At 58.5% G+C, this 57,104-nt stretch carries 51 protein-coding genes and 2 pseudogenes (2 of these 53 running past the window's edge); 36 read left to right on the top strand and 17 right to left on the bottom strand.

Annotation, left to right across the window (positions count from 1 at the left end; translation table 11 throughout):
* Window positions 1–1,735: the 5' portion of a glycerol-3-phosphate 1-O-acyltransferase PlsB gene (plsB, locus tag OQ460_RS18725; protein ID WP_410018866.1), read on the bottom strand. It extends 770 nt beyond the left edge of the window; the window shows 1,735 of its 2,505 coding nt (coding positions 1–1,735); the start codon lies at window positions 1,733–1,735; its stop codon lies beyond the left edge, outside the window.
* Window positions 1,736–1,916: 181 nt separating this feature from the next.
* Between plsB and OQ460_RS18720 the strand changes: the two genes are divergently transcribed.
* On the top strand, window positions 1,917–2,126 hold the full coding sequence (locus OQ460_RS18720) for a cold-shock protein (protein WP_410018865.1): 210 nt from the start codon (window positions 1,917–1,919) through the stop codon (window positions 2,124–2,126).
* 104 nt (window positions 2,127–2,230) lie between these two features.
* On the opposite strand, the gene OQ460_RS18715 is transcribed toward OQ460_RS18720, so the two are convergent.
* From OQ460_RS18715 to OQ460_RS18700, 4 genes are all read right to left on the bottom strand, one after another.
* Window positions 2,231–2,608 (bottom strand): hypothetical protein, encoded by a 378-nt coding sequence (locus OQ460_RS18715; protein WP_410018864.1) that lies wholly within the window; start codon window positions 2,606–2,608, stop codon window positions 2,231–2,233.
* 36 nt (window positions 2,609–2,644) lie between these two features.
* Window positions 2,645–3,454 (bottom strand): putative RNA methyltransferase, encoded by an 810-nt coding sequence (locus OQ460_RS18710; RefSeq protein ID WP_410018863.1) that lies wholly within the window; start codon window positions 3,452–3,454, stop codon window positions 2,645–2,647.
* The gene (gene dapE, locus OQ460_RS18705; protein WP_410018862.1) at window positions 3,454–4,605 is read right to left on the bottom strand and encodes a succinyl-diaminopimelate desuccinylase; all 1,152 of its coding nucleotides are present in this window, start codon (window positions 4,603–4,605) and stop codon (window positions 3,454–3,456) included. The genes OQ460_RS18710 and dapE overlap by 1 nt, the downstream gene beginning before the upstream one ends.
* Before the next feature lie 155 nt (window positions 4,606–4,760).
* Window positions 4,761–7,352 carry a glycosyltransferase gene (locus OQ460_RS18700; protein ID WP_410018861.1) on the bottom strand — a complete coding sequence of 864 codons (2,592 nt, stop codon included), beginning with the start codon at window positions 7,350–7,352 and terminating at the stop codon, window positions 4,761–4,763.
* Window positions 7,353–7,564: 212 nt separating this feature from the next.
* Here OQ460_RS18700 and tcdA point away from each other — a divergent pair, with 212 nt between their 5' ends.
* Complete coding sequence (gene tcdA, locus OQ460_RS18695) at window positions 7,565–8,380, top strand: tRNA cyclic N6-threonylcarbamoyladenosine(37) synthase TcdA (RefSeq protein ID WP_410018860.1); 816 nt, start codon at window positions 7,565–7,567, stop codon at window positions 8,378–8,380.
* A 19-nt stretch (window positions 8,381–8,399) separates the two neighbouring features.
* Here tcdA and OQ460_RS18690 read toward each other — a convergent pair whose 3' ends face one another.
* The 4 genes from OQ460_RS18690 to OQ460_RS18675 all read right to left on the bottom strand — a co-directional run bounded on the left by OQ460_RS18690 (window position 8,400) and on the right by OQ460_RS18675 (window position 11,461).
* On the bottom strand, window positions 8,400–8,813 hold the full coding sequence (locus OQ460_RS18690) for a SufE family protein (RefSeq protein WP_410018859.1): 414 nt from the start codon (window positions 8,811–8,813) through the stop codon (window positions 8,400–8,402).
* Complete coding sequence (locus OQ460_RS18685) at window positions 8,810–10,015, bottom strand: aminotransferase class V-fold PLP-dependent enzyme (RefSeq protein ID WP_410018858.1); 1,206 nt, start codon at window positions 10,013–10,015, stop codon at window positions 8,810–8,812. The genes OQ460_RS18690 and OQ460_RS18685 overlap by 4 nt, the downstream gene beginning before the upstream one ends.
* Window positions 10,016–10,085: 70 nt before the next feature.
* Complete coding sequence (gene dapD, locus OQ460_RS18680; RefSeq protein ID WP_410018857.1) at window positions 10,086–11,120, bottom strand: 2,3,4,5-tetrahydropyridine-2,6-dicarboxylate N-succinyltransferase; 1,035 nt, start codon at window positions 11,118–11,120, stop codon at window positions 10,086–10,088.
* Window positions 11,121–11,152: 32 nt separating this feature from the next.
* Complete coding sequence (locus OQ460_RS18675) at window positions 11,153–11,461, bottom strand: arsenate reductase (protein ID WP_410022050.1); 309 nt, start codon at window positions 11,459–11,461, stop codon at window positions 11,153–11,155.
* Window positions 11,462–11,740: 279 nt separating this feature from the next.
* On the opposite strand from OQ460_RS18675, the gene OQ460_RS18670 reads away from it, so the two are divergent.
* Complete coding sequence (locus OQ460_RS18670) at window positions 11,741–13,384, top strand: Na+/H+ antiporter (RefSeq protein WP_410018856.1); 1,644 nt, start codon at window positions 11,741–11,743, stop codon at window positions 13,382–13,384.
* Window positions 13,385–13,396: 12 nt separating this feature from the next.
* Here the strand turns inward: OQ460_RS18670 and dapC are convergent, their stop codons facing one another.
* From dapC to map, 3 genes are all read right to left on the bottom strand, one after another.
* A complete protein-coding gene (dapC, locus tag OQ460_RS18665) occupies window positions 13,397–14,596 on the bottom strand; it encodes a succinyldiaminopimelate transaminase (RefSeq protein WP_410018855.1) in 1,200 nt (399 codons plus the stop codon).
* A 147-nt stretch (window positions 14,597–14,743) separates the two neighbouring features.
* Window positions 14,744–17,446 (bottom strand): [protein-PII] uridylyltransferase, encoded by a 2,703-nt coding sequence (locus OQ460_RS18660; protein ID WP_410018854.1) that lies wholly within the window; start codon window positions 17,444–17,446, stop codon window positions 14,744–14,746.
* Between the two features lie 67 nt (window positions 17,447–17,513).
* Window positions 17,514–18,296 (bottom strand): type I methionyl aminopeptidase, encoded by a 783-nt coding sequence (gene map / locus OQ460_RS18655; protein ID WP_410018853.1) that lies wholly within the window; start codon window positions 18,294–18,296, stop codon window positions 17,514–17,516.
* 387 nt (window positions 18,297–18,683) lie between these two features.
* Here map and rpsB point away from each other — a divergent pair, with 387 nt between their 5' ends.
* From rpsB to ispD, 23 genes are all read left to right on the top strand, one after another.
* Complete coding sequence (rpsB, locus tag OQ460_RS18650; protein WP_003189158.1) at window positions 18,684–19,421, top strand: 30S ribosomal protein S2; 738 nt, start codon at window positions 18,684–18,686, stop codon at window positions 19,419–19,421.
* 202 nt (window positions 19,422–19,623) lie between these two features.
* Window positions 19,624–20,487, top strand: coding sequence for a translation elongation factor Ts (tsf, locus tag OQ460_RS18645; protein ID WP_410018852.1), 864 nt, complete (start codon window positions 19,624–19,626; stop codon window positions 20,485–20,487).
* A gap of 209 nt (window positions 20,488–20,696) precedes the next feature.
* On the top strand, window positions 20,697–21,440 hold the full coding sequence (gene pyrH / locus OQ460_RS18640; RefSeq protein WP_003172271.1) for a UMP kinase: 744 nt from the start codon (window positions 20,697–20,699) through the stop codon (window positions 21,438–21,440).
* The gene (gene frr / locus OQ460_RS18635; RefSeq protein WP_410018851.1) at window positions 21,437–21,994 is read left to right on the top strand and encodes a ribosome recycling factor; all 558 of its coding nucleotides are present in this window, start codon (window positions 21,437–21,439) and stop codon (window positions 21,992–21,994) included. Before pyrH ends, frr begins: the two co-directional genes overlap by 4 nt.
* A gap of 16 nt (window positions 21,995–22,010) precedes the next feature.
* On the top strand, window positions 22,011–22,766 hold the full coding sequence (gene uppS / locus OQ460_RS18630) for a polyprenyl diphosphate synthase (RefSeq protein WP_410018850.1): 756 nt from the start codon (window positions 22,011–22,013) through the stop codon (window positions 22,764–22,766).
* Window positions 22,766–23,572, top strand: coding sequence for a phosphatidate cytidylyltransferase (locus OQ460_RS18625; protein ID WP_410018849.1), 807 nt, complete (start codon window positions 22,766–22,768; stop codon window positions 23,570–23,572). Before uppS ends, OQ460_RS18625 begins: the two co-directional genes overlap by 1 nt.
* Complete coding sequence (gene ispC, locus OQ460_RS18620; protein WP_410018848.1) at window positions 23,569–24,759, top strand: 1-deoxy-D-xylulose-5-phosphate reductoisomerase; 1,191 nt, start codon at window positions 23,569–23,571, stop codon at window positions 24,757–24,759. The genes OQ460_RS18625 and ispC overlap by 4 nt, the downstream gene beginning before the upstream one ends.
* 35 nt (window positions 24,760–24,794) lie before the next feature.
* On the top strand, window positions 24,795–26,147 hold the full coding sequence (rseP, locus tag OQ460_RS18615) for a sigma E protease regulator RseP (protein ID WP_410018847.1): 1,353 nt from the start codon (window positions 24,795–24,797) through the stop codon (window positions 26,145–26,147).
* A 74-nt stretch (window positions 26,148–26,221) separates the two neighbouring features.
* Entirely contained in the window at window positions 26,222–28,609 is a 2,388-nt protein-coding gene (gene bamA, locus OQ460_RS18610; protein ID WP_410018846.1) for an outer membrane protein assembly factor BamA, read from the top strand.
* A 46-nt stretch (window positions 28,610–28,655) separates the two neighbouring features.
* Window positions 28,656–29,159, top strand: coding sequence for an OmpH family outer membrane protein (locus OQ460_RS18605; RefSeq protein WP_057958698.1), 504 nt, complete (start codon window positions 28,656–28,658; stop codon window positions 29,157–29,159).
* A gap of 3 nt (window positions 29,160–29,162) precedes the next feature.
* Window positions 29,163–30,218, top strand: coding sequence for a UDP-3-O-(3-hydroxymyristoyl)glucosamine N-acyltransferase (gene lpxD / locus OQ460_RS18600; protein ID WP_410018845.1), 1,056 nt, complete (start codon window positions 29,163–29,165; stop codon window positions 30,216–30,218).
* 110 nt (window positions 30,219–30,328) lie between these two features.
* Window positions 30,329–30,769: a 3-hydroxyacyl-ACP dehydratase FabZ gene (fabZ, locus tag OQ460_RS18595; protein WP_029297270.1), complete on the top strand. Its 441-nt coding sequence runs from the start codon at window positions 30,329–30,331 to the stop codon at window positions 30,767–30,769.
* Window positions 30,766–31,542 carry an acyl-ACP--UDP-N-acetylglucosamine O-acyltransferase gene (gene lpxA / locus OQ460_RS18590; RefSeq protein WP_410018844.1) on the top strand — a complete coding sequence of 259 codons (777 nt, stop codon included), beginning with the start codon at window positions 30,766–30,768 and terminating at the stop codon, window positions 31,540–31,542. Before fabZ ends, lpxA begins: the two co-directional genes overlap by 4 nt.
* Window positions 31,543–31,544: 2 nt before the next feature.
* Window positions 31,545–32,684 (top strand): lipid-A-disaccharide synthase, encoded by a 1,140-nt coding sequence (lpxB, locus tag OQ460_RS18585; RefSeq protein WP_410018843.1) that lies wholly within the window; start codon window positions 31,545–31,547, stop codon window positions 32,682–32,684.
* A complete protein-coding gene (gene rnhB / locus OQ460_RS18580) occupies window positions 32,681–33,313 on the top strand; it encodes a ribonuclease HII (protein WP_410018842.1) in 633 nt (210 codons plus the stop codon). Before lpxB ends, rnhB begins: the two co-directional genes overlap by 4 nt.
* A gap of 76 nt (window positions 33,314–33,389) precedes the next feature.
* Window positions 33,390–36,911, top strand: coding sequence for a DNA polymerase III subunit alpha (gene dnaE, locus OQ460_RS18575; RefSeq protein WP_410018841.1), 3,522 nt, complete (start codon window positions 33,390–33,392; stop codon window positions 36,909–36,911).
* Window positions 36,912–37,051: 140 nt separating this feature from the next.
* Entirely contained in the window at window positions 37,052–37,999 is a 948-nt protein-coding gene (locus OQ460_RS18570; RefSeq protein WP_410018840.1) for an acetyl-CoA carboxylase carboxyltransferase subunit alpha, read from the top strand.
* Window positions 38,000–38,191: 192 nt separating this feature from the next.
* Window positions 38,192–39,511: a tRNA lysidine(34) synthetase TilS gene (gene tilS, locus OQ460_RS18565; RefSeq protein WP_410018839.1), complete on the top strand. Its 1,320-nt coding sequence runs from the start codon at window positions 38,192–38,194 to the stop codon at window positions 39,509–39,511.
* A 273-nt stretch (window positions 39,512–39,784) separates the two neighbouring features.
* The gene (locus tag OQ460_RS18560; RefSeq protein WP_410018838.1) at window positions 39,785–41,416 is read left to right on the top strand and encodes a CTP synthase; all 1,632 of its coding nucleotides are present in this window, start codon (window positions 39,785–39,787) and stop codon (window positions 41,414–41,416) included.
* A gap of 5 nt (window positions 41,417–41,421) precedes the next feature.
* Entirely contained in the window at window positions 41,422–42,267 is an 846-nt protein-coding gene (gene kdsA, locus OQ460_RS18555; RefSeq protein WP_410018837.1) for a 3-deoxy-8-phosphooctulonate synthase, read from the top strand.
* A 157-nt stretch (window positions 42,268–42,424) separates the two neighbouring features.
* Window positions 42,425–43,714 carry a phosphopyruvate hydratase gene (gene eno / locus OQ460_RS18550; protein WP_410018836.1) on the top strand — a complete coding sequence of 430 codons (1,290 nt, stop codon included), beginning with the start codon at window positions 42,425–42,427 and terminating at the stop codon, window positions 43,712–43,714.
* Between the two features lie 173 nt (window positions 43,715–43,887).
* Complete coding sequence (ftsB, locus tag OQ460_RS18545; RefSeq protein ID WP_410018835.1) at window positions 43,888–44,166, top strand: cell division protein FtsB; 279 nt, start codon at window positions 43,888–43,890, stop codon at window positions 44,164–44,166.
* Window positions 44,163–44,870 carry a 2-C-methyl-D-erythritol 4-phosphate cytidylyltransferase gene (ispD, locus tag OQ460_RS18540; protein ID WP_410018834.1) on the top strand — a complete coding sequence of 236 codons (708 nt, stop codon included), beginning with the start codon at window positions 44,163–44,165 and terminating at the stop codon, window positions 44,868–44,870. Before ftsB ends, ispD begins: the two co-directional genes overlap by 4 nt.
* 33 nt (window positions 44,871–44,903) lie before the next feature.
* Here the strand turns inward: ispD and OQ460_RS18535 are convergent, their stop codons facing one another.
* On the bottom strand, window positions 44,904–45,800 hold the full coding sequence (locus tag OQ460_RS18535) for a LysR substrate-binding domain-containing protein (RefSeq protein WP_410018833.1): 897 nt from the start codon (window positions 45,798–45,800) through the stop codon (window positions 44,904–44,906).
* Between the two features lie 106 nt (window positions 45,801–45,906).
* On the opposite strand from OQ460_RS18535, the gene OQ460_RS18530 reads away from it, so the two are divergent.
* The 8 genes from OQ460_RS18530 to rpoS all read left to right on the top strand — a co-directional run bounded on the left by OQ460_RS18530 (window position 45,907) and on the right by rpoS (window position 53,102).
* The gene (locus OQ460_RS18530) at window positions 45,907–47,019 is read left to right on the top strand and encodes an S-(hydroxymethyl)glutathione dehydrogenase/class III alcohol dehydrogenase (protein ID WP_410018832.1); all 1,113 of its coding nucleotides are present in this window, start codon (window positions 45,907–45,909) and stop codon (window positions 47,017–47,019) included.
* Window positions 47,020–47,109: 90 nt separating this feature from the next.
* Window positions 47,110–47,955: an S-formylglutathione hydrolase gene (fghA, locus tag OQ460_RS18525; protein ID WP_410018831.1), complete on the top strand. Its 846-nt coding sequence runs from the start codon at window positions 47,110–47,112 to the stop codon at window positions 47,953–47,955.
* A gap of 54 nt (window positions 47,956–48,009) precedes the next feature.
* Complete coding sequence (gene ispF / locus OQ460_RS18520; RefSeq protein ID WP_410018830.1) at window positions 48,010–48,483, top strand: 2-C-methyl-D-erythritol 2,4-cyclodiphosphate synthase; 474 nt, start codon at window positions 48,010–48,012, stop codon at window positions 48,481–48,483.
* The gene (truD, locus tag OQ460_RS18515; RefSeq protein WP_410018829.1) at window positions 48,480–49,538 is read left to right on the top strand and encodes a tRNA pseudouridine(13) synthase TruD; all 1,059 of its coding nucleotides are present in this window, start codon (window positions 48,480–48,482) and stop codon (window positions 49,536–49,538) included. The genes ispF and truD overlap by 4 nt, the downstream gene beginning before the upstream one ends.
* Entirely contained in the window at window positions 49,526–50,275 is a 750-nt protein-coding gene (gene surE / locus OQ460_RS18510) for a 5'/3'-nucleotidase SurE (protein WP_410018828.1), read from the top strand. Before truD ends, surE begins: the two co-directional genes overlap by 13 nt.
* Window positions 50,276–50,316: 41 nt before the next feature.
* Window positions 50,317–50,952 (top strand): protein-L-isoaspartate(D-aspartate) O-methyltransferase, encoded by a 636-nt coding sequence (locus OQ460_RS18505; RefSeq protein WP_169865481.1) that lies wholly within the window; start codon window positions 50,317–50,319, stop codon window positions 50,950–50,952.
* Between the two features lie 209 nt (window positions 50,953–51,161).
* On the top strand, window positions 51,162–51,992 hold the full coding sequence (locus OQ460_RS18500; RefSeq protein WP_410022049.1) for a peptidoglycan DD-metalloendopeptidase family protein: 831 nt from the start codon (window positions 51,162–51,164) through the stop codon (window positions 51,990–51,992).
* Between the two features lie 105 nt (window positions 51,993–52,097).
* Window positions 52,098–53,102, top strand: a complete 1,005-nt coding sequence (gene rpoS, locus OQ460_RS18495; RefSeq protein ID WP_410018827.1) for an RNA polymerase sigma factor RpoS — start codon at window positions 52,098–52,100, stop codon at window positions 53,100–53,102.
* A 191-nt stretch (window positions 53,103–53,293) separates the two neighbouring features.
* Here the strand turns inward: rpoS and OQ460_RS18490 are convergent, their stop codons facing one another.
* Window positions 53,294–53,503 carry a cold-shock protein gene (locus tag OQ460_RS18490; RefSeq protein ID WP_002554837.1) on the bottom strand — a complete coding sequence of 70 codons (210 nt, stop codon included), beginning with the start codon at window positions 53,501–53,503 and terminating at the stop codon, window positions 53,294–53,296.
* A gap of 388 nt (window positions 53,504–53,891) precedes the next feature.
* Between OQ460_RS18490 and dcd the strand changes: the two genes are divergently transcribed.
* Together dcd and OQ460_RS18480 are read left to right on the top strand one after the other, a co-directional pair.
* A complete protein-coding gene (gene dcd / locus OQ460_RS18485) occupies window positions 53,892–54,458 on the top strand; it encodes a dCTP deaminase (RefSeq protein ID WP_003219273.1) in 567 nt (188 codons plus the stop codon).
* A gap of 107 nt (window positions 54,459–54,565) precedes the next feature.
* A complete protein-coding gene (locus tag OQ460_RS18480) occupies window positions 54,566–54,760 on the top strand; it encodes a hypothetical protein (protein ID WP_410018826.1) in 195 nt (64 codons plus the stop codon).
* Between the two features lie 21 nt (window positions 54,761–54,781).
* Here OQ460_RS18480 and OQ460_RS18475 read toward each other — a convergent pair.
* The 3 genes and pseudogenes from OQ460_RS18475 to OQ460_RS18465 all read right to left on the bottom strand — a co-directional run.
* Window positions 54,782–55,335 (bottom strand): annotated as a pseudogene (locus tag OQ460_RS18475) (DEAD/DEAH box helicase).
* Window positions 55,256–56,004 (bottom strand): annotated as a pseudogene (locus OQ460_RS18470) (hypothetical protein); the annotation flags it as partial. The pseudogenes OQ460_RS18470 and OQ460_RS18475, both read right to left, overlap by 80 nt.
* 272 nt (window positions 56,005–56,276) lie before the next feature.
* Window positions 56,277–57,104: the final stretch of a penicillin acylase family protein gene (locus OQ460_RS18465; RefSeq protein WP_410018825.1), read on the bottom strand. The gene runs 1,614 nt beyond the window's last position; the window shows 828 of its 2,442 coding nt (coding positions 1,615–2,442); its start codon lies beyond the right edge, outside the window; it ends in the stop codon at window positions 56,277–56,279.

Raw genomic sequence — 57,104 nt, 5'->3', positions numbered from 1 at the left:
GTGCCATGCCATCCCCCTCGGGCAGGGTGGTATGGGGCGAGTAGGGCACGCGACGCAAAAGCGTCAGGTACAGATCCAGCTGGCGCGCCATGGCTTGTTCATCCAGGGCCAGGCGCGTGGTGGACAACAGCGCCAGGGCCACCAGGTTGACCGGGTTGACGGCCGCCGCCTCGTTCAAGTGGCGCGCCACCTTTTCACCGAGGCGGTTGGTGGTTTCATTGAGCCAGGCCGGTTTGTAGTTCGGCGCCAATGCCTGGGTACGCCAGGTCGGTTGTTCCTGATCCAGAAACTCCGCCAGCTTGATCGGTTCACCGAAGTTGACTGCGACTTGGCCAAATCGCTGTTTCAAGGCACCAATGACCTTGAAGATATCGAAGATCGACTCCTTCTTCTTGCTCGCGCCACGCAGCTCGCCGAGGTAGGTACGGCCTTCGAGCACACGTTCATAACCGATGTACACCGGCACGAACACGATAGGCATGCGCGAGGAACGCAAGAAGCTGCGCAGGGTGATCGCCAGCATCCCGGTTTTCGGTTGCAGCATGCGCCCGGTGCGCGAGCGCCCGCCCTCGACGAAGTATTCCACCGGGAAGCCCTTGGTGAACAGGGTATGCAGGTATTCGTTGAACACTGAGGTGTACAGCGGGTTGCCCTTGAACGTACGGCGCATGAAAAACGCCCCGCCACGGCGTAGCAGGCTGCCGATCAGCGGCATGTTCAGGTTGATCCCGGCGGCAATATGCGGCGGCGTCAGGCCGTTCTTGAACAACAGATAGGACAGCAGCAGGTAGTCGATATGGCTGCGATGACAAGGTACATAAATCACCTCGTAACCCTGGGCAACCTGCTGCACGCCTTCGATGTTATTGACCTTGATCCCATCGTAGATCTTGTTCCAGAACCAGCTCAGTACCACTTCGAGGAAGCGGATCGCGGTGTAGGTGTAGTCCGACGCAATCTCGTTGCCATAGCGCAGGGCCAGGGCCTTGGCTTTTTCCGGGGTGATCTTTTCCCGTTCGGCCTCGTCGAGGATCGCCTGGCGTACCAGCGGCATATTGACCAGACCCTTCACCATGTTGCGCCGGTGGGACAGGTCGGGGCCGATCACTGCGGTTTTCAGGTTGCGAAAGTGTACCCGCAGGATGCGTTGGGCCATTCGCACGGTGCGTTCGTGGCCTTTATTGTGCTCGATCAATTCGCGCAGGTTGATTGGCGCGGAGAATTGCACTCGGGTCTTGCGCCCCAGGATCAGGATGCCCAGCAGCCGGCGCAGGCGCCCGGTGACGGCCCAGCTATCGGCGAACAGCAGCTTCCACGGGCTTGACTCGCTGGCAGGCGACTGGCCCCAGAACACGCTGACCGGAATGATTTGTGCATTGTCTTCGGCGTGTTCGGTCAAGGTGTTGACCAGCCGCGTCAGGGTCGGCGGTGCGCCGCGCTTGTCCTGGCGGCCGAGCCAGTCCGGGTCCGGCGTGAGGTAGAAGAACGCGGCGGGCGCAAGCAGCGGGCCGACCGATACCGGCAGAACCGGGCGCGGCAACCCGGCTTTGGTGCACTCGGTATCGACCACAGCCAATTCAGTCAGCGAGGGCGATTGCAGCACGTAAAACACCGGCCGGCTGCGGTCCAGATTCAGGGTAAGGGACGGCTGGTTGATCGTTTCCGAGCGAACCCAGAGGTACAACAGTCGGCGCAAGGTGCCAAATACCAGGCGGCGGAACGGGGAGCGGGTCATAGGCGTGCTGCTTGAGATGGAAAAAAACCGAGCGGACGCTCGGGTGGATAGTGTGCCGTATTCATCGAAAATCGGCAAAAAAGCAGCGAAGTAAACTTGAGTTGAAGGATTTTGAGCCTGTCATATACTCGGCAGTTCAATTGCACTGACTCAACAATAAAATGCAAGTGGGAGCAAACAAATGACAACGCGCGAAACCGGTAATGTGAAGTGGTTCAACGATGCCAAGGGTTACGGCTTCATTCAACGTGAGGACGGCAAGGATGTGTTTGTACACTACCGTGCCATTCGCGGTGAAGGCCATCGTTCCCTGGTCGAGGGCCAGCAGGTCGAGTACGCCGTGGTGACCGGCGAAAAAGGCTTGCAGGCCGAGGATGTAGTGGGCCTGTAGACATATCAATGTGAGAGCGGGCTTGCTCGCGATGCAGGCACCTCGGTGTACAGTCACACCAAGTTGATGCTATCGCGAGCAAGTCGCACCGCCGCTCCCACAGGTCAGGCGGTTTTCCAGGTGATCTGCTCTTCACCGTCTTCGCTGATACGAATCCAGGTGTCGGCGCTTTCTTCACCTTCTGCCTCGACCCAGCTCCCCGGCGCGCAACGTACTTCGACGTTCAGCGCAGCAAAGGCGGCGCGGGCGCAGGCGATGTCGTCATCCCACGGGGTCTGGTCGCTTTCCAGGTACAGGCTGTTCCACTTGCCCACAGCCTTGGGCAGCCAGGTGACAGGCACATTGCCAGCCTTGCATTTGTAGGTCTGGCCCCTCTGCACCCAGTCGGTGCAAGTCCCCAGGGCGGCGCCCAGCCAGGCGGCGATGGCCTTGTAGTCGACGTCGGCGTCTTTGAGGTATATCTCGATATCAGGTTGGCGCATGGATATTCCGGTGGAGCCCTGGGGCCCGAAAAGAGGTTATTGAAGCACGAAATAATCGTAGCGCATCGACACCGTGACCAGCAGCGGCCCGGCTTGTTCGATGACCTGGGCCCGGCGCTCGGCGCTGGCGCGCCAGCCGTGGGGCGTCATCGCCAGCAGATTGGCGCGGTCCTTTGGATCGGCCAGGCTGAGGGTGAACTCCAGGGTTTCGCTGTGTTGCAGGCTCATGCCTTGCGGCACCAGGGCCAGGTGCTTGTCGTCAGTGTATTCACGCACTTCGTCGTACAGGCGTTCGCGCAATTCCATCAGATGACCGCTGGTCGGTCCGACCTTCATCAAGCCCCCGCCGGGGCTGAGCAGGCGCTTGGCTTCTTGCCAATCCAACGGGCTGAACACGCTGGCCAGAAACTGGCAGCTCCCATCGGCCAGGGGGACGCGGGCCATGCTGGCGATCAACCAAGTCAGTGTCGGGTTGCGCTTGCAGGCGCGCTTGACTGCTTCCTTGGAGATATCCAGGGCATAACCATCGGCGCGCAGCAGGGCGTCGGCGATTTGTGCGGTGTAATAACCTTCGCCGCAGCCGATATCGAGCCAGCGCTGAGGTTTGCGTTCTGCGGCCAGCTCGGCCAGGCGCCTGGCCACGGGGGCATAATGCCCGGCGTTGAGAAAGTCACGACGCGCTTCAACCATGGCCAGGTTATCGCCTGGATCGCGGCTGTTCTTGTGCTGCACCGGCAACAGGTTCAGGTAACCCTGGCGCGCCCGGTCGAAACGGTGCCCGGCCGGGCAGGCCACGCCATTGTCCACCGCGTTCAACGGGGCACTGCAAATGGGGCAGGCGAGCATCAGGCGAGCAACTTGATCAGGGTCTGGTAATAGATTTCGGTCAGCACATCGAGGTCACTGGCGAGAATGCGCTCGTTGACCTGATGGATGGTCGCGTTGACCGGCCCCAATTCCACGACCTGTGTGCCGAGGGTCGCGATGAAGCGCCCATCGGAAGTGCCGCCGCTGGTGGATGCCTGGGTGTCGCGCCCGGTGATGGCCTTGATGCTGGCCGATACCGCATCCAGCAACGCCCCCGGTTCGGTGAGGAACGGCAGGCCTGACAGTGCCCACTCCACATGCCAGTCCAGGCCATGCTTGTCGAGAATCTCCGCGACCCGCTGTTGCAGGCCTTCGACAGTAGATTCGGTGGAGAAGCGGAAGTTGAAAACCGCCGTCAGGTCACCAGGGATCACGTTGGTGGCGCCGGTGCCGGAATTGAGGTTGGAGATCTGGAAACTGGTGGGCGGGAAGAAGGTGTTGCCGTCGTCCCAATGTTCGGCGGCCAGTTCGGCCAGGGCCGGGGCGGCCAGGTGAATCGGGTTCTTCGCCAGGTGCGGATACGCCACATGGCCTTGCACCCCACGCACGGTGAGGGTGGCGCCGAGGGAGCCACGGCGACCGTTTTTCACCACATCGCCTACCAGGCTGGTACTCGACGGCTCACCGACGATGCACCAGTCCAGGCGCTCCTTGCGTGCCGCCAGGCGTTGGATCACCGCTTTGGTGCCATGGTGTGCCGGGCCTTCTTCGTCGCTGGTGATCAGGAAGGCCACCGAGCCCCTGTGATCCGGGTAGTCCTTCACGAAGCGTTCCGAGGCCACCAGCATCGCGGCCAGGCTGCCTTTCATGTCTGCCGCGCCACGGCCGCAAAGCATGCCGTGTTCGTCGATCAACGCGTCGAACGGATCGTTCTGCCAGGCCTGTACCGGGCCGGTCGGCACCACATCGGTGTGGCCGGCGAAACACAGTACCGGGCCTTCATGATTGCCATGGGTGGCCCAGAAGTTGTCCACCTCTTCGATGCGCATCGGCTCAAGCTTGAAACCGGCGTCGCCCAGGCGCTGCATCATCAGCTTCTGGCAATCGGCATCGATCGGGGTCACCGATGGGCGACGGATCAGGTCGATGGCCAGTTGGAGGGTCGGCGAAAGGTCGGCATGGGCCGTCATGGGAAAACTCCGGAAGCGTGTTATGGGCGCAAGACGAATGTGAAAATCGGCGCAGATCCAATGTGGGAGCGGGCTTTGGCCCGCTCTGCAAAAGGGCCGTTATCTTATAGCAAAACGGCGACCAGAGGCCGCCGTTTAGTGCATCGCACAAGTTTTTAAGCTGAAGGTGCGGGCTCAGGCGTTGCTGGCGGCTTGGGCAGCGACGACAGGAAAGCCATGATCAATGCGGCCACATACGGCAGCGATTGCACCAGCAACATCACCACCCAGAACCGCATGTCATTGCTCGGCAGGCCTTGCACCAGGTAAATCCCCAGCGCAGCGCCCCACAACAGCAGCATGATGAACATTTCTTCCCGGGCTTCGGCAATGGCCACCCAGAAACCGTGGTTATCGGCATTTTTCGGGGTGCGGAAGAACGGAATGCTGGTGGTGAAGAAGCCGTACAGCACGGCCTTGGCGATGGTATGGGACAACGCCAGGCCAGCCAGCGCCGCGCAGAATGCATCCTTGAGGTTCACGCCAACGGCGCGCCGGTAGAGGAAGATGATCTTGCCAACCTTGAAGAAGAACAGCGCCAGCGGCGGGATGGCGAAGATCAGCAGCGGTGGGTCGACCCGCGTCGGCACGATAATCATCGCCGCCGACCACAACAAGGCGCCCACGGTGAAGAAAATATTCATACCGTCCGCTACCCACGGCAGCCAGCCCGCCAGGAAGTGGTAACGCTGGCCACGGGTCAGCTCAGTGCCCTTGCCGCGCAGCAGGCTGGCGGTATGGCGCTTGATGATCTGAATCGCCCCGTAGGCCCAGCGGAAACGCTGTTTCTTGAAGTCGATAAAGGTATCGGGCATCAGCCCCTTGCCGTAGCTGTCGTGGTAATACGCGGCCGAAAGGCCCTTTTCGAAGACCCGCAAGCCCAGCTCCGCATCTTCGCAGATGCACCAGTCGGCCCAGCCCAATTCTTCCAGGACCGAGCGACGGGTCATGGTCATGGTGCCGTGCTGGATAATTGCATCGCGATCGTTGCGGGTGACCATGCCGATATGGAAGAAACCTTTGTATTCGGCATAGCAAAGCTTCTTGAAGGTGCTTTCGTTCTGGTCGCGATAATCCTGCGGCGACTGCACCACGGCGATTTTCGGGTCGGCGAAGTGCGGCACCATGTGCTTGAGCCAGTTCTTTGATACGCAGTAGTCGGAGTCGATCACCGCAATGACTTCGGCATCCTTGGCGGTGTGCGGCAGCAAGTAGTTCAGCGCACCGCCCTTGAAACCGGCCAGAGGCGCGACGTGGAAGAACTTGAAGCGCTCGCCCAGGGTGGCGCAGTAATCCCGCACGGGCTCCCAGACGGCCGGGTCCTTGGTGTTGTTGTCGATGATCAGGACTTCGTAGTCCGGATAGTCGAGGGCGGCCAGGGCGTCGAGGGTCTGTTTGACCATCTCGGGCGGCTCGTTGTAGCACGGCACATGGATGGAGACTTTCGGGCGGTAGTTCGAATCCCCTTCAACCGGCAGGAATTCACGCCGACGCTTGTGGGTCCAGACCGCTTCCGCCAGTTCATGGGCTTCGGTCAACAACACGATAAAGACGCCCAGGGCGCCGAGTGCCAACAAGAAACCCACGGTCAGGCTGAACCAGGTGCTGTATTGCTGGCTGTAGTCGTAGCCGATCCACACCAGTACCGAACCGCAGAGAAACGCGATAAAGGTCAGGAACGTCCGGCCACGCTGGCGCAAGGCTGAACCGTCGATCATCAGCAGCGTCAGTGACAACAGCGCCAGCACCACCGAGCCGATGGCCAGCACCCGCCATTGCGGAATGGCCACTACTGGGCCTTCAAAGTTGAATTTCTGCTGGCGTGCGGCGTTGAACACGCCCCAATAGGCGCCTACCGAGCCCTCGTCACTGGCTTTCCATGGCTGGTCGAAGGCTTCGATCACGAAGTAGTTGTAACCTTCCCGGTTCAGCTCGTTGACCAGTGTGCGCAGGTAAATTGCCTGGTCGGCCGGGGATGCGTCCGAGCCGCCGCGCATCCGCCCGTTGCTCGGCCAGCCGACTTCCGACAGCAACAGCGGTTTTTTCGGGAAGGTTTTCTTCAGATCCACGGCACGGTCGAGGACGAACTGGCCAGCCTGGGCCATCGGAATATGTTCCCAATACGGCAGGACGTGCGCAGCGATCAGGTCGACGTGCTTGCCCAATTGCGGGTTGTGCTCCCAGATATGCCACTGCTCGGAGGTGGTCACCGGCACCTTGACGGCCGCACGCACCCGATCGAGCAAGACAATCAGCGCCTCGGGAGTGATTTCTTCACGGAACAGGGCTTCGTTCCCCACCACCACGCGTACCACACTGCGCGAGTTATTGGCGATATCGATGGCGCGCAGTATCTCGCGTTCGTTGCGCTCAAGGTCCGGGCTGATCCAGATCCCCAGCGTGACCCGCAGGCCGAACTCTTCCGCCAGCTTGGGGATGTTGCCCAGTGGACCGTCGACCGAGTAGGTACGGATGCTGTCGGTCAACTTACTCATGATTTCCAGGTCCTGACGCATTTGCTCGTCGGTCGGGTACTGGTCTTTCTGTGGGTACTGGCCTTGCTGGAAGGGCGAGTAGGAGAAGCCGGAGATTTGTTGTGGCCAGTTGGGAGTAGTGACCGGGCGGTTGATAAGCGCCCAGAAGCCAGTGAACAGCGCGGCAATTGCCAGCACCACCACCAGGTTGAGTCCAAATTTACGCGAAGACATAGCTATTTCGGGTTCCAATGGGTGCGGAACGAAAAGAGGTATCGGCCTGCGCCGAACGGCGCGCATCCTACACTGGCCTTTCACTGACCGTACAGCAAGCCAGGAAAAACCGGGCATTGGGCAGCGAATATCCACCTAAGTTCTTTACTTGTAGCTGGAAGCTTCGAACTTGTCGTCGTGTAGCCCTATAATGCGCGCCGGTTTTTGGGGTAATGGTCATGAGTACAGAAGATCCGCGGTTTGCTGGCGTCGCCCGTTTGTATGGCATTGAGGGCCTGGCGCGACTGAAAGCGGCGCATGTGGCTATCGTCGGCGTCGGCGGTGTCGGCTCGTGGGCGGCGGAAGCCATTGCCCGATGTGGGGTGGGCGAGATTTCGCTGTTTGATCTGGATGACGTCTGCGTCAGTAACAGCAATCGCCAGTTGCATGCGCTGGACAGTACCGTGGGCAAACCGAAGGTTGAGGTAATGGCCGAGCGTCTGCGCGGGATCAATCCGGATTGCCACGTGCACGCGGTGGCAGATTTCGTCACCCGCGAAACCATGGCCGAGTACATCACCCCCAACATCGATTGCGTGATCGACTGCATCGACAGCGTCAACGCCAAGGCGGCGCTGATTGCCTGGTGCAAACGACGCAAGATCCAGATCATCACCACGGGCGGTGCGGGCGGGCAGATTGATCCGACATTGATTCAGGTGTGTGACCTGAACCGTACCTTCAATGATCCGCTGGCCTCGAAAGTGCGCTCCACTTTACGTCGCGACTATGGGTTTTCCCGCACCGTGACCCGGCACTACAGCGTGCCTTGCGTATTTTCCACCGAACAACTGCGTTATCCCAAGCCCGATGGCAGCATCTGCTTGCAGAAGAGTTTTGTCGGTGACGGTGTGAAACTGGACTGCGCCGGTGGGTTTGGCGCGGTGATGATGGTGACTGCGACCTTCGGCATGGTGGCGGCGACCAAGGCGGTAGATAAAATCGTGGCCGGAGTGCGCAGGCCTTCGGAGCGGGTCAAGCCTGCTTGAATCTCACTGCCTCCCACATTTAGTTTTGTATCTGGCTCAATGCCCGCATGCGCTGCAGGACCGCATTCAAGCCATTGCTGCGCGATGGCGATAACTGACGCGACAGGCCCAGTTGCGCAAACCAATCCGGCAAATCAACAGCCTGCAACTCTGCCGCCGACAATCCATTGACCCGCGCCAGCAGCAACGCCACCAGCCCGCGAATCAAGCGTGCCTCGCTGCTGGCGGCAAATTGCCAATGTCCGTCTTGCAGTTGCCCCGTCAACCACACCAGGCTTTCACAGCCTTGCACCAGATTGGCCTCGACCTTGTCTGCATCGGGCAGCGCAGGCAATCGCTCACCCCACTGCATCAATAGGCGGGCACGCTGCTCCCAACTGCCTATGGCCTGAAAAGTCTCCAAAGCCGTCACTGCATCAGCCGGCAAGCTCATCGCAGCATATCCAGTGCCTGATCCAGCGCTTCAAAAAACCGCTCCAGATCATCCGAATCGTTGTACAGCGCCAGGGAAACCCGGATCGCGCCCGAGAGCTGCAGGCTTTTAAGCAAGGGCATCGCACAGTGATGCCCGGCGCGCACAGCGATGCCCTGCTCGGTCAGCAGGTGGGCAAGGTCGGCGTTATGCACACCGTCCACCACGAAGCTGGCCAGGGCTACTTGTGGCGAGCCCAGCAGGCGTACGCCATTGCGCGCCTTCAGCCCGCGCAACAGGTAATCATGCAGGGCCGCTTCATGGGCGATCATCGCCTGCTGGTTCAGCGAACTCAGGTAATCGAGGCTGGCACCCAAGCCAATCACACTGGCAATAGGCGGGGTGCCGGCCTCGAAACCCAATGGCGCGGTGCGAAAGCTGGCGCTGTGGTAATCGGTCTGTTGCACCATCTCGCCGCCGAACTGCCAGTGGCGCAGGTGATGCAAGGCGTCGGTGCGGCCATACAGCACGCCGACGCCGTCGGGACCGTATAGCTTGTGGCTGGAAAAAACATAAAAGTCGCAGCCCAGGGCCTGCACATCATGGCGGCCGTGAACGATGCCCTGTGCGCCATCGATTACCGTCAGGGCCGCGTGGACCTTGGCCATCGCCAGCAAGGGCGACAGCGGTTGCCAGACGCCGAGCACGTTGGACAGTTGGCTGACGGCCAGCAGTCGGGTGCGCGGGCCGATCAGTTGGGCGGCGGCCTCAAGGTCGATGAAACCGTCGTGATCCAGCGGCAGCACCACCAGTTCCAGTGAGCGGCGTTTGGCCAGTTGCTGCCAGGGCAGCAGGTTGGCGTGGTGTTCGAGGGCACTGATGACAATCTCGTCGCCCGGGTTGAATAGATGCTCAAGGCCGTAGGCCAAGAGGTTCAGCGCTGAGGTCGCGCCGTGGGTGAAGATGATGTGCCCGCTGTCACCCACCTCAAGCCATTGCGCCACTTTGCTGCGACTGTCCTCGAAGGCCTGTGTCGCATGGGCCCCCGGCAAATGTTGGGCACGGTGCACGTTGGCGGCGCCATTGGTGTAGTAATGACTGATGGCATCCAGCAGGGCTTGAGGTTTTTGCGTGGTAGCGGCGTTGTCCAGATAGGTCTGGTCCTGCCGTTGCAGAGTGGCAATGGCCGGGAAATCGGCGCGCCAGGGAGAGGGCACAAGCATGGTGATCAAGACTCGTATAAGCGAGCCGGCCTCTTGAAGGCGCGGCCCGCTAGGGGCATCGAGTCGCTGCTTAGTTGTGAGCGTGCAGCGCTGCGTTCAGTTCGATGGCCGATTTGTGGGTTTTGCACTCCACTGCACCGGTCTCGGAGTTACGGCGGAACAGCAGGTCGGGTTGACCTGCCAGTTCACGGGCCTTGACCACCTTGACCAGTTGGTTCTGCTCATCGAGTAGGGCCACTTTGGTCCCGGCAGTCACGTACAGGCCCGATTCCACAGTGTTGCGATCGCCCAACGGGATACCGATACCGGCGTTGGCACCGATCAGGCAGCCTTCACCCACCTTGATCACAATGTTGCCGCCGCCCGACAGGGTGCCCATGGTCGAGCAACCGCCGCCCAGGTCCGAACCCTTGCCGACGAATACCCCGGCCGATACACGGCCTTCGATCATGCCCGGGCCTTCGGTGCCGGCGTTGAAGTTGACGAAACCTTCGTGCATCACCGTGGTGCCTTCGCCCACGTAGGCGCCCAGGCGCAGGCGTGCGGCATCAGCGATACGTACGCCGCTCGGCACTACGTAGTCAGTCATCTTCGGGAACTTGTCCACCGAGAACACTTCCAGCAGGTCACCACGCAGGCGCGCTTCCAGTTGGCGTTCGGCCAGTTCGTTGATGTCGATCGCGCCCTGGCTGGTCCATGCCACGTTTGGCAGCTGCGGGAACACACCAGCCAGGTTCAGGCCGTGGGGCTTGGCCAGGCGGTGGGACAGCAGGTGCAGCTTGAGGTAGGCCTCGGGGGTGGAAGTCAGCGCGGCATCTTCTGCCAGCAGTGTGGCGACCAGCGGGGTGTGGCTTTCAGCCAGGCGGCTGAGCAGGGCAGCCTGGGTGGCATCGACGCCTTTGAGTGCGTCAGCCAGTTGCAGTGCCTGGGTGACGGTAAACGTAATCGCCTGGTTGCCTTCGCTGTAGCCGAGGATCGGTGCGATGGCGGCAACGATTTCAGGCGACGGGTTGAGTAGGGGTTGCGCGTAAAACACTTCCAGCCAAGCACCTTGGCGGTTCTGAGTGCCGACGCCGAAGCCCAGGCTGAACAGGGAATTGGACATGCTGTTACCTCTAAAAAATGAAATGGGCTGGCCTACTTGAGGGCCGCCGAATAACTATCTGGCTTGAAGCCAATCAGGGTTCTGTCACCGAGATCGAGCACCGGGCGCTTGATCATCGAGGGTTGTGCGAGCATCAATTCAATGGCTTTCGACTGATCGAGATCGGCTTTGCGTTCGTCTTCGAGTTTGCGAAAGGTGGTGCCCGCACGGTTCAAAACCACCTGCCAACCGTGCTCGTTGCACCATTGGGTCAAGTGTTCGCGGTCGATACCGGTCGTTTTGTAATCATGAAACTCATAATCGACGTCATGCTCCTGGAGCCAGGTGCGCGCCTTTTTCATGGTGTCGCAAGCTTTGATGCCGAAAAGGTGCAACGGTTTGCTTGAAACGGTCAAGGAATTGCCCCCCTTTGGGCGGGTGGAAAGCGCTTCTGGAAACGAAAGACCACGGATTATGCCACGACCGGAAGGATTCGGTGCCGCTCGTCACTCCTTTGGTCCTGACGCGTGCGACTTATGTGCAAAAGCCAGCTCGCAGCATAGGCGGCTAATATGGCACTTCAACGGCCAATTGTTGCCTGATGTGTGTCGTTGCAAGTCGATCGTCCGGGAATCCGCGTTATGCAAACTGCCTACACCGTTCTTATCCTGCTGATGCTGGTCAGCGTTTCGCGTCTTGTCGGGCGTGTGGTTCCCTTGCCGCTCCCGTTGGTACAGATAGCCGCCGGCGCGTTGCTGGCCTGGCCGACCCTTGGGCTGCACGTGGCCCTTGATCCTGAATTGTTTCTTTTCCTGTTTCTGCCGCCGCTGTTGTTCTCGGATGGCTGGCGCATGCCCAAGCGTGCGTTGTGGCGTCTGCGCGGGCCCATCCTGACCCTGGCGGTAGGTTTGGTGCTGTTCACCGTGGTGGGTGCTGGTTACTTCATTCATTGGATATTGCCCACGATACCGTTACCGGTGGCTTTCGCCCTGGCGGCCGTTCTGTCGCCGACGGATGCCGTGGCAGTGTCGGCTATTTCCCAGAATCGTCTGCCCACGCCGCTGATGCAGATGCTCCAGGGCGAGGCCTTGATGAACGATGCGTCGGGCCTGGTGACCTTCAAGTTCGCCCTGGCCGCCGCGTTGACTGGGGTGTTCTCCCTCGCGGATGCCAGCCTGACTTTTGTGCTGGTCGCCGTCGGTGGCCTGGCCGTGGGCGTAGCGTTGAGCTGGCTGGTCGGCCGTCTCCGAGCCTGGATGATCGCCCGTGGCTGGGATGACCCGGCGACTCATGTGGTGTTCATGTTGCTGCTGCCGTTTGCTGCTTATGTGTTGGCCGAGCGCCTGGGCGCGTCGGGTATTTTGTCGGCGGTCGCAGCGGGCATGATGCAAAGCTGGCTAGACCTGCTGCCACGCCAGACCAGTACGCGGCTGCTCAATCGCAGCGTGTGGTCATTGTTGGAATTTGCCTTCAATGGTTTGATCTTTCTGCTGCTGGGCCTGCAATTGCCGGACATCGTCAAGGCTGTGGTAAGCCATGAGCCGACGCTGTGGCCCACTCTTTTGTATCGTTGCCTGGACGTGGTCGCGATCTTTCTGGTGCTGGTGGTGCTACGGTTTATCTGGGTACAGAGTATCTGGCGGCTGTCGGGTTTATTGCGCCGGATTCGTGGGAAAAGTGAGCTGACGCTGGTACCGACCGCTCGTTCGTGCTGGTTGCTGACCGTCGGTGGTGTACGCGGTGCAGTGACTTTGGCCGGGGTGATGTCGGTGCCTTTGTTATTGGCGCCTGGCCAGGATTTTCCCGAGCGCGACCTGCTGATCTTCATTGCTGCCGGCGTAATCCTGCTGTCATTGGTCGCCGCATGTATTGCGTTGCCGTTGTTGTTACGAGGGATTGAAAAAAGCCCGGATGAGAAACGCCACAACGAAGTGCGCGAGGCCTGGAAGAAAACTGCCGTTGCTGCAATTCATGCCCTGGAGGCTGAGGAACCGGCCGAAGCGCAAGCCCAGGATGCCGCCCAGGCGGCGCTCGCCACTGAGTTGAAAGCACGACTGATGTCGGAATACCGCCATCAATTGGAGGTGTTCAACGATTCGGCCGAAGCCCAGGCGCTTGCACGGCAAATGGACCTGCTTGAACGCAAATTGCGCCTCAAGGCCCTGCGAGCGCAGCGCCTGGAATTATATAGCTTGAGCCGTCATCACCAGATTGGTGATGACGTTTTGCGGGAGGTGCTGGCAGACCTGGATATGAGTGAGGCGAATCTGGGCCATGTCAAATGACCCATAAAGTACTCAGGCGCGACGCTGAATGAAGTTGCGAATCCGTTCAGCCGCTTCCACACATTCGGCCAGCGGCGCAACCAGTGCCAGGCGCACGCGCCCTGCGCCAGGGTTGATGCCCTCGACTTCCCGCGACAGGTACGAGCCCGGTACCACAGTTACATGTTCTTGCTCGAACAAGTCGCGGCAGAAGGCTGCGTCGTCACCTTTTACGTTCGGCCACAGATAAAACCCGCCGTCCGGGTTCTGTACGTCCAGTACCGGCTTGAGGATCTTCAGTACGGCGTCGAATTTTTCCCGGTACAGGTCACGGTTGGCCTGTACGTGTGCCTCGTCCTGCCAGGCAGCGATGCTCGCCAGTTGGGTTTGCACGGGCATCGCGCAGCCGTGGTAGGTGCGGTACAGCAGGAACGCCTTGAGGATCTCGGCGTCACCGGCCACAAAACCGGAGCGCAAGCCAGGCAGGTTGGAGCGCTTGGACAGGCTGTGGAACACCACGCAACGCTTGAAGTCCTCGCGCCCCAGTTCGACACAGGCACTGAGCAGGCCCGGCGGCGGAGCCTGTTCGTCGAAGTACAGTTCGCTGTAGCACTCGTCGGCGGCAATCACGAAGTCGTGTTCGTCGGCCAGGGCGATCAGTTTTTTCAAGGTGTCGACGGGAATCAGCGCGCCGGTCGGATTGCCTGGGGAACACAGGAACAAGATCTGGCAGCGCTTCCAGATATCCGTCGAAACTGCATCGAAATCCGGATTGAAGCCGTTTTTGTCCAGGCAGGGCAGGTAGTGCGGCTTGGCCCCGGCAAGAAACGCCGCACCTTCGTAGATCTGGTAGAACGGGTTCGGGCTGACCACCAGCGCATCTTCGCCGCGGTTGACCACGGTCTGGGTGAAGGCGAACAGTGCTTCACGGGTGCCATTGACCGGCAGGATATTACGTGCCGGATCCAGCCAGCCCTTGGGCACGTCGAAGCGACGTTCGCACCAGGTGGCGATGGCCTCGCGCAGAGCGGGAATGCCCAGTGTGGTCGGATACACCGCCATCTGATCCAGATTGTCGGCCAGGGCCTGGGCGACGAATTGCGGGGACTTGTGCTTGGGTTCGCCGATGGACAGCGCAATCGGCCGCTTGTCCGGGTTGGGCGTGACGCTGCCCAGCAGGGCGCGCAATTTCTCGAACGGGTAGGGTTGCAGCTGATTCAGGGCGTTATTCATCGCAAGTCTCGTTCAATTCAGTTGTAAGCATGCTCTGCCGGGCGCAGCAGAACTAAATGTGGGAGTGGGCTTGCTCGCGATAGCCGTGAGTCAGTGAGGAATGCATCGCCTGACACTCCGCCATCGCGAGCAAGTCCGCTCCCACGTTCATATGGACAGTTGCATCGAATCGCCCCCAGGTTCCTGGTTCACGCTCAATTGCGTGACGATGGCGTCCTGCAGGCGGCGGCACAGTTCAGGGTCGGACAACGGCTGGTTGTCCGCATCGGTGATAAAGAACACGTCTTCGACGCGCTCGCCCAGGGTGGCAATCTTGGCGTTCTGCAGCGACAGGTCGAACTCGAGGAAGATCGTGCCAATTCGCGCCAGCAAGCCAGGGCGGTCCGGCGCGTTGAGCTCCAGGACAGTGACCGGGCGCTGGGCGTCGTTGTGGATCGTCACTTGAGGGGCGAAGGCGAAATGCTTGAGCTGGCGCGGTACCCGGCGCTGGATGATGGTCGGGTAGTCGTCAGGGTTGCGCAGGGCCTCGGTGAGCCCTTCGCGGATCTTTTTCACCCGCTGCGGATTGTCGCCGATGGACTCGCCTTCGGTGTCCAGCACGATATAGGTGTCGAGGGTGAACTGGCTGCTGGAGGTAATGACGCGGGCGTCGTGAATGTTCAGGTTGAGCTGATCCATTGCCGCCACGGTTACCGCAAAGAAATCATGCTGGTCGGGGGCGTAGATGAAAATTTGCGTACCACCTTCGAATTCGCGCTGGGTGGTCTCCTTGATCAACACCAAAGGGCCGCCGTCATTCGGTTGCTGAAGGATGGCGTCAGTATGCCAGGCCACATCGCCTGCGGTGTGCCGCAGGAAATAGTCATCGCCCAACTGCGACCAGAGCTGCTCGACATCGTCTGGGTCGTTGCCGCCGCGTACCAGGATGTCCAACGCTGCGCTTTGAGTGCGACGGATCTGCTCTTCGCGGTCTACCGGGTTTTCCAGGCCGCGTCGCAAGGCGCGCTTGGTTTCGGTGTAGAGCTGGCGCAGCAGGCTGGCGCGCCAGGAATTCCACAGCGTAGGGTTTGTTGCGTTGATGTCGGATACGGTCAGCACATACAGATAGTCGAGGCGGGTTTCGTCCCCGACGATCTGGGCGAAGTCGTGGATTACTTGAGGGTCGGACAAGTCCTTGCGCTGGGCGGTGGTAGACATCACCAGGTGATTTTGTACCAGCCAGACGATCAGGCGGCTGTCCCATTGAGGCAATTGGTGGCGCTGGCAAAACGCCTCGGCATCCACTGCGCCGATTTCCGAGTGGTCGCCATGCCGGCCTTTGCCGATATCGTGATAAAGCCCGGCGAGGTAAATCAGCTCGGGTTTGGGCAACCTGGCCATCAGTTTGCTGGCCAGCGGGAATTTCTCTGACACCTGGGTGTACTGCAGCTTACGCAGGTGTTTGATCAGGTTCAGGGTATGTGCATCGACCGTATAGATATGAAACAGGTCGTGCTGCATTTGCCCGACAATAAAACCGAACTCCGGCAGGTAACGGCCAAGGATGCCGTAGCGGTTCATGCGGCGTAGGTTGCGGTGGATGCCGATCTTGCACTTGAACAGCTCGATAAACAGGCTGGTATTGCGGATGTCGTGGCGAAACTCGTCGTCAATCAGGTGGCGATGTTCGCGCAGCAAGCGAATGGTATCGGCGCGCACGCCCTTGATTTCCGGCTGCTGGGCCATCAGCACAAAGATTTCCAGCATGGCAAAGGGGGTGCGCTTGAACACGTTGTCGTTGCGCGCTTCGATATAGCCATCATGTAGCTGGAAACGCGCATTGATGGGCTGCGGCGGTGCTTCGTCTTCCGGGGCCAGGATGACCTCTTCGAAATGCTGGATGATCAGGTCACTGAGCTGGGCGATGCTCATGACTACCCGGTAATACTGCTGCATGAAGCTTTCAATGCTGGTCTTCGCATCTTCGCCCTCGAACCCCAGGAGCACCGCAATGGAGCGCTGATGATCGAACAGCAAGCGATCTTCAGAGCGTCCCGCGAGCATGTGCTGGGCATAGCGCACTTTCCACAGGAACTCCTGGGAGGAGGCCAGCAGCGCGTTTTCGCTTTCCACCAGGAAACCTTCGCCCGCCAGGGCCCGCAGGTTCAGGGTGCCGTACTGGCGGCGCGCGACCCACAGGATGGTCTGGATATCCCGCAGTCCTCCAGGCGAGCCCTTGACGTTGGGTTCGAGGTTGTATTCGGTGTCGTTGTACTTGTGGTGTCGCGCTTTCTGTTCGGCACGCTTGGCGAGGAAAAAGTCCTTGCTAGGCCACATATGTTCGGTGCTGGTGACTTCCAGCATGCGCTGGCGCAGGCGTTCCGGGCCGCAGATGGTGCGGCTTTCCATCAGGTTGGTAACCACCGTCAGGTCAGCGCGGGCTTCTTCGGCGCATTCATCCACCGAGCGCACGCTTTGGCCGACTTCCAGGCCGATATCCCATAGCAGCGTGAGAAAACGCTCTATGGAGTCGCGAAAAATCTCGTGATCAGCGCTGTCCAGCAGGATCAGCAGGTCGATGTCGGAGTAGGGATGCAGTTCGCCACGGCCGTAGCCCCCGACTGCTACCAATGCAATGTCGGCGTCTTCACACCACGTGAACTGCTCCCAGGCCTTTTGCAGGATGTTGTCGACGAACCAGGCGCGATCTTCAATCAGTCGCCGAATGTCCCGGCCACTGCGAAAGCGCGCATCGAGCACCTCACGGGCCTGGCGGATAGCTTTCTTGAAGGCTGCGACCGGGCTTGCCTTCAGTGCCAGTTCGGCCTGGAACTGGCCACGGTCGAAGAGTTCTGGATCCACCTGGGGCATCGATTGGCTTTCCTTTCTATCTATCTGGAGGTCACAGCACGGCGATCTGGAAAGCTCGCTGCAAGCTTCAGGCCGAAACGCGGGGAATCGTGTCGTCGGCGCGCAGGGTGAAAATCTCGTAGCCCGTTTCGGTGACCAGCAGGGTGTGTTCCCATTGCGCCGAGAGCTTGCGGTCCTTGGTGATGGCGGTCCAGCCGTCGCCCAGCACTTTGGTGTCTGCCTTGCCCTGGTTGATCATCGGCTCGATGGTGAAGGTCATGCCTGCCTTGAGCTCCATGCCGGTACCGGCGCGGCCGTAGTGCAGGATCTGCGGTTCTTCATGGAACACGGTGCCGATGCCGTGGCCGCAGAATTCGCGTACTACCGAGAAGCCGTTCTTTTCCGCGTGTTTCTGGATCACTTCACCGATATCGCCCAGGCGGCAGCCGGGCTTGACGATTTCGATGGCCTTGTACATGCATTCCTGGGTCACCTGGGACAGGCGCTCGGCCCAGACCGGCACGTTGCCGACGTGGAACATGCGGCTGGTGTCGCCGAAGTAGCGGTCCTTGATCACGGTGACGTCGATGTTCAGGGTATCGCCATCCTTCAGTGGCTTGTCCCCCGGAATCCCGTGGCAGACCACATGGTTGACCGAGGTGCAGATCGACTTGGGGAAACCTTTGTAGTTCAGTGGGGCAGGGATGGCCTTTTGCACATTGACGATATAGTCGTGACAGATCTGGTTGAGCTTTTCGGTGGTGACGCCGGGCTTGACATGTTCGGCGATCATTTCCAGAACGTCGGCAGCCAGTTTGCCGGCAATGCGCATGCCGGCGATGTCTTCGGCGGTTTTCAAACTAACGGTCATACAGGCTCTCTCTAGCGCGACGCGCTGAAATCAATACGGTTTACGGGCGTGCGACAAAAGGTTGCAAAATTCACACAAGCCACAAAAAACGCGATTCTACCAGACGCGGGCGGTAAATCATGAGCCCCTGGCGATCGCTTCTCTCTATAAGGTGGGGGTAAGTCCGCTCTATTCAACGGGTTGCGTACAGTCCGCTGACGTCAGATGCGATTGCGGGTTTCGTTCTCGTCCTTCTTGTGGTATAAAATGCGCCGCTTTCCGGGGATACCCCGCAGAGCTTAAATCCACACACGTGTCGACACGATGACCTGGGTGCCGGAGGCCTTGAAGCCGCTGGTTGGTCATTGGGATACGTGGAGGCCAAACCCGACTTATCAAGGAACTATCATGTCCCAAGTCAATATGCGCGATATGCTGAAGGCCGGTGTGCACTTCGGTCACCAGACCCGTTACTGGAACCCGAAAATGGGCAAGTACATTTTCGGCGCGCGTAACAAGATTCACATTATCAACCTTGAAAAAACCCTGCCAATGTTCAACGAAGCTCTGACTTTCGTAGAGCGCCTGGCCCAGGGCAAAAACAAGATCCTGTTCGTCGGCACCAAGCGTTCCGCTGGCAAGATCGTTGCTGAAGAAGCAGCACGTTGCGGTTCGCCGTACGTCGATCATCGCTGGTTGGGCGGCATGCTGACCAACTTCAAAACCATCCGTGCTTCCATCAAGCGTCTGCGTGACCTTGAAGTGCAAGCCGAAGACGGTACTTTCGCCAAGCTGACCAAGAAAGAAGCGCTGATGCGCTCCCGCGACCTGGAAAAGCTCGATCGTTCCCTGGGTGGTATCAAGGACATGGGCGGTCTGCCTGACGCACTGTTCGTTATCGACGTTGATCACGAGCGCATCGCGATCACCGAAGCCAACAAGCTGGGCATCCCGGTTATCGGCGTAGTCGATACCAACAGCAGCCCGGAAGGCGTCGACTACATCATCCCAGGCAACGATGACGCAATCCGCGCTATCCAGCTGTACATGGGTTCGATGGCTGACGCTGTTATCCGTGGCCGCAACCACGTTGCTGGTGGTACCGAGCAGTTCGTTGAAGAAGCTCCGGTAGCCGCCGCTGAGTAACTGACGCCCTGGCGTTGACTCAGTAAGCAAAAAGGGGGCTTTGCCCCCTTTTTGCCACCTCGAAAACCATTTGTTGGCGCCCACGTGTGGCGGTGCAACATGCAGCTGTAACGTGCAGCAGCCTACAAAGGTGGTTCGGGAAGAATAGATCGCCCGTTTGTTCGGGTGGAATGGTTGAAAACCTATCCAAGAGGATTTTGAAATGGCAGAGATTACTGCAGCGTTGGTTAAAGAACTGCGTGAGCGTACCGGCGAAGGCATGATGGATTGCAAAAAGGCCTTGACCAAGGCCGGCGGCGACATCGAAAAAGCCATCGACGACATGCGTGCTTCGGGTGCCATCAAGGCTGCCAAGAAAGCAGGCAACGTGGCTGCTGAAGGCGCTATCGCTCTGGTTGAAGACGGTAAAGCTGCAGTTCTGCTGGAAGTGAACTCGCAGACCGACTTCCTGGCCCTGCAAGATGACTTCAAGGCCTTCGTGGCTGCCAGCGTCAAGAAAGCATTCGACGACAAGCTGACTACTGTTGAGCCTCTGATCGAAGCTCAAGAAGCTGATCGCCTGGTACTGGTCGGCAAGGTTGGCGAAAACGTCAACATCCGTCGTCTGGTTCGCGTTGAAGGTGATGTTGTTGGCGGTTACCTGCACGGCAACAAAATCGGCGTAGCTGTTGTTCTGAAAGGCGGCGACGTTGAGCTGGCCAAGGACATCGCTATGCACGTAGCGGCCAGCAACCCTGAATTCCTGCTGCCATCGGAAGTATCCGCTGATGCAATCGAGCGCGAGAAAGCCGTGTTCCTGAGCCTCAACGCTGACAAAATCGCTGGCAAGCCAGAGAACATCGTTGAAAACATGATCAAGGGCCGCATCAGCAAGTTCCTGGCCGAAGCGAGCCTGGTTGAGCAGGCGTTCGTCAAGAACCCTGAAGTCAAGGTTGGCGAACTGGCTAAGAAAGCCGGTGCCGAAATCGTTTCCTTCACTTACTTCAAAGTAGGCGAAGGCATCGAGAAGCCGGTCGACAACTTCGCTGAAGAAGTTGCTGCCCAGCTGGCTGCCGCCAAGCAATAAGACGGTTTTCAACTGTCGCCCAAAAGAGGCTGCCCGCTCACGCGCGCAGCCTCTTTTCAAATGGAATGACCAATTTATTTGGCTTCCCTCCGGAACTGGCTTACAAAGTCGTGTTCCGATGGCGCTGTAACAGCGTCCAGCTAGAGTGAACGCAAGCCGTAAACGGCTCGCCAAGATTTTTTAAAAATACGCCGCAGGAGAGATTCGCAATGGCTCAGCAGGGCAGTGGTTATCAGGCTCGCTATAAACGCATTCTACTCAAGCTCAGCGGCGAGGCCCTGATGGGCTCGGAAGAGTTCGGGATCGATCCCAAGGTACTCGACCGCATGGCACTGGAAGTCGGCCAGCTAGTTGGTATCGGCGTCCAGGTAGGGCTGGTGATCGGCGGCGGCAACCTGTTCCGCGGCGCGGCACTCAGTGCGGCCGGCATGGATCGGGTGACCGGCGACCACATGGGCATGCTGGCCACTGTAATGAACGCCCTAGCCATGCGTGACGCCCTGGAGCGTGCCAATATCTCGGCGATCGTGATGTCGGCTATTTCCATGGTCGGCGTGACCGATCACTATGATCGCCGCAAAGCCATGCGCCACCTGAATGCCAAAGAGGTGGTGATCTTTGCCGCCGGCACCGGCAATCCGTTCTTCACCACCGACTCGGCTGCCTGCCTGCGCGCGATCGAGATCGATGCCGACGTGGTGCTCAAGGCCACCAAGGTAGATGGTGTTTACACTGCCGATCCATTCAAGGACCCGCATGCCGAGAAGTTCGATCATCTGACTTACGATGAAGTGCTGGATCGCAAGCTGGGTGTGATGGACCTGACGGCTATTTGCCTGTGCCGCGACCATAAGATGCCGTTGCGCGTATTTAACATGAACAAGCCCGGTGCCCTGCTGAACATCGTACACGGCGGCGCGGAAGGGACTCTGATCGAGGAAGGCCAACAATGATCAACGAAATCAAGAAAGACGCTCAAGAGCGTATGCAAAAATCCCTGGACTCTCTGAACCATGCATTTGGCCAGATTCGTACCGGCAAGGCACACCCAAGCATCCTGGGTAGCGTGATGGTGCCGTACTACGGTGCAGACACTTCTATCACGCAAGTGGCCAACATCACTGTAAAAGATTCGCGCACCCTGCAAGTCGTGGCTTTTGAGCGCAACATGCTCGGCGCTGTCGACAAGGCGATCCAGAGCGCCGGCTTGAACCTCAACCCGACCAACCTCGGCGAGTTGTTGCTGATTTCCATGCCTGCCCTGACTGAAGAAACCCGCAAGGGGTTTACCAAGCAGGCGCGCAGTGCTGCCGAAGACGCCCGGGTTGCAGTGCGCAACATTCGTCGCGATGCCTTGGGCGAGCTGAAGAAGCTGGTCAAGGACAAGGAAATCAGCGAAGACGAAGAGCGTCGTGCTGTCGCGGATATCGACAAGTTGACCAAGGATTCCGAGGCTCAGATTACCAAGGCTACCGAAGATAAAGAAAAGGACCTGATGGCCGTATAAGGGTCAGGGCACTTTCATGGAAAAGACCAAGCAGACTGTGCCCTCCGTGGTGCCGCGCCATGTCGCGATCATCATGGATGGGAATAATCGCTGGGCGAAAAAACGCTTTATGCCGGGTGTCGCCGGGCATAAGGCGGGCGTCGATGCGGTGCGGGCGGTCATCGAGGTGTGTGCCGAGGCCAAGGTCGAAGTATTGACCTTGTTTGCCTTCTCCAGTGAAAACTGGCAGCGGCCGGCCGAGGAAGTCAGTGCCTTGATGGACCTGTTCTTCAAAGCCCTGCGTCGTGAGGCCAGGCGCCTGAACGACAACAATATTTGCCTGCGCATCATTGGTGATCGCTCGCGGTTCCATCCGGAACTGCAGGCGGCCATGCGCGAAGCCGAAGCGATTACCGCTGGTAGTAATGGTTTTGTACTGCAAATCGCAGCCAACTATGGCGGTCAGTGGGATATTGCCCAGGCCGCACAGCGTCTGGCTCGCGAGGTGCAGGGCGGTCACCTGCGGGCGGAAGACATTACGCCTGAACTGTTGCAGACCTGTCTTGTGACTGGCGACCTGCCTTTGCCGGACTTATGCATCCGTACCGGTGGCGAGCATCGCATCAGCAACTTCCTGCTGTGGCAGTTGGCCTATACCGAATTGTACTTTTCCGACCTGTTCTGGCCGGACTTCAAACACGAAGCCATGCGCAGTGCGCTGGCCGATTTCGCTTCCCGTCAGCGTCGCTTTGGTAAAACGAGCGAGCAGATCGAAGCTGGAGCCCGGGTTTAATGCTCAAACAACGAATCATCACGGCACTGATCCTGCTGCCGATCGCCTTGTGTGGTTTTTTCCTGCTGGAAGGTTCCGGTTTTGCGCTGTTCATTGGCCTGGTCGTGAGCCTTGGTGCCTGGGAATGGGCGCGCCTGGCAGGTTTCACTACGCAGCTTCCTCGCGTCGTGTATGCCGCTGTCGTGGCGTTGCTGCTGTTCCTGATGTACATCCTGCCCTACGTGGCGCCTTGGGTCCTGGGGGCTTCCGTCCTCTGGTGGGCTTTGGCGACGTTCCTGGTGCTGACCTATCCGCGCACCAGTGGTCATTGGTCCAGCGTCGCCTGCAAGCTGGTGATTGGCCTGTTGATTCTATTGCCGGCCTGGCAGGGCCTGGTCTACATCAAGCACATGGCGCTGGGTAACTGGTTGATCATGGCCGTGATGGTGTTGGTCTGGGGGGCGGATATCGGTGCGTATTTCTCTGGTCGAGCCTTCGGCAAACGCAAGCTGGCACCCGCAGTCAGTCCCGGCAAGAGTTGGGAAGGGGTGTATGGCGGGCTGGCGCTGACCCTGGTCATTACGGTTGTTGTTGGTCTGTCGCGTGAGTGGAGCGTCACGCAGATGCTTCTGGCGCTGGTCGGTACTGCGGTTGTCGTACTGATCTCGGTGGTCGGTGACTTGACCGAAAGCATGTTCAAACGCCAGGCCGGGATCAAGGACAGCAGTAACCTGCTGCCGGGTCATGGTGGGGTGCTGGACCGTATCGATAGCCTGACTGCGGCGATCCCGGTCTTTGCGGTGTTGCTGTGGATGGCGGCCTCGTGAGCCGGTTGCAACAGGTCACTGTACTGGGCGCTACCGGTTCGGTCGGGTTGAGTACGCTGGACGTGATTGCTCGTCACCCCGAGCGCTATCAGGTATTTGCGTTGACTGGCTTCAGCCGCTTGAGCGAGCTGTTGGCTTTGTGCATTCGGCACGTGCCGCAGTTTGCGGTGGTGCCGGATGCTGTCGTCGCGCGAGGCTTGCAGGAAGATCTGCACACTGCCGGGCTGTCGACCCAGGTGCTGGTGGGTGAGGAGGGGTTGTGTCAGGTATCGGCCGACCCGGCTGTCGACACGGTTGTCGCCGCTATCGTCGGTGCGGCCGGGCTGCGTCCGACCTTGGCTGCTGTCGATGCCGGAAAAAAGATCCTGTTGGCCAATAAAGAAGCCCTGGTCATGTCCGGGACGCTTTTTATGCAGGCGGTGCGCAAGAGCGGTACTGTGCTGTTGCCGCTGGACAGCGAGCACAATGCGATTTTCCAGTGCATGCCGGGGGATTTTTCCCGCGGTCTGAGCCAGGTGGGTGTACGGCGTATCTTGCTGACCGCCTCCGGTGGTCCGTTCCGCCAAACGCCATTGGCCGAGTTGGAACTCGTTTCACCGGATCAAGCCTGCGCTCATCCCAACTGGTCGATGGGGCGCAAGATCTCGGTTGATTCGGCCAGCATGATGAACAAGGGTCTGGAGCTGATCGAGGCTTGCTGGTTGTTTGATGCGCGGCCTGATCAGGTCGAGGTGGTGATTCATCCGCAAAGCGTGATTCATTCCCTTGTCGATTATGTGGACGGTTCGGTCCTGGCTCAGTTGGGCAATCCGGATATGCGGACACCCATTGCCAATGCTTTGGCATGGCCTGAGCGCATTGATTCCGGTGTTGCGCCTCTGGACCTGTTCGCCATTGCCCGCCTGGATTTCGAGGCGCCTGACGAGCAGCGCTTCCCATGTCTGCGTCTGGCGCGTGAAGCTGCCGAGGCTGGCAACAGTGCTCCGGCGATGCTTAACGCAGCCAACGAAGTCGCGGTGGCGGCGTTTCTTCAGCAGCGCATCCGCTTCCCGCAAATCGCGAGTATCATCGAGGACGTCTTGAATCTCGAACAGGTGGTTGCCGTGAATGATTTGGATGCCGTATTCGAGGCTGATGCAAAGGCCCGGGGCTTGGCCGAGCAATGGCTGAAGCGCCACGCAAGTTAGCCTGTAGGCACTGGATTGGAATGCGGAGAAATTAGATGAGCGCGCTCTACATGATTGTCGGCACCCTGGTTGCGCTGGGTGTGCTGGTCACTTTCCACGAATTCGGCCATTTCTGGGTCGCACGGCGTTGCGGCGTCAAGGTCCTGCGTTTTTCCGTCGGTTTTGGCATGCCGCTGCTGCGCTGGCACGACCGGCGTGGCACCGAGTTCGTGATTGCTGCCATCCCTCTGGGCGGCTACGTCAAGATGCTTGACGAGCGTGAGGGCGAAGTGCCGGCTGATCAGTTGGAGCAATCGTTTAATCGCAAGACCGTTCGTCAGCGCATCGCCATTGTTGCCGCCGGCCCCATCGCCAACTTTTTGCTGGCCATGGTGTTCTTCTGGGTTTTGGCGATGCTGGGCAGTCAGCAGGTACGCCCGGTTATCGGTGCGATCGAGGCGGGTAGTATTGCGGCCCAGGCCGGCCTGAGTGCCGGTCAGGAAATCGTTGCTATCGATGGTGAACCGACCACCGGTTGGGGGGCGGTCAATTTGCAGTTGGTGCGCCGCCTGGGTGAAAGCGGCACCGTGAACCTGGTGGTGCGCGAGCAGGGTTCGACTGCCGAGATTCCACGCGAACTGACTCTCGACAACTGGCTCAAGGGCGCCGACGAGCCGGACCCGATCAAGTCGCTGGGGATTCGTCCATGGCGTCCTGCCTTGCCGCCGGTGCTTGCGGAGCTGGATCCAAAAGGCCCGGCTCAGGCTGCTGGCTTGAAAACCGGTGATCGGCTGCTGACTCTTGATGGTCAGTCGCTCAATGATTGGCAGCAAGTAGTCGATCTGGTCCGTGTACGTCCTGATACCAAAATTGTGCTGAAAGTTGAGCGCGACGGTGCTCAAATCGATATTCCTGTGACTCTGGCGGTGCGTGGGGAAGCCAAGACTGCCGGGGGGTACTTGGGTGCCGGTGTGAAAGGTGTCGAGTGGCCGCCATCGATGGTGCGAGAGGTCAGCTTCGGGCCTTTGGCCGCGATTGGCGAGGGTGCGCGACGCACTTGGACCATGAGTGTACTGACCCTCGATTCCCTGAAGAAAATGTTGTTCGGCGAGCTCTCGGTAAAAAACTTGAGTGGACCGATAACCATTGCTAAAGTGGCGGGCGCTTCTGCCCAGTCGGGCGTTGCTGATTTCCTGAATTTCCTGGCTTATCTGAGTATTAGCCTTGGGGTTCTGAATTTGTTGCCCATTCCAGTATTGGATGGGGGGCATCTGTTGTTTTATCTGGTCGAGTGGGTGCGTGGTCGCCCCTTGTCGGATCGGGTGCAGGGTTGGGGGATACAGATCGGTATCAGTTTGGTGGTCGGGGTGATGTTATTGGCCCTGGTCAACGATCTGGGACGACTGTAACGCTTCGCTGAATTGCGAATCTGCCGCATTTTGCGGCAGTTTGTTTATTGCCAGTTGGAATAAGAAAGGACTTCATGAAACGTCTGCTGCTAACTGCGGTTCTCACCGTATTGATGATCGCCGAAGTTCACGCCGAGTCCTTCACCATCTCCGATATTCGCGTCAACGGCCTCCAGCGGGTTTCCGCAGGTAGCGTGTTTGGTGCCTTGCCGTTGAACGTTGGTGAACAGGCTGACGACCGTCGCCTGGTGGAATCCACTCGTGCGCTGTTCAAAACCGGTTTCTTTCAAGATATCCAACTGGGTCGCGAAGGCAACGTCCTGGTCATCACTGTCGTCGAACGACCGTCCGTCGCCAGTATCGAGATCGAAGGCAACAAGGCGATCTCCACTGAAGACTTGATGAAAGGTCTCAAGCAGTCCGGCCTGGCCGAGGGTGAGATCTTCCAGCGTGCCACCCTTGAAGGAGTGCGCAATGAGTTGCAACGTCAATACGTTGCACAGGGCCGTTATTCCGCTTCCGTTGAAACCGAAGTGGTACCGCAGCCGCGCAACCGTGTGGGCCTGAAGGTCAACATCAACGAAGGTACTGTAGCGGCCATCCAGCACATCAACGTGGTGGGCAACACCAAGTTTGCCGACGAAGACCTGATTGACCTGTTCGAACTCAAGACCAGCAACTGGTTGTCGTTCTTCAAGAACGATGACAAGTACGCCCGTGAAAAGCTTTCCGGTGACCTGGAACGCCTGCGCTCCTATTACCTGGACCGTGGCTATATCAACATGGATATCGCTTCGACCCAGGTGTCCATCACTCCGGACAAAAAACACGTCTATATCACCGTCAACGTCAATGAAGGCGAGAAGTATCGCGTTCGTGACGTGAAGCTGAGCGGCGACTTGAAAGTGCCTGAAGACCAGGTCAAGTCCCTGCTGCTGGTCCAGAAAGACCAGGTGTTCTCGCGCAAGCTGATGACCACCACCTCCGAATTGATCACCCGTCGACTGGGCAACGAGGGCTACACCTTCGCCAACGTCAACGGTGTGCCGACGCCGCACGATGATGATCACACTGTGGACATCACCTTTGTCGTCGACCCAGGGAAGCGTGCCTACGTAAACCGTATCAATTTCCGTGGCAACACCAAGTCCGAGGACGAGGTGCTGCGTCGTGAGATGCGCCAGATGGAAGGTGGCTGGGCTTCGACCTACCTGATCGATCAGTCCAAGACTCGTCTTGAACGACTTGGTTTCTTCAAGGAAGTCAACGTCGAAACCCCGGCCGTACCGGGCGTGGATGACCAGGTTGACGTGAACTACGCCGTTGAAGAGCAAGCGTCCGGTTCCATCACCGCCAGCGTTGGCTTTGCGCAAAGCGCCGGCCTGATCCTCGGCGGCTCGATCACCCAAAATAACTTCCTGGGTACGGGGAACAAGGTTTCCATCGGCTTGACCCGAAGCGAATACCAGAGCCGCTATAACTTCGGCTATGTCGACCCCTACTGGACTGCCGATGGTGTGAGTCTGGGCTACAACGCTTTCTATCGTACGACTGACTACGACGACCTCGACGTCGACGTTGCAAGCTATGCAATCGATAGCATGGGTGCTGGTGTCAACGTTGGCTATCCGATCAGTGAGACCTCGCGTTTGACCTTCGGCCTGACCGCGCAACAGGACGAGATCAAGACCGGTGTCTACACCGTGGATGAAATCTTCGACTTCACCCGCCGTGAAGGTGACAAGTTCCTGAACTTCAAGGCGTCCGCCGGCTGGTCCGAGTCGACCCTGAACAAAGGCGTATTGGCGACCCGTGGTCACTCCCAGAGCCTGACCCTGGAAGCCACCACTCCAGGCAGCGACCTGTCGTTCTTCAAACTCGACTATCGTGGCCAGTTGTTCACGCCGTTGAGTGAGAACTACACCATGCGCCTGCACACGGAACTGGGCTACGGTGATGGTTATGGTTCCAGCGATGGCCTGCCATTTTACGAGAACTACTACGCGGGCGGTTTCAACTCGGTACGTGGCTTCAAAGACAGCACCCTGGGTCCTCGTGGTACGCCAAGTCGTGGGCAGGACAAGACGGGCAACCAGGGGACCATTGTCGATACGGACGATGATCCGCTGCCATTTGGTGGTAACGTGCTGATCCAGGGTGGTGCGGAAATTTTGTTCCCGCTGCCGTTCGTCAAGGACCAGCGCTCCCTGCGTACGTCGGTCTTCTGGGATGTGGGTAACGTATTCGACTCCAAGTGCGAGCAGATCCGTAACCCTAGTGGCTTGAAGTCCAATACCCAGTGCAACGACGTTAGCCTGAGCAACCTGGCCAGTTCCGTGGGTGTTGGTGTGACCTGGATCACCGCCTTGGGTCCATTGAGCTTTGCCCTGGCGATGCCGATCAAGAAACCGGATAACGCTGAAACCCAGATTTTCCAATTCTCCCTCGGCCAGACGTTCTAAGCGTCTGACCCCAAGATAACGACAACGGATTCTGTAGGAGTGCATCGTGCGTAAGTTGACTCAATTGGTTCTCCTGGCAACTGTGCTGGTAGCGACCCCGGCGTTTGCCGAAATGAAGATTGCCGTCCTGAACTATCAAATGGCTCTGCTGGAGTCCGATGCGGCGAAGAAATACGCCGTGGATGCCGAGAAGAAATTCGGCCCGCAACTGACCAAGCTCAAGACGCTGGAAAGCAGTGCCAAAGGCATTCAGGACCGTTTGGTCGCGGGTGGCGACAAAATGCAGCAAGGCGAGCGCGAGCGTCTGGAGCTTGAATTCAAGCAAAAGGCCCGTGACTACCAGTTCCAGTCCAAGGAGCTGAACGAAGCCAAGGCTGTAGCTGACCGCGAGATGCTCAAGCAACTGAAGCCAAAACTCGACAGCGCGGTGGAAGCCGTCATCAAAAAAGGTGCTTTTGACCTAGTCTTCGAGCGTGGCGCCGTGATTGACGTTAAGCCTCAATACGACATCACCCGCCAGGTGATCGAGCGTATGAACCAGCTGAAGTAAACCATGACACCGACTATTAAGCTCGGCGAGTTGGCCGAGTTCCTCGGGGCGACCTTGCGTGGCTCCCCGGAGAAAGAAATCACTGGGCTAGCCACCTTGCAGGAGGCTGGCCCAGCTCAGTTGAGTTTCCTCGCAAACCCCCAATACCGTAAATACCTGGGCGAAAGCCAGGCTGCAGCCATTTTGCTGAAGGCGGCTGATGCCGAAATGTTTGCCGGGAATGCGCTGGTTGTGGCTGATCCTTACGCGTCCTATGCGCGAGTGTCCCATCTGTTCGATCCGAAACCCAAGGCTGTAGCAGGTGTTCATCCCTCTGCTGTGATTGCCGACGATGCCCGGGTAGATCCTGCGGCAAGTATTGGTGCCTTTGCAGTGATCGAAAGTGGCGCACGCATTGCTGCTGGTGTGACCATTGGTGCCCATTGTTTTATTGGTGCCCGTTGTGAGATTGGCGCAGGTGGCTGGCTCGCCCCGCGCGTGACGTTGTATCACGACGTGCGTATCGGGCAGCGAGTAGTGATTCAGTCGGGTGCCGTAATTGGTGGCGAAGGCTTCGGTTTCGCCAATGAAAAAGGTATTTGGCAGAAAATCGCCCAGGTCGGCGGCGTATTGATTGGTGATGATGTTGAAATTGGCGTCAACACCGCGGTAGATCGCGGAGCATTGGCCGATACCGTTATTGGCAATGGTGTGAAGCTGGACAACCAGATTCAGATCGCTCACAACGTACAGATTGGAGATCATACGGCCATGGCCGCGTGCGTCGGCATTTCCGGCAGTACCAAGATCGGCAAGCACTGCATGCTGGCGGGCGGTGTCGGGCTGGTAGGTCATATTGAAGTTTGCGACAACGTATTCATTACCGGTATGACCATGGTCACCCACTCGATTACCGAACCTGGGGCCTACTCATCCGGCACGGCTATGCAGCCTGCGGCCGAATGGCGCAAGAGTGCGGCTCGTCTGAGGCAACTCGACGATATGGCTCGACGCCTGAAACATCTGGAAAAGCGTGTTGGGGACGTGACCCCTGGCAGTAATGTTTCATCAGATGGCTGATACCATTTCCATATCAAGTGTACGCAGCAGCTAGACTGCCTTCTTGATTTGCTAGAGGGGCGCGCCTTAGTCCGCGCGCTTCCAATCTTTATTACAGGCTTCCCCCCGAAATGATGGACATCAACGAGATTCGCGAATACCTGCCTCACCGTTACCCGTTCCTGCTGGTGGACCGTGTAGTGGAGCTGAATGTTGAGGAGAAGCGCATTCGTGCCTACAAGAATGTCAGCATCAACGAACCATTCTTCAACGGTCACTTTCCTGCGCATCCAATCATGCCGGGTGTCTTGATCATCGAAGCAATGGCCCAGGCTGCCGGTATTCTTGGTTTCAAAATGCTTGATCTGAAGCCTGCCGATGGTACGCTTTACTATTTCGTGGGCTCTGACAAGTTGCGCTTCCGTAACCCGGTGACGCCGGGCGACCAGTTGATCCTGGAAGCCAAGTTTGTGAGCTGCAAGCGCCAGATCTGGAAATTCGAGTGCCAGGCATCGGTTGATGGCAAGCCTGTTTGCTCCGCTGAAATTATTTGCGCGGAACGCAAACTATGAGTTTGATTGACCCTCGCGCAATCATCGATCCGACGGCCGTACTGGCCGCCGACGTCGAGGTCGGCCCATGGTCGATCGTCGGCGCAGGTGTGGAAATAGGCGAGGGAACAGTCATCGGGCCACACGTGATCCTCAAAGGTCCGACCCGAATTGGCAAGCACAATCGCATCTACCAGTTTTCCTCGGTAGGCGAAGATACTCCTGACATGAAGTACAAAGGTGAAGAAACACGCCTGGTAATCGGTGACCACAACATCATCCGTGAAGGCGTGACCATTCATCGTGGTACTGTCCAGGATCGCGCGGAGACCACCTTGGGCGATCACAACCTGGTGATGGCCTATGCCCACATCGGTCACGACAGTGTCATCGGCAATCACTGCATCCTGGTCAACAATACTGCCCTGGCAGGTCATGTTCACGTTGATGACTGGGCGATTCTCTCTGGCTTTACCCTGGTTCATCAGTATTGCCATATTGGCGCCCACAGTTTTTCTGGCATGGGCACCGCCATTGGCAAGGATGTGCCGGCGTTCGTCACGGTATTCGGCAACCCGGCTGAAGCCCGCAGCATGAATTTCGAGGGCATGCGGCGTCGTGGTTTCAGCGAAGACGCAATCCACGCCCTGCGCCGTGCCTACAAAATTCTCTATCGCCAGGGGCTCACGGTTGAGCAGGCCCTGAATGAGTTGGTGGAGCCCGCGTCGTTGTTTCCGGAAGTCGCAGTGTTTCGCGATTCGATCCAGGCGTCGACTCGCGGCATCACCCGTTAACCATGGCCAGGCTACGTATAGCGTTGGTGGCTGGAGAGGCTTCCGGCGATATTTTAGGCGCAGGCCTGATGCGGGCTCTCAAGGCACAGCATCCAGCGGTCGAGTTTATTGGCGTTGGCGGTCCGTTGATGCAGGCTGAAGGCCTTGTATCTTACTTTCCCATGGAGCGCCTGTCGGTCATGGGGCTGGTTGAGGTCCTGGGACGTCTTCGTGAGTTACTGGCTCGGCGCAAGCTATTGATCCAGACGCTGATTGAAGAAAAACCGGACGTCTTTATCGGCATCGATGCTCCCGATTTTACCCTCAATATCGAGCTCAGGTTGCGTCAAGCCGGGATCAAGACCGTGCATTACGTCAGTCCGTCCGTCTGGGCGTGGCGACAGAAGCGGGTATTGAAGATCCGTGAAGGTTGCGACCTGATGCTGACTTTGCTTCCTTTCGAAGCGCGATTCTATGAAGAGAAGGGCGTGCCGGTGCGCTTTGTCGGTCATACCCTGGCCGATACTATTCCGCTGCAAGCTGATCGGGCTGCCGCCCGCACAGAGCTGGGCTTGCCCGACGGGCCTTTGGTCGCGTTGATGCCGGGCAGTCGCGGGGGAGAAGTGGGCCGCCTGGGCGCATTGTTTTTTGATGCGGCCGAACGTTTGCTGGCCTTGAAGCCGGACATGCATTTCGTGTTGCCGTGTGCCAGCCCTCAGCGTCGTACACAGATCGAGACCCTGCTGGCGGGGCGCAATCTGCCGCTGACGCTGCTGGACGGAGGGTCGCATCTGGCCTTGGCGGCTTGCGATGCCGTGTTGATCGCCTCGGGCACCGCGACGCTTGAGGCTTTGCTGTACAAGCGACCGATGGTTGTGGCCTATCGCCTGGCGCCGCTGACCTATTGGATCCTCAAGCGCATGGTGAAAAGCCCTTACATATCTTTGCCCAACTTGCTGGCCCAGCGTCTGCTGGTGCCCGAGTTGTTGCAGGATGATGCAACGCCCGAAGCCCTGGCGCAGACCCTTCTGCCGTTGATCGACGGCGGCGATGAGCAGACTCGTGGGTTTGATGAAATCCATCGTACCTTGCGCCGCGATGCGTCAAACCAGGCGGCTGACGCGGTGTTGAGCTTGATTGGACATAAGCAGGAAGCTCTATGAAGACGCAAATAGGCCTTGATTTCAGTCTGGTCGCCGATACTCACGAACTGGTTGCCGGCGTTGATGAAGTAGGACGTGGTCCGTTGTGTGGCGCCGTGGTTACAGCTGCGGTCATTCTTGATCCGAACCGGCCGATTCTCGGCTTGAACGACTCCAAGAAACTCACTGAAGCCCGCCGTGAAAAACTCTTCGACGAGATTTGCGAGAAAGCACTGAGCTGGCACATCGCCCGGGCCGAAGTCGAAGAAATCGACCAATTGAATATTCTTCACGCCACCATGCTGGCCATGCAGCGAGCCGTGGAAGGCCTGCACATCGTGCCGAAGCTGGCAATGATCGATGGCAATCGCTGTCCGAAGTTATCGATGCCGGCTGAAGCCGTGGTCAAGGGTGACAGCAAAGTCCCGGCGATCGCCGCCGCGTCGATTCTCGCAAAAGTCAGCCGCGACCGTGAAATGGCAGCTTTTGAGTTGATCTATCCAGGCTATGGCATTGGTGGTCATAAAGGCTATCCGACGCCCGTTCATCTGGAAGCCCTGTCTCGTCTTGGGCCAACTCCGATTCATCGACGTTCGTTTGCTCCCGTACGCCAGGCCTACGAGCTGCGCGAGAACCTGATCGAGGTTTAGTCGCGAGGCTGATGTTTTTGCCAAGGCCCGGTACAATCCGGGCCTTGTTGTTTCCACGTATCAAGACAGGATCTTTATGCCGGCTTCATTCGTTCACCTGCGCCTGCACACTGAATATTCCCTGGTCGACGGCCTGGTACGGATCAAACCGCTGGTCAAAACCCTGGTAGGGATGAACATGCCTGCCGTGGCGGTCACCGACCAGAACAACATGTGCTCCCTGGTCAAGTTCTACAAAAACGCCATGGGGGCTGGCATCAAGCCGATCTGTGGTGCTGACCTCTGGTTGTCCAACAAAGATCCCGATAATGCCCTGAGCCGTATCAGCCTGTTGGCGATGAACGGTGTCGGTTATCGCAACCTTACCGAACTGATCTCCCGTGGTTTTATTGACGGCCAGCGCAATGGCTCGATCATTATCGAGCGCGAGTGGGTGGCTGAAGCCAGTGAAGGGCTGATCATGCTCTCGGCGGCTAAAGAGGGTGAAATCGGTATCGCACTGCTGGGGGGCAACCCTCAGGAAGCCGAAGTATTGGCGCGCGAGTGGATGGCCGTATTTCCCGATCGTTTCTACCTGGAAGTTCAGCGCACGAACCGTCCTAACGATGAAGAGCATTTGCACGCTGCCGTGGTCCTGGCCGAAAAGCTGGGTGCGCCGCTGGTAGCGACCAACGATGTGCGCTTTATCAAGAAGGAAGATTTCGAAGCCCACGAAACCCGTGTTTGCATTGGCGAGGGGCGCGCGCTGGATGATCCGCGGCGTTCGAAGAATTACAGTGAAGAGCAGTACCTAAAAAGCGCCGAGGAAATGGCCGAACTGTTCAGTGACCTGCCCGAGGCGCTGGAAAACTCCGTTGAAATCGCCAAGCGCTGCAATATCGAAGTGAAGTTGGGCAAACACTTTTTGCCCAACTTCCCGATTCCCGATGGCATGACCATCGATGAATATTTCCGCAAGGTGTCCTTTGATGGCCTGGAAGAGCGCCTGACGGTCTTGCTGCCCAAGGACACGACCGAGGATTACGAGGCCAAGCGCCAGGTTTATGTCGAGCGGCTGAATTTCGAGCTGGATATCATTATCCAGATGGGATTCCCCGGTTACTTCCTGATCGTTATGGATTTTATCCAGTGGGCCAAGAGTAACGGCGTGCCGGTAGGGCCGGGCCGGGGCTCAGGTGCCGGCTCGTTGGTGGCCTACGTGCAGAAGATCACCGACCTCGATCCGCTGGAATATGACCTGCTGTTCGAGCGGTTCCTGAACCCGGAACGGGTATCGATGCCCGACTTCGACGTCGACTTCTGCATGGACGGTCGTGACCGCGTAATCGAATACGTGGCCGAGAAATATGGCCGCAACGCTGTAAGCCAGATCATTACGTTCGGTTCCATGGCCGCCAAGGCGGTGATCCGCGACGTGGCGCGCGTACAGGGTAAGTCCTACGGCCTGGCGGACCGTCTGTCGAAGATGATTCCGTTTGAAGTCGGCATGACCCTGGAAAAAGCCTACGAGCAGGAAGAAATCCTGCGTGACTTTATCAAGGTCGATGAAGAAGCCGCTGAAATCTGGGATATGGCGCGCAAGCTTGAAGGCGTGGTACGTAACGTCGGCAAGCACGCCGGTGGTGTGGTTATTGCGCCGACCAAACTGACGGACTTCTCGCCGATCTATTGTGATGAAGAGGGCGACGGCCTGGTCACCCAGTTCGACAAGGACGACGTGGAGGCCGCCGGCCTGGTGAAGTTCGACTTCCTGGGCCTGCGTACTCTGACAATCATCGACTGGGCGCTCAAGACCATCAACCGCGACCGTGCCAAGGTTAATGAGGCGCCGCTGGACATCGCTTTTATCCCACTGGACGACAAGCCGACTTACGCCCTGCTGCAAAAAGCCGAAACCACCGCAGTGTTCCAGCTTGAGTCCCGGGGCATGAAGGAGTTGATCAAGAAGCTCAAGCCCGACTGCCTGGAAGACTTGATCGCACTGGTAGCCCTGTTCCGTCCGGGTCCGTTGCAATCGGGCATGGTTGACGACTTTATCAACCGTAAGCACGGGCGCGCCGAGCTGGCTTACCCGCACTCTGACTACCAGTACGAAGGCCTCAAGCCAGTACTGGCACCGACCTATGGCATCATCCTGTATCAGGAACAGGTGATGCAGATCGCCCAGGTCATGGCCGGCTACACCTTGGGTGGTGCGGACATGCTGCGTCGCGCCATGGGTAAGAAAAAGCCCGAGGAAATGGCCAAGCAGCGGGGTGGTTTCATTGAAGGTTGCGCAACCAATAATATTGATGCGGACCTGGCCGGTAACATCTTTGACCTGGTGGAAAAATTCGCCGGTTACGGTTTCAACAAGTCCCACTCGGCCGCCTATGGACTGGTTTCATACCAGACTGCCTGGCTCAAGGCCCACTACCCGGCGCCGTTCATGGCGGCGGTGCTCTCGGCGGATATGCACAACACCGACAAGGTCGTGACCTTGATCGAAGAAGTGCGAACCATGAAGCTGCGTCTCGACGCACCGGACGTGAACGCCTCCGAGTTCAAGTTCACCGTGAACGATGAAGGCAGGATCATCTACGGCCTGGGCGCGATCAAGGGCGTGGGCGAAGGGCCGGTGGAGGCCATTACCGAAGCGCGTCAGCACGGCCCGTTCAAGGACTTGTTCGACTTCTGCGCCAGGGTTGACCTGAAACGTATCAACAAGCGCACCCTGGACGGCTTGATCCGCAGCGGAGCACTTGACCGTCTGGGCCCGTATTTCCATGATGAGCCGAAAGCCTATCAGGCCAATATTGACTGCAACCGGGCGGTGCTGCTGGCCGCCATGGAAGAGGCGATCAAGGCCGCGGAACAAACCGCCCGTACCCACGACAGCGGTCACGCCGACCTGTTTGGCGGCCTGTTTGTCGAGGAGGACGCGGATGTCTACGCCAATCACCGCAAGGCCAAGGAGCTGACGCTCAAGGAGCGCCTCAAAGGTGAGAAGGACACTTTGGGCCTGTATCTCACCGGCCATCCGATTGATGAATATGAGGGCGAAATACGACGGTTCGCTCGCCAGCGCATCATTGACCTGAAGCCGGCGCGCGATACCCAGACCGTGGCTGGCATGATCATCGCGCTACGGGTGATGAAAAACAAAAAGGGCGACAAGATGGGTTTTATCACCCTCGATGACCGCTCTGGCCGGATTGAAGCGTCCCTGTTTGCCGACGCCTTCCATTCCGCTCAATCGCTGTTGCAGACCGATGCGATGGTGGTGGTGGAGGGAGAAGTCAGCAACGATGACTTCTCCGGTGGTTTGCGTTTGCGGATCAAGCGGGTGATGAGCATGGAAGATGCGCGCACCAACCTGGCCGAAAGCCTGCGCCTGAAAGTGCGTACCGAAGCGCTCAAGGGCGATCAACTGCGCTGGCTGGGCGATCTGCTCAAGCGACATCGCGGTGCGTGCCCGGTGACCATGGAGTACACCGGCAACGATGCCAAGGCTACGCTGCAGTTCGGCGAGACGTGGCGAATTGACCCGGCCGATGGCTTGATTCAAGCATTGCGTGACCAGTTCGGGCGTGACAACGTCTTCCTCCAATACCGTTGACGGTCAGGGGTCGATCTTTTACCCCTGACCTCGACTCAACATTTAATCTCGACCTTGACGCGCCTCTCCCTTAAGGTAGGGCGCGAATAGACAACCGGCTGGCCAGGCACTCCTTGGCCGTCGACCCAAGACGGACGCTTATGAACCCGAATTTTCTTGATTTCGAACAGCCGATTGCTGACCTGCAAGCCAAGATCGAAGAGTTGCGCCTGGTCGGCAATGACAATTCGCTGAACATTGGCGATGAAATCTTGCGCCTGCAAGACAAGAGCAAGACGCTCACCGAAGATATCTTCGGCAAGCTGACCAGTTGGCAGATCGCGCGCCTGGCCCGCCACCCACGACGCCCGTACACCCTGGACTACATCGAACATATCTTCACCGAGTTCGACGAGTTGCACGGCGACCGTCACTTCTCCGATGACGCTGCCATTGTTGGCGGTATTGCTCGCCTGGATGACCAGCCAGTGATGGTGATCGGTCACCAGAAGGGTCGTGAGGTTCGCGAGAAAGTACGTCGCAACTTCGGCATGCCGCGCCCAGAAGGCTACCGCAAGGCCTGCCGACTGATGGAAATGGCCGAACGTTTCAAGATGCCGATCCTGACTTTCATTGATACCCCAGGTGCCTATCCTGGTATCGACGCTGAAGAGCGTAACCAGAGCGAAGCCATTGCCTGGAACCTGCGAGTCATGGCGCGCCTGAAGACCCCGATCATCGCTACCGTGATTGGTGAAGGCGGTTCCGGCGGCGCATTGGCCATTGGTGTCTGCGATCAACTGAACATGCTGCAATATTCGACTTACGCAGTGATCTCGCCGGAAGGTTGCGCATCGATCCTGTGGAAGACCGCCGAAAAAGCACCGGACGCCGCCGAAGCCATGGGCATCACGGCCGATCGCCTGAAAGGCCTGGGTATCGTCGATAAGGTGATCGCCGAGCCTCTGGGCGGCGCGCACCGTGATCCGGCTGCTGGCGCGGCAACCATCCGCGCCGAACTCGGCGCGCAACTGGCGATGCTCAAGAAGTTTGATAACGAAGCATTGCTGGCTCGTCGTTACGAGCGCCTGATGAGCTACGGTCTCTAAGAGCGACGCAGTACTAAAATGTGGGAGCGGTCTTGCGTGGGAGCGGGCTTGCTCGCGATAGCGGTGTATCAGTGCCATATTAACTGGCTGACACAGCGCTATCGCGAGCAAGCCCGCTCCCACACAAACCTGCTCCCACATTGTTTTGTGTATCTTGGGTTATCGCATCCAGATTGATGGCGGAACTTTGTTATGAAGCCCACCTTGACCGCCAAACTCCTGCAAACCCTGGGTCCATGGCGCAACGCCCCAGCCTGGCATATTGCGTTTTCCGGTGGACTCGATTCCAGCGTGCTGCTGCACCTCCTGGCCTCCCTGGCCAAAACCGAAACCCTCCCGACCCTGAGCGCCGTCCATATCCATCACGGACTGCAAGTAGCCGCCGACGCCTGGCCAAGTCATTGCCAGGCGGTATGCGACAGCCTGTCCGTGCCACTGCGCATCATGCGCGTACAGGTACAGTCCGGCGCGAGCCTTGAGCGTGCGGCCCGCGATGCGCGTTATTGGGCGTTTAACGAGGTTACCGGGGCAGGGGATGTGATGCTCACAGGCCAGCATCGCGACGATCAGGCAGAAACCCTGCTCTTCCGTCTGCTGCGTGGGGCAGGGGTTCGAGGGTTGGCGGCAATGCCTGTGTATCGCCCGCTAGTGGCGGGCCATCTGGTGCGGCCGCTGCTGGATATCGCCCGCGCAGAACTGGAAACCTACGCCCACGAGCATCAGCTCAAGTGGATCGAAGACCCGTCCAACGCCGATCCAAGGTTCTCGCGTAATTACCTGCGTCATCGTGTCTTCCCAGCATTGCAGGAGCGCTGGCCACAAGTCGTCGCCAGTCTGGCCCGTACTGCCGATCACCTGTGTGAGGCCCAAGGCCTGCTGGATGAATTGGCAGAAATGGACCTGCAAGCCGCCGATAGGCCCGCGCCGTTTCCCTGGCTGTGCTTGTCGTCATTGGCGCTGGCGCCGCTGCGTGAGCTTTCCGACGCTCGCCAGCGTAATGCCCTGCGCCATTGGCTGACTCCGCTGACCCGTTTACCCGACAGCGACCACTGGGCCGGCTGGCTTTCCCTGCGCGATGCCAAAGGCGACGCACAACCCCAGTGGCGCTTGGCTGACGGTGCTTTGCACCGTTGTGGCGAACGTATTTGGTGGCTACCTGCAACGTGGTCGGAATTCTCTGACGCATCGGTGAGCTGGCCGCATCCGCAAAACCCACTAGAGTTACCCGGTAATGGCCAGCTGAAATTTATCGGCAAAGTCCCTGAAGGCCCGTTAGTGGTCCGGTATCGTCAAGGTGGCGAAATCGTTGAAGTGCCAGGCCGGGGCCGGCGTGACCTGAAGCGTTTGCTTAACGAAAGTGGTTTGCCGGGCGTCGTCCGTGGCAGATTGCCGCTGCTGTATCAGGGTGAGCAATTGCTGGGGGTGCCCAGCCTGCCGGGACTATGGCGCGGGCCTTCTGGCGACTGGCAATTACATTGGATGCCACAGACCTGCGATCAAGGTTTGAGCTGATAGCGCCTTTCCGGTAGACTACGCTCCCTTCTTGATACAACTTCTGTGGATTCGCCTGAATCGCAGCAGTTGCCGATTACCAAGCAGTCTTTGCTGGGCGATTCCAAAAAATGTGTAGCGATCAACGTACCGGTGTTTCATTGCTGGTCTGTCACAACGCGGCGGTTTTTTTGAAAGGTGCACTGTGATTAATGCAGGTGATCGGGGGCTTCGGCCTTCCTTCGCTTTCCCCGGCGGCTCGGACCGCTTTAACGCAGACTTCTAGGGTTTTTCATGACGCGCTACATATTCGTCACGGGCGGTGTTGTTTCTTCATTGGGGAAAGGCATTGCCTCCGCTTCATTGGCGGCCATCCTGGAGGCGCGGGGACTTAAGGTCACCATGCTCAAGCTGGACCCGTACATCAACGTTGACCCGGGCACCATGAGCCCATTCCAGCACGGTGAGGTGTTCGTCACGCACGACGGCGCCGAAACCGACCTGGACCTGGGCCATTACGAGCGGTTCATCCGCACGACCATGACCCAGAACAACAACTTCACCACCGGTCGTGTCTACGAGCACGTGCTGCGCAAGGAGCGCCGTGGTGACTACCTGGGTGCAACCATCCAGGTGATCCCGCACATCACCGACGAAATCAAGCGCCGCATCATCAAGGGTGCAGGCGATGCCGACGTGGCGATGGTCGAGATCGGTGGCACCGTGGGTGACATCGAGTCGCAACCGTTCCTCGAAGCCATCCGACAGTTGCGTTTCGAAGTTGGCGCCAAGCGCGCGATGCTGATGCACCTGACCCTGGTGCCGTACATCGCTACCGCAGGTGAAACCAAAACCAAGCCTACCCAGCACTCGGTCAAGGAACTGCGTTCTATCGGCCTGCAGCCGGACGTGCTGGTTTGCCGCTCCGATCACCCGATCGACATTTCCTCGCGTCGCAAGATCGCGCAGTTCACCAACGTTGAAGAGCGTGCGGTGATTGCCCTGGAAGACGCCGACACCATCTACAAGATCCCGGGCATCCTGCATTCCCAGGGCCTGGATGATTTTGTCGTCGAGCGTTTCGGCCTGCAGTGTGGCGGTGCGGATCTGTCCGAGTGGGAAGCGGTAGTCGATGCCAAGCTCAACCCTGAGCACGAAGTCACCATCGCCATGGTCGGCAAGTACATGGAGTTGCTGGACGCCTACAAGTCGCTGATCGAAGCGATGAGTCATGCCGGTATCAGCAACCGCACCAAAGTCAACCTGCGCTACATCGACTCCGAAGACATCGAGAACCAGGGCACTGCGCTGCTCGAAGGTGTCGACGCGATCCTCGTGCCAGGCGGTTTCGGCCTGCGTGGCGTGGAAGGCAAGATCACTGCAGTGCAGTACGCTCGTGAGAACAAAGTGCCGTACCTGGGTATCTGCCTGGGCATGCAAGTGGCCGTTATCGAGTTCGCCCGTAACGTGCTGGGCTGGAAAGACGCCAACTCCACCGAGTTCGACAGCAAGAGCGGCCACCCGGTCGTGGGCTTGATCACCGAGTGGGAAGATGCCACTGGTGCTGTCGAGACCCGTACCGAAACCTCCGACCTGGGCGGCACCATGCGCCTTGGCGCGCAGGATTGCCTGCTGGAGCCGGGCTCGCTGGTTCACGATTGCTACGGCAAGGACGTGATTGTCGAGCGCCACCGTCACCGCTACGAAGTGAACAATAACCTGCTACCGCAAATCAAAGAGGCCGGCCTGAAAATCTCCGGTCGCTCCGGTGATGGTGCGCTGGTTGAAGTGGTTGAGGCCCCGGATCATCCTTGGTTCGTGGCCTGTCAGTTCCACCCTGAGTTCACTTCGACCCCGCGCGACGGCCACCCGTTGTTCAGCGGTTTCGTCAAAGCCGCACTGACGCAACATCAGAAGAAGGCGTAAACCTGATGGCCCAGAAGATCATTCGCGTAGGCAATATCGATATTGCCAACGACAAGCCCATGGTGCTGTTTGGCGGCATGAACGTGCTGGAAAGCCGCGACATGGCGATGCAGGTCTGTGAAGAGTACGTGCGCGTTACCCAGAAACTGGGTATCCCCTACGTGTTCAAGGCCAGCTTCGACAAGGCCAACCGTTCGTCCGTGACCTCCTATCGCGGCCCGGGCCTTGAAGAAGGCATGCGGATCTTCCAGGACATCAAGCAAGCCTTCGGTGTGCCGATCATCACCGACGTCCATGAGCCTGAGCAGGCTGCCGTGGTCGCCGAGGTGTGCGACATCATCCAGTTGCCGGCCTTCCTGTCGCGCCAGACCGACCTTGTGGTCGCCATGGCCAAGACCGGCGCTGTGATCAATATCAAGAAAGCTCAGTTCCTCGCGCCCCAGGAAATGAAACATATCCTGAGCAAGTGCGTGGAAGCGGGTAATGACCAGTTGATTCTCTGTGAGCGCGGTTCGAGCTTCGGCTACAACAACCTTGTAGTGGACATGCTCGGCTTCGGCATAATGAAGCAGTTCGAGTACCCGGTGTTTTTCGATGTGACCCATGCACTGCAAATGCCCGGTGGCCGCTCGGACTCTGCGGGTGGGCGTCGCGCCCAGGTAACGGATCTGGCCAAGGCTGGCATGAGCCAGTCATTGGCCGGCCTGTTCCTGGAAGCTCACCCGGATCCGGACAACGCCAAATGCGATGGTCCATGCGCGCTGCGCCTGGATAAATTGGAGCCATTCCTGGCCCAGCTCAAGCAGTTGGATGAACTGGTCAAGAGTTTTCCGACAGTAGAAACCGCGTAAGCACCATTTCTCCGGTAAACTTTCCCACGCTTTATGCTCAGGCCCGCGGGCCTGGGCCTTGTCGTCTGCAAGCCTGCCCCGTTGTTCCACCCTTGCGGTCGGTCAAAAGATTCCCTTCAGCTGCGTCGTTTTCGTCAACTTTGGAGTGTTTACAACAATGGCAAAAATCGTCGACATCAAAGGTCGTGAAGTTCTCGACTCCCGTGGCAATCCCACCGTCGAAGCCGACGTGCTTCTCGATAACGGCATCATCGGCAGCGCCTGTGCGCCGTCGGGTGCTTCCACCGGTTCCCGTGAAGCGCTGGAACTGCGTGATGGCGACAAGAGCCGCTACCTGGGCAAGGGCGTGCTCAAGGCTGTAGCCAACATCAACGGTCCGATTCGTGACCTGTTGCTGGGCAAGGACCCGCTGGACCAGAAAGCCCTGGACTTGGCGATGATCAAGCTCGACGGCACTGAAAACAAAGGCAGCCTGGGCGCCAACGCGATCCTCGCCGTGTCCCTGGCCGCCGCCAAGGCGGCTGCGCAGGACCAGGACCTGCCGCTGTATGCGCACATTGCCAACCTGAACGGCACTCCTGGCGTCTATTCGATGCCGGTCCCGATGATGAACATCATCAACGGCGGCGAGCACGCAGATAACAACGTCGACATCCAGGAATTCATGGTGCAGCCGGTCGGTGCCAAATCCTTCTCCGAAGGCCTGCGCATGGGCACCGAGATTTTCCATCACTTGAAAGCTGTGCTCAAGGCCCGTGGCCTGAGTACTGCGGTCGGTGACGAGGGTGGTTTTGCGCCGAACCTGGCGTCCAACGAAGATGCACTGAAAGTGATCTCCGAAGCGGTGGCCAACGCGGGCTATAAGCTGGGCACCGATGTGACCCTTGCCCTGGACTGCGCGGCCAGCGAATTCTACGAAGATGGCAAGTACAACCTGTCCGGCGAAGGCCAGGTATTCAACTCCGAAGGTTTTGCTGAATACCTGAAGGGCCTGACCCAGCGCTACCCGATCATCTCGATCGAAGACGGCCTGGACGAGTCCGATTGGGACGGCTGGAAAATCCTCACCGACAAGATCGGCGAGAACGTCCAATTGGTGGGCGACGACCTGTTCGTGACCAACACCAAGATCCTGAAAGAAGGCATCGACAAGAAGATCGCCAACTCGATCCTGATCAAGTTCAACCAGATCGGCACCCTGACCGAAACCCTGGAAGCCATCCAAATGGCCAAGGCTGCGGGCTACACCGCCGTGATCTCCCACCGCTCCGGTGAAACCGAAGACTCGACCATTGCCGACCTGGCCGTGGGCACCTCGGCAGGCCAGATCAAGACCGGTTCCCTGTGCCGTTCCGATCGCGTCTCCAAGTACAACCAATTGCTGCGTATTGAAGAGCAACTGGGCGGTAAAGCCAAATACAATGGCCGTGGCGAGTTTCGCGGCTGAGTAGTTGGTGGTAAAAGACAGCAGGTGATGTCGGAAAAAAAGACGCGATACGTCGAATTTTCCCACTAATCTGATGCCTATCAAGCACAAGCCTGGTTCTTCCAGGCTTCGTGCTATCAGTTGCTTCAAAAGTTTTGCGTGGCTGTCTTTTTTCACTGGAAACCCGATATTCGATGCGCAGTCCCAATTGGTTGTTCCTCGTCTTGCTCTTGTTGCTGGCTGGCCTGCAATACCGCCTATGGGTGGGCAATGGCAGCTTGGCGCAAGTTACCGACCTGACCCAGCAAATTGCCGAGCAGCACGCCGAAAACGAGCGTCTGCTGGAGCGCAATCGCGTGCTCGATGCGGAGGTGCTTGAATTGAAAAAAGGCATGGAGACCGTTGAAGAGCGGGCTCGCCATGAACTGGGCATGGTCAAGGAGGGCGAAACCCTCTACCAGTTGGCCCAATGAATTCCTGTTTGCCGGCCTTCTGGGCTGTGATTCCTGCCGCGGGCGTCGGTGCACGTATGGCTGCGGACCGTCCCAAGCAATATTTGCTACTGGGCGGGCGCACTATTCTCGAACACAGCCTCGGCTGTTTTCTCGATCATCCAGCCCTGAAGGGCCTGGTGGTCAGTCTTGCTGCTGATGATCCTTACTGGCCTGGCCTGGCGTGTGCCGGCGATCTGCGAATTGCGCGCGTGGACGGCGGCGGCGAGCGCTCCGGCTCGGTGCTCAATGCGTTGCTGCATTTGCACGCTCAGGGCGCTGGCGATGAAGACTGGGTGTTGGTCCATGATGCGGCACGGCCCAATTTGAGCCGTGAGGACTTGGACAGGCTTTTGTCAGAGCTTTCGGATGATCCTGTCGGTGGTTTGCTGGCGGTGCCGGCACGGGACACCCTCAAGCGTGTGGATAAGCACGGACGGGTGGTGGAGACAGTTGATCGTAGCCTGATCTGGCAGGCCTACACGCCGCAGATGTTTCGTCTGGGCGCCTTGCACCGGGCGCTGGCTGACAGTCTGGTGGCAGATGCAGTAATCACTGACGAAGCCTCGGCCATGGAGTGGTCCGGCCAGGCCCCGCGCCTGATTGAAGGGCGCTCGGACAATATCAAGGTCACCCGGCCGGAGGATCTTGAGTGGCTCAGGTTGCGGTGGGCGAATCGCAGGTAGGCTCTGGACGCAAGCCAGGTCCGACACTCCAGATCATCCGCCATACTCCGGCCGCTCGGCCAACCCCGCTTTCAGAAAATCCACCAGCTTGCGGACTTTCGGTGACAAGTGCCGCTGCTGTGGATACAGCGCCCACACCGCCGTATTCGGTGGCTGATGGGCTTCGAGCAATGACACTAGTGCTGCGCTCTGCAGATGTTCAAGTACGTAATAGTCCGGCAACTGACACAACCCTACCCCTTGCAGTGCTGCATCCAAAACCGCTTGCCCACTGTTGCAGCGCCAGTTTCCCTGCACGCGCTGGGAAAACTCTCGTCCGTCCTGCGCCAATTGCCAAATATCCGAGCTGCCAATCAAACAGTTGTGGCGGCTCAGTTCCGACAAGCTATGTGGCCGTCCATATCGCTCAAGGTAGGAGGGGGACGCGCAAAGGTACATGCGCCGGGGCGCCAGGCGGCTGGCCACCATTCGCGAGTCTTGCAGGCGCCCCAGGCGAATCGCCAAGTCCAGGCCTTCATGTACCAGGTCAAGTTGGCGGTTGCTCAGTTCTATATCGACGCGTAGCTGCGGGTAAAGCCCCATAAAGCGTGTCACCAGTGGCACGATAAACCGTTCGCCATAGGCCACGGCGCAGGTCATGCGCAGCATGCCCTTGGGTTCGCTAGTCAGGTCGCCGACCGCTCTCAAGGCTTCTTCGCGGCCATCCTGCAAACGTTGGCAATGCTGCAGGAAGGTTTGCCCGGCCTCGGTCAGCGCGACCCGGCGGGTGCTGCGATAAAGCAAGCGGGTTTGCAGGCGCTCTTCAAGCCGTACGATTTGCCGACTGATGTGGGAGGACGACACGCCAAGGCGTTCGGCTGCGGCGGTGAACTGGCTGCACTCGGCGACGGCGACGAACTCATCGATGCCTTCCCAGCGATTCTCGGACATCAGGATTATCCCTGTGTGGCAATAATGTTTTGCTTTTGCCTCGATTATTCATCGTAACCGGCTGTATTACACTCCCTGTCTCGTTTTTATTCACTGGAGAGTCAGCATGATCAAGTCGCGCGCCGCCGTTGCCTTCGAGGCCAAAAAGCCGCTGGAAATCGTTGAAGTCGATGTCGCCATGCCCAAGGCCGGTGAAGTTCTGTTGCGCGTCGTGGCCTCCGGTGTTTGCCACACCGATGCCTACACCCTATCGGGCGCCGACCCGGAAGGTATCTTCCCTTCGATCCTTGGCCATGAAGGCGGCGCAGTGGTCGAGGCCATTGGCGAGGGCGTGACTTCGGTGGCGGTGGGCGATCACGTGATCCCGCTGTACACCCCGGAATGCGGCAAATGCAAATTCTGCCTGTCGGGCAAGACCAACCTGTGCCAGGCGATTCGCGCGACCCAGGGCAAAGGCTTGATGCCTGATGGCACCACGCGTTTTTCTTACAAGGGGCAGCCGATTTTCCATTACATGGGTACCTCGACTTTTTCCGAGTACACCGTGCTGCCGGAAATTTCCGTCGCCAAAATTCCTAAAGAAGCGCCGCTGGAAAAAGTCTGCCTGCTCGGTTGCGGCGTCACCACTGGCATCGGTGCGGTGATCAATACAGCCAAGGTCAAGCCGGGTGACACTGTTGCCATCTTTGGCTTGGGCGGGATTGGTTTGTCGGCGGTGATCGGTGCGGTGAAAGCCAAGGCCGGCCGTATCATTGCCATTGATATCAACCCGGCCAAGTTTGAGATTGCCAAGCAACTGGGGGCTACGGACTGCGTAAACCCGAAAGACTTCGACCGTCCGATTCAGGAAGTCATCGTCGACATGACCGATGGCGGCGTGGACTTTTCCTTCGAGTGCATCGGCAATGTGCACCTGATGCGTGCGGCCCTTGAGTGCTGCCATAAGGGTTGGGGTGAGTCGGTGATCATCGGTGTTGCCGGCGCCGGTCAGGAGATCGCGACCCGTCCGTTCCAGTTGGTCACCGGGCGCGTCTGGCGTGGCTCGGCTTTCGGTGGCGTGCGTGGGCGCAGCGAGTTGCCAAGCTATGTGGAAATGGCTCAGAGCGGCGAAATCCCGCTGGATACGTTCATCACCCACACCATGGGTCTGGAAGATATCAATAAGGCCTTTGATTTGATGCATGAAGGCAAAAGCATTCGTACCGTCATCCACTTCTGACAGAGCAGCGGCAAGCTACAAGCTTCAAGCTGCAGGTGAACGCGCTTCACTTGCAGCTTGAAGCTTGCAACTTGAGGCTGGGAGATTCCCATGACCTTGGAAAATATTTCTTGCCAGAAAAGTTTTGGCGGCTGGCATAAGCGTTACAGGCACAGCTCCCAGGTGCTGGGCTGCGATATGACCTTTGCGGTCTATCTGCCACCGCAAGCCGAGCAGGGCGGCAAACTGCCGGTGTTGTACTGGCTGTCGGGGCTGACCTGTACAGATGAGAACTTCATGCACAAGGCCGGTGCACAGCGCATGGCCGCCGAGCTGGGGTTGATTATCGTGGCGCCGGACACCAGCCCCCGCGGGCCCGGCGTGCCGGGTGATCCGGACAAGGCGTGGGATTTCGGCCTGGGCGCCGGTTTCTATCTGAATGCCACGCAGGAACCGTGGGCCAAGCACTATCGGATGCATGACTACGTGGTGCAGGAATTGCCGGCGTTGGTTGAGGCGCATTTCCCCGCATCGGATAAACGCGGCATCAGCGGTCATTCCATGGGTGGCCACGGCGCGCTGGTGTGTGCCTTGCGCAACCCGGGGCGTTACCTGTCGGTGTCGGCGTTTTCGCCAATCAATAATCCGATGGATTGTCCCTGGGGCCAGAAAGCCTTTTCCCGTTATCTGGGCGAAGAGCGTTCGAAGTGGCGCGAGTGGGATGCGTGCGTGTTGATCAGCGAGGCCGCGGAAAAGCTGCCATTGCTGGTGGACCAGGGCGATCGCGACGATTTCCTCGCCGTGCAGCTCAAGCCCGAAGCCTTGCAGCAAGCGGCCAAAGCCGCTGGTCACCCACTGGAGCTACGTCTGCAGCCGGGCTATGACCACAGCTACTTCTTTATCGCCAGCTTCATTGATGACCATTTGCGACATCATGGACATGCTTTGCTCGGTTAATGTGAGGCAAAAGTAGGTAGAATCACGCCCTGAATTAAATCGGGGCGTTTTTTTATGCGTATTGGCCACGGCTATGATGTGCATCGTTTCGCCGAAGGCGACTTCATCACCCTGGGCGGTGTACGGATCGCACACCACCAAGGGTTGCTGGCTCATTCCGACGGTGACGTTGTCTTGCATGCCTTGAGCGATGCTTTGCTCGGCGCAGCGGCGTTGGGGGATATCGGCAAACACTTTCCGGATACCGATCCCACTTTCAAGGGGGCGGACAGCCGCATGCTGTTGCGCCACGTGGTCGGCCTGATCCATGCCAAGGGCTGGAAGGTGGGCAATGTCGATAACACTATCGTCGCCCAGGCGCCAAAGATGGCCCCGCATATTGAATCGATGCGCGTATTGATTGCCGCGGACCTGCAAATAGAACTGGATCAAGTGAACGTGAAAGCCACCACCACCGAGAAACTCGGCTTTACCGGGCGTGAAGAGGGCATTGCCGTCCATTCCGTTGCCTTGTTGCTGCGCGCATGAACGATCTGCAACTGTTGGGCCCGCGGGCCTATGGCAATGCACTTGGCAGTGCGGTACTGAAGGCAACTGCCGAAGACTTTCAGGTTGATGAAGTGCTGGATATCCCGCTGTCCGGCGAAGGTGAACACTTATGGCTGTGGGTGGAAAAGCGCGGGCTGAACACTGAGGAAGCCGCGCGGCGCATTGCCAAGGCTGCCGGCGTGCCATTGCGCACCGTTAGCTATGCGGGCCTCAAGGACCGGCAGGCGCTGACCCGCCAGTGGTTCAGCGTGCAGCTACCGGGCAAGGCTGATCCAGACCTGAGCGGGGCGCAAGACGATTCCCTCAGGATCCTGAAAGTTGCCCGCCATAAGCGCAAGTTGCAGCGCGGTGCGCATTCGGCCAACGGTTTTACCTTGCGCCTGACCCAGTTGACTGGCGATAGCGCCGCCATTGATGCTCGCCTGCAACTGATTGCCCGGCACGGCGTTCCCAATTATTTTGGTTCCCAGCGTTTTGGTCATAATGGCGGCAACGTCGTCGATGCTCGTGACTGGGCTGCGCGCAAGGCCCTGCCGGAGCAACGCAACGTGCGTTCGCGGCTGTTGTCGACCGCCCGCAGTTTTCTATTCAATAAAGTGCTGGCGGCGCGGGTAACCGATGGTTCATGGCAGCGCGCCCAAGTCGGTGACTTGCTGGCGTTTACCGACAGCCGCAGCTTTTTCCCGGCGGGAGAAGCCGAGTGCAGCGACCCACGCCTGTCTATCCTTGATCTGCACCCCACCGGGCCGCAGTGGGGGGAGGGTGATTCGCCTGCCGGCGGCGCGACCCATGAGCTGGAGCAAACCATCGCAGCGAGTGAGGCAGATCTGCGTGACTGGCTGGTCAATGCCGGAATGAGCCAGGAACGTCGCATTCTGCGACTGCCCATTGGCGGGTTGACGTGGCATTATCCCGAACCTGACATTCTGCAATTGGAATTCGTCCTGCCGGCCGGATGCTTCGCCACTGTATTGGTGCGCGAGCTTGTTGATCTGGTGCCGGTGGGGCAGACGGACAGCCCATGCGTATTCTGATATCAAACGACGACGGGGTCACAGCACCCGGCCTTGCCGCGCTTCATGCTGCGCTGGTGGACTACGCCGAATGCGTGGTGGTTGCCCCGGACCAGGACAAAAGTGGTGCCAGCAGTTCGCTGACGCTCGATCGTCCGTTGCACCCACAGGTTTTGCCTAATGGCTTTGTCAGCGTTAACGGCACTCCGACCGATTGTGTCCACCTGGCGATCAACACCCTTCTGGCGCAGGAACCGGACCTAGTGGTTTCGGGTATCAACCTGGGTGCCAACCTGGGTGATGACGTGTTGTATTCCGGAACGGTGGCTGCGGCGCTTGAAGGACGTTTCCTGGGTCGGACTTCGTTTGCCTTTTCGCTAGCCTCCCGGCAAGTGGACAACCTGCCGACGGCGGTCTATTTCGCCCGCAAGCTGGTAGAGGCCCATCACACTCTGGACCTGCCACCGCGCACGGTGCTCAACGTCAATATCCCCAATCTTCCCCTGGACCATATTCGCGGCATCCAGCTGACTCGCCTTGGCCATCGTGCCCGTGCGGCGGCACCGCTGAAAGTCGTCGATCCCCGTGGAAAGGAAGGCTATTGGATCGCCGCCGCCGGCGATGCCGAGGACGGCGGGCCGGGCACGGACTTCCATGCGGTGATGCAAGGTTATGTCTCGATTACCCCGTTGCAGCTCGATCGCACCTTCAGTGATGCCTTCAATAGTCTCGATGGCTGGCTGGAGGGGTTGCGCTGATGGCTCGTGAACAAGACGACCTGCTGCGCCGAGGCATCGGCATGACTTCCCAGCGCACCCGCGAGCGATTGATCCAGCGGCTGTACGAGGAGGGCTTGTCCAACGCCCAAGTGCTGGAAGTCATTCGTCGCACCCCGCGGCATCTATTCGTTGATGAAGCTCTGGCGCACCGCGCCTATGAAGACACGGCGCTGCCCATCGGCCACAACCAGACCATCTCCCAGCCCTATATGGTGGCGCGGATGAGTGAGCTGTTGCTGGCCGCAGGTCCCTTGGACAAGGTGCTGGAGATCGGCACCGGCTCGGGCTACCAGACGGCGGTGCTGTCGCAACTGGTAGAGCGGGTCTTTTCCGTCGAGCGGATCAAGGTCTTGCAAGATCGGGCCAAGGAGCGCCTGGTTGAGCTGAACCTGCGCAATGTGGTCTTTCGCTGGGGAGACGGCTGGGAAGGCTGGCCGGCGCTGGCGCCTTACAATGGCATCATCGTCACGGCCGTGGCTACCGATGTGCCCCAGGCACTGTTGGACCAGTTGGCTCCGGGCGGTCGCCTGGTGATTCCGGTAGGGTCCGGTGAGGTGCAGCAACTGATGCTGATCGTTCGCGAGGAAGAAGGTTTTTCCCGGCATGTTCTGGGCGCGGTGCGTTTTGTTCCGCTGCTTAATGGTCCGCTGGCTTGATCATTTGATTGGGTGTACTGAATTCTATCGTCGGGCATGTGTCATACAGCGAAGTCGGTTGAGTCAACATGATCATGCCAATTGGCAAACAAGATGAATTTTTCGTTTCTAAGTTGTTGCCAGTTAAAGTTCGGCATCCAGTTATACTTGCCTCATATTTCAAGCCTGTCACAGGCGTTCATGTTCAGCCACCACAAAGGGAGCGGCGGGTGAGTCTCACGGTCATTGCGCAGCGTATGAGTAAAAACAGCTTTCAGCGACTGGTGATTGGCCTTGTCTTGAGTTCATTGTTGGCGGCTTGCTCGAGCACGCCGAACGGTGGGGCGCGGGTCATTGATCGCAACACGCCACAAAGACCGACCGTCACCACTGGGCAATATGTGGTGCGCAAGGGCGATACGTTGTTCTCGATTGCCTTCCGTTACGGCTGGGATTACAAGGCTCTAGCGGCTCGTAACAACATTCCCGTGCCGTATACGATACACCCGGGTCAAGCCATTCGTTTCGATGGGCGCACCGGCTCAAGGCCTACGGCAGTAGTGACAAAGTCCGGTTCGTCGGCGTCGTCATCCAGCAAAACCACCATCATTACTAGGCCTGCAGGCACTGCAACATCAACGGTTGCGAAAAAGCCAGCACCCGCGCCGTTGCCACCTGCCGGGCCCGGACCAAGCGGTTGGGGGTGGCCTTCAAATGGCATCCTGATTGGAAAATTCTCTTCAAACGGTAGTTTGAATAAAGGCATTGATATCGCCGGGGATTTGGGACAGCCTGTTTTGGCTGCGTCAAATGGGACAGTGGTGTACGCCGGGAGTGGTTTACGGGGCTACGGCGAGCTGATCATCATCAAACACAGCGATACCTACGTCAGTGCCTACGGTCATAACCGCAGGTTGTTGGTTCGGGAGGGGCAGCAGGTCAAGGTCGGGCAGACGATTGCCGAGATGGGTTCGACGGGTACAGATCGGGTGAAACTTCACTTTGAGATTCGCCGCCAAGGTAAACCTGTTGATCCACTGCAATTCTTACCCCGTCGTTGATGTGTTGCCAGCCTGTTCCCTCACGTAGAAGGAACAGGCTCCAGCGTTGCCAAGGATAAAGGCGTCGCTTGAGCTTGAGGTCGAACTCACCAAAGGACTATAACAATGGCTCTCAGTAAAGAAGCGCCGGAGTTTGACATCGACGATGAGGTTCTCCTTATGGAGACCGGCATCGAGACGGATTCGATGTTGAATGAGGGGCCTGCTGTACCTCCAGTTCGCACCAAATCCAAAAACTCCCCCGCGTTAAAACAGCACAAATATATTGATTACACCCGAGCGCTCGATGCGACTCAGTTGTACCTCAATGAAATCGGTTTTTCCCCTCTACTCACCCCCGAAGAAGAAGTCTATTTTGCGCGGTTGTCGCAAAAAGGCGATCCGGCGGGGCGCAAGCGCATGATTGAAAGTAACTTGCGGCTGGTGGTGAAGATCGCCCGGCGCTACGTCAATCGTGGGCTTTCCCTGTTGGACCTGATCGAAGAGGGCAACCTCGGCTTGATTCGCGCCGTGGAGAAATTCGACCCCGAGCGGGGTTTCCGATTCTCGACCTATGCCACGTGGTGGATCCGCCAGACCATCGAACGGGCGATCATGAACCAGACCCGGACCATCCGGCTGCCGATTCATGTGGTCAAGGAGCTCAACGTATACCTGCGGGCGGCACGTGAGCTGACACAAAAACTCGATCATGAGCCTTCACCGGAAGAAATCGCCAACCTGCTGGAAAAACCTGTAGGGGAGGTCAAGCGCATGCTGGGCCTCAACGAGCGAGTCTCTTCGGTGGATGTCTCGTTGGGGCCGGACTCGGATAAAACCCTCCTGGATACCCTGACCGATGATCGTCCAACAGATCCCTGCGAACTGTTGCAGGACGATGACCTGTCACAAAGCATCGATCAGTGGCTTTCAGAGCTGACAGACAAGCAGCGCGAAGTGGTGATACGCCGCTTTGGCTTGCGCGGCCATGAGAGCAGCACGCTGGAAGATGTCGGCCTGGAGATCGGCTTGACCCGCGAGCGGGTACGTCAGATCCAGGTGGAGGGTCTCAAGCGCCTACGTGAGATCCTTGAGAAGAACGGCTTGTCGAGTGAGTCGTTGTTCCAGTAGCGATGCATCTTTAATGCTTGAGTGTGGGAGGAGGCTTATTCCCGATAGCTGTGGTAGTCGCCAGATGTATCGACTGACCCACCGTTATCGGGAGTAAGCCTCCTCCCACATTTTTTCAGGTGTTCCCGAAATCCAGGCATAAAAAAACCCCGCTTTTAAGGGCGGGGTCTTTTCGACTAAGTCAGTACAAGTTAGATAACTTGAACTTCTTCAGCTTGCATGCCTTTCTGACCGCGGGTAGCGATGAAAGAAACCTGTTGGCCTTCTTTCAGGCTTTTGAAGCCGTCGGATTGGATAGCTTTGAAGTGAACGAACAGGTCGTCACCGGATTGTGGAGTGATGAAGCCGAAGCCTTTTTCATCGTTGAACCACTTAACGGTACCAGTTTGGCGATTAGACATGGTGTAACTCCTTGAACAAAGTTAACTGCGACTCAGGAAAAGCCCTGGCCGAGACTGAGTGCAAAGAGCAGGAAAAATTCTTGGAGATGGTTGGATCGAAATTCAACATATCGTGTAGAGATTCTCAGTGACACAAGCAGCACAGTGGCGCCACCTTAACCCTTTTTCCGGAACGTGCCAATGGTATTTCCTAAGGTTTCTCTATTTTCGTGACTGGCGGTGCCCTTTTTCGACGTTGCCAATGTGAAATAAAGGCGCGACCCAGCTGTGCGGCGGTGGCTGGACCGCTGCGCTGATCAAGAAAACCCCCGGGTTCCTTTGAACCAAGAGGCCAGCCCCGGTAAGATGCCCAACAGAATTTACCACCTCGCTATTCAGGACACCCGCCATGAGCATCAAATCGGACAAGTGGATTCGCCGCATGGCGCAAGAGCACGGCATGATCGAACCTTTCGTAGAGCGCCAGATGCGCGGCGAAGGCGCCGAGAGGCTGATTTCGTTCGGGGTTTCCAGCTACGGTTACGATGTACGTTGCGCCGATGAGTTCAAGGTCTTCACCAATATCAATTCGGCCACTGTCGATCCGAAAAACTTCGACGAAAAAAGCTTCGTCGACGTCAAGAGCGACGTATGTATCATCCCGCCAAACTCATTTGCGCTGGCGCGTACTGTCGAGTTCTTCCGTATTCCCCGTAATGTTCTGACCATCTGCCTGGGTAAGAGCACTTATGCGCGTTGCGGCATTATCGTCAATGTCACCCCGCTTGAGCCCGAGTGGGAGGGGCACGTGACCCTGGAGTTCTCCAACACCACCACCTTGCCGGCGAAAATCTACGCCAACGAAGGCGTGGCACAGATGCTGTTCTTTGAGTCCGATGAAGAGTGTGAAGTCTCCTACAAGGACCGTGGCGGCAAGTATCAGGGCCAGCGCGGCGTCACTCTCCCACGCACTTGATCGGAAGGTCCTACGCCTCAAGGGAATTTGTCAGCGGGCAGGCACTCTATTGAGCGTACTGCCCCGAATCGTGCAAAACGATACGGGCCACGCTTGAGGAGTCCCTTATGAAGCTCGATCCGCGAATCAACGCCGAACTTGCACGGCTTGAACCCAACCAGGTTGGCGTTCTGGCGTGGTCCCTGATGGCTGATCCCGCCGCTGGCGGTATCCCCGGCCAGCCCGAACCTGACTATCCCCAGCCTGCTGAGCCTGGCGAGCCCGTGCTTCCGGATGAGCCGCCGCCCGCGCCAGTGGCGTGATGTTTGTGAATGGTCAGGGCGTTATTGCACTGGCCATATTTTGTGGCCACCGATCACAAATATCTGACTTTCTTCTTCTCGCGCCACCGGGTAACCGCCGGTAAAGGCGCTGAAGGCTGGCAGCACCCCAATACACAATACGGCGGGCGCAGGCTTTGCCGTCCTTTGCCATGCAAGCGATACACCGGATGCACATGTCCCGCCAACACATGATGGCTGGGGTGCGCGTCAGCTTCATGCTGCACGGCAAACGGCCCCATCAGCAGTGGTTCGCTGACCACCTCGATACCCAGGTCTCCTGGCGGATCGCCTGAACGTTCGGCATGACGTGCGCGCCATGCTCTCAAGGCGCTCAGCGTGCCGATGGCGTGGGAGCCTGGGTCGTGAAGGAAATCGCCCAGAAAGATCATCCGCGCGCTTGGGAATTCTGCCAACAATCGGTCCAGCCGCAGGAGGTTCTCGGTGGTTGTCCCCCGGGGCACCGGCTGGCCAAGGCTACGATAAGTCGAAGTCTTGCCAACATGTGCGTCGGCAATCAGGCAATGCCTGCAAGGTGGCCTGGCTGTCGGCGTCATCCACCGACTTGTCCTGGCGCCAGCGCAGCATTTTGGGAGAACGCACCGCAATCCCACTTTTGTGCCGTTTGGACAGTGCAATACCTTCAACCCCCAGCTCAAATACCAGGCTGGGCGTGACACTGTTGACCGGGCCGAACTTCTCCACTGTGGTCTTGCGGACGATGCCGTCGACCTTGCGTATCTACTCGTCGGTCAACCCCGAATATGCGTTGGCAAACGGTACCAGCGTGCGCTTGCTGCTACCGGGTGACGGCGAAGGTGTAATCGCTGTAGAGGCTGGCGCGTCGCCCATGGCCGCGCTGCGCATAGATCAGCACGGCATCGACACTGAAGGGTTCGACTTTCCATTTCCACACACACCCATGTCTTTGGTCCTGCCTACCCCATACAGGCGTTCCCGGGCCTTGAGCATCATGCTTTCCACGCCGATTTCGCCATTCATCACGGTACCATCGGGTAGGTCATGCGCTAGGTCGTGGAGCTCCGGGAAGCCTCACCCCGCGTCCAGATCCACAGCCGCCCCTCGCGCTTGACCAGTTGTGCGCGGATGCCATCCCACTTCCATTCCACTTGCCAGTCTTGCTGGGCGCCGAGCAGGTTGTCGAACTGGTCAGTCGGTTGCGCCAGGGAGTGGGCAAGAAAAAACGGATATGGCTGGCCACCGCGTGCTCCACCGAGCGCCAGGGGGCGATGTAGAAGTCTGCGGCGGGGCAGTACAGGCCTCCCGGTCGGGCAATAACAAGGTCCATGGGCGGGCCAGGGTGGTGGGCTTGTAGGTTATGAGGCGGGGCAGGCGTGAGAAATTCGATAAAACAGCGCGGTCTGATGCCGGCTGGCTTGGCGGTCATTGCTATGGATATCTACGGATTTGCGCGGGTGAACTTGTTGGCTGTGGAGGGTGGACGAATATCCAACCCCCACAGCCAATACCCTCTCGGTTACTTGCCAGGCACCAAGGTCAGCCGTGTCTTCCCATACACCTTTTCAAGGTTTTGCAGCTGCATCGGAAAGCTCAGGTATTGCGCCCTGAGCCATGGATCAATGCCATTGGCATAGTGCGGGCTGGCCGGGTTGCCGGATTGGCCGATGCCGTTCTGGCCCATCATCGGCTCGACCTGAGCAAAGTCGACGATCATTCGCAAGCCCGGTGCCTCGAGAGTGTCAAAGCCTTGGGCCGCATCGTACGACGAACTATTCAGCGTGGTGTGGTCGCCGCCTGCCGCGACAGGGCCACGCACGGTCTGGCCGCTGGTGTTTTTCCAGGTATAGCTATGGAGTTTGCCCCACTGCCAGGCTCTGTGATCCACGCCCAACTGGCTGTCGCCCGCAGTGATGGCGGCTGCCAGGCTGCGGGCGAGGATCGCCGGCTTGTCTTCTTTCTGCGGGGTGCGTAGATCATCCCAGAACGGGCTGTCTTCGCGTCCCAGCAAGTGGTCGGCCTGGGCCGAATACGAGAGTTTGGCGTTGCTGGCGAAGGCTTTCCAGGCAGCGCTGGTTTCGGGTCCCAGCTCGTCAAGGAAGATCTGCTGGGTGCTTTGTTGCAGGAACAGTTCGTAAATTGCCGCGTCGCCGGAGGTGGCCGCCAGGCGCCCATCAAACGCCATCAAGCGATTGAAAGCTTCCTGGGCCTTGGCGCGCTCAGCGGGAGGCAGGGCGTCGATCGCCTGCTTTAGCGGCTGGGCCATTCCGGGAGCGTTGAACATGGCCTTGAGTTTGGCGGCGAACAGGGTGCTCTGGTCGTATTGCATGGCAATCATGCTGCGACT

Origin of the sequence: Pseudomonas imrae, from assembly GCF_046352735.2 — a bacterium.
GTDB lineage: Bacteria > Pseudomonadota > Gammaproteobacteria > Pseudomonadales > Pseudomonadaceae > Aquipseudomonas > Aquipseudomonas imrae.
The sequence above is the reverse complement of the archived record's forward strand: the minus strand, read 5'-3'. Positions and strand labels throughout refer to the sequence as shown.

Coding starts and splice junctions, on each gene's coding strand:
- OQ460_RS18530 (WP_410018832.1), top strand. CDS start 45,907: ATGATCAAGTCGCGCGCCGCCGTTGCCTTCGAGGCCAAAAAGCCGCTG.
- OQ460_RS18715 (WP_410018864.1), bottom strand. CDS start 2,608: ATGCGCCAACCTGATATCGAGATATACCTCAAAGACGCCGACGTCGAC.
- pyrH (WP_003172271.1), top strand. CDS start 20,697: ATGGCTCAGCAGGGCAGTGGTTATCAGGCTCGCTATAAACGCATTCTA.
- surE (WP_410018828.1), top strand. CDS start 49,526: ATGCGTATTCTGATATCAAACGACGACGGGGTCACAGCACCCGGCCTT.
- ispD (WP_410018834.1), top strand. CDS start 44,163: ATGAATTCCTGTTTGCCGGCCTTCTGGGCTGTGATTCCTGCCGCGGGC.
- OQ460_RS18625 (WP_410018849.1), top strand. CDS start 22,766: ATGCTCAAACAACGAATCATCACGGCACTGATCCTGCTGCCGATCGCC.
- rseP (WP_410018847.1), top strand. CDS start 24,795: ATGAGCGCGCTCTACATGATTGTCGGCACCCTGGTTGCGCTGGGTGTG.
- map (WP_410018853.1), bottom strand. CDS start 18,296: ATGACCGTTAGTTTGAAAACCGCCGAAGACATCGCCGGCATGCGCATT.
- tsf (WP_410018852.1), top strand. CDS start 19,624: ATGGCAGAGATTACTGCAGCGTTGGTTAAAGAACTGCGTGAGCGTACC.
- OQ460_RS18535 (WP_410018833.1), bottom strand. CDS start 45,800: ATGTCCGAGAATCGCTGGGAAGGCATCGATGAGTTCGTCGCCGTCGCC.
- OQ460_RS18660 (WP_410018854.1), bottom strand. CDS start 17,446: ATGCCCCAGGTGGATCCAGAACTCTTCGACCGTGGCCAGTTCCAGGCC.
- kdsA (WP_410018837.1), top strand. CDS start 41,422: ATGGCCCAGAAGATCATTCGCGTAGGCAATATCGATATTGCCAACGAC.
- fabZ (WP_029297270.1), top strand. CDS start 30,329: ATGATGGACATCAACGAGATTCGCGAATACCTGCCTCACCGTTACCCG.
- OQ460_RS18720 (WP_410018865.1), top strand. CDS start 1,917: ATGACAACGCGCGAAACCGGTAATGTGAAGTGGTTCAACGATGCCAAG.
- rpsB (WP_003189158.1), top strand. CDS start 18,684: ATGTCCCAAGTCAATATGCGCGATATGCTGAAGGCCGGTGTGCACTTC.
- OQ460_RS18710 (WP_410018863.1), bottom strand. CDS start 3,454: ATGCTCGCCTGCCCCATTTGCAGTGCCCCGTTGAACGCGGTGGACAAT.
- rpoS (WP_410018827.1), top strand. CDS start 52,098: ATGGCTCTCAGTAAAGAAGCGCCGGAGTTTGACATCGACGATGAGGTT.
- fghA (WP_410018831.1), top strand. CDS start 47,110: ATGACCTTGGAAAATATTTCTTGCCAGAAAAGTTTTGGCGGCTGGCAT.
- eno (WP_410018836.1), top strand. CDS start 42,425: ATGGCAAAAATCGTCGACATCAAAGGTCGTGAAGTTCTCGACTCCCGT.
- ispF (WP_410018830.1), top strand. CDS start 48,010: ATGCGTATTGGCCACGGCTATGATGTGCATCGTTTCGCCGAAGGCGAC.
- OQ460_RS18690 (WP_410018859.1), bottom strand. CDS start 8,813: ATGAGCTTGCCGGCTGATGCAGTGACGGCTTTGGAGACTTTTCAGGCC.
- OQ460_RS18490 (WP_002554837.1), bottom strand. CDS start 53,503: ATGTCTAATCGCCAAACTGGTACCGTTAAGTGGTTCAACGATGAAAAA.
- rnhB (WP_410018842.1), top strand. CDS start 32,681: ATGAAGACGCAAATAGGCCTTGATTTCAGTCTGGTCGCCGATACTCAC.
- bamA (WP_410018846.1), top strand. CDS start 26,222: ATGAAACGTCTGCTGCTAACTGCGGTTCTCACCGTATTGATGATCGCC.
- dnaE (WP_410018841.1), top strand. CDS start 33,390: ATGCCGGCTTCATTCGTTCACCTGCGCCTGCACACTGAATATTCCCTG.
- uppS (WP_410018850.1), top strand. CDS start 22,011: ATGGAAAAGACCAAGCAGACTGTGCCCTCCGTGGTGCCGCGCCATGTC.
- OQ460_RS18700 (WP_410018861.1), bottom strand. CDS start 7,352: ATGTCTTCGCGTAAATTTGGACTCAACCTGGTGGTGGTGCTGGCAATT.
- OQ460_RS18675 (WP_410022050.1), bottom strand. CDS start 11,461: ATGAAAAAGGCGCGCACCTGGCTCCAGGAGCATGACGTCGATTATGAG.
- tcdA (WP_410018860.1), top strand. CDS start 7,565: ATGGTCATGAGTACAGAAGATCCGCGGTTTGCTGGCGTCGCCCGTTTG.
- OQ460_RS18670 (WP_410018856.1), top strand. CDS start 11,741: ATGCAAACTGCCTACACCGTTCTTATCCTGCTGATGCTGGTCAGCGTT.
- frr (WP_410018851.1), top strand. CDS start 21,437: ATGATCAACGAAATCAAGAAAGACGCTCAAGAGCGTATGCAAAAATCC.
- tilS (WP_410018839.1), top strand. CDS start 38,192: ATGAAGCCCACCTTGACCGCCAAACTCCTGCAAACCCTGGGTCCATGG.
- OQ460_RS18570 (WP_410018840.1), top strand. CDS start 37,052: ATGAACCCGAATTTTCTTGATTTCGAACAGCCGATTGCTGACCTGCAA.
- dapD (WP_410018857.1), bottom strand. CDS start 11,120: ATGTCCAATTCCCTGTTCAGCCTGGGCTTCGGCGTCGGCACTCAGAAC.
- dcd (WP_003219273.1), top strand. CDS start 53,892: ATGAGCATCAAATCGGACAAGTGGATTCGCCGCATGGCGCAAGAGCAC.
- OQ460_RS18560 (WP_410018838.1), top strand. CDS start 39,785: ATGACGCGCTACATATTCGTCACGGGCGGTGTTGTTTCTTCATTGGGG.
- OQ460_RS18505 (WP_169865481.1), top strand. CDS start 50,317: ATGACTTCCCAGCGCACCCGCGAGCGATTGATCCAGCGGCTGTACGAG.
- lpxA (WP_410018844.1), top strand. CDS start 30,766: ATGAGTTTGATTGACCCTCGCGCAATCATCGATCCGACGGCCGTACTG.
- truD (WP_410018829.1), top strand. CDS start 48,480: ATGAACGATCTGCAACTGTTGGGCCCGCGGGCCTATGGCAATGCACTT.
- dapE (WP_410018862.1), bottom strand. CDS start 4,605: ATGACGGCCCATGCCGACCTTTCGCCGACCCTCCAACTGGCCATCGAC.
- ftsB (WP_410018835.1), top strand. CDS start 43,888: ATGCGCAGTCCCAATTGGTTGTTCCTCGTCTTGCTCTTGTTGCTGGCT.
- OQ460_RS18685 (WP_410018858.1), bottom strand. CDS start 10,015: ATGCTTGTGCCCTCTCCCTGGCGCGCCGATTTCCCGGCCATTGCCACT.
- dapC (WP_410018855.1), bottom strand. CDS start 14,596: ATGAATAACGCCCTGAATCAGCTGCAACCCTACCCGTTCGAGAAATTG.
- lpxD (WP_410018845.1), top strand. CDS start 29,163: ATGACACCGACTATTAAGCTCGGCGAGTTGGCCGAGTTCCTCGGGGCG.
- lpxB (WP_410018843.1), top strand. CDS start 31,545: ATGGCCAGGCTACGTATAGCGTTGGTGGCTGGAGAGGCTTCCGGCGAT.
- OQ460_RS18480 (WP_410018826.1), top strand. CDS start 54,566: ATGAAGCTCGATCCGCGAATCAACGCCGAACTTGCACGGCTTGAACCC.